The organism is Ruegeria sp. I3, from assembly GCF_056532525.1.
In genome coordinates this window covers 112928-168647 of sequence record NZ_JBQFNI010000005.1, presented here as the reverse complement: position 1 = coordinate 168647, position 55720 = coordinate 112928, and the positions used below count along the sequence as shown (strand labels likewise).

Genomic DNA, 55720 nt, shown 5'->3' with positions numbered 1-55720 from the left:
GCCCGGAGGGGCAAAACAATAAGCCAGACGTTGGCGCAACGTCAGGCCCGGTTGGGTGGCGTCCCGCCAGATTCCAACCCATTCATGAAACGCCACGCGCAGCGGATTGAACGTGCCGATATTGTGGACAAGCCCATAGTCGACCTTGTCATCTTCTTGCTCGGGGACAAATGTGCCGAACATCTTGTCCCAGATGATAAAGACACCCGCATAGTTGCAATCAAGATATCGCGCATTTCGCCCATGATGGGCGCGGTGGTGACTGGGCGTATTCATGACGGCTTCGAACCAGCGCGGCATTTTGCCGATCGCTTCGGTATGGATCCAGAATTGGTAGATCAGGTTCAGACCTCCGACGAATAGCACCATCGCCGGGTGAAAGCCTAGTAAGATTAGCGGCGCACGTACCACCATCATGAAGGTGAATGTATAGGTCCAGGTCTGCCGCAGCGCCGTTGTCAGGTTGTAATGCTGTGAGCTGTGGTGGTTCACATGACTGGCCCAGACCCAGCGAATGCGGTGCCCAAAGCGGTGCACCCAGTAATACCGCAGATCGTCCAGTACAAAGCACAAGATGATGACCGGGATCGAGGTCCCTAGGTTGAGCGGTGTGATCTGCCACAGCCACATGAAAAACGCATATGCGATGAAGCCCAGCAAAAAGCCCGAGGCGATATTGCCTGCCCCCATGATTAGCGAGGTCAAGGCATCGCGGGTTTCGTACCTACCGCCCCGGCCTTTGATCGCGATCCAAAGGAATTCGGCCAGAATGGCCGCGATGAAGAAGGGCACGGCCCATTGCACCGCGTCGGGAAAACTCACGTGATCGGTCATGCGGGATCCATCAGATTTTGCCAGTGCTGGCGTTCGGTCTCATCAAGGTGGACGATGACCCGAGGAGTGCTGAAATCGTGGAACAGGACTTCAAAGCCTTCGGGATGATCCAGCCAATCGAAATCCCGTAGATGGCGGGCCACGGTATCGGCACCAAAGGACCACAGCAGACCGGCTCCGGTTTCGGTTCGGATAAGGGCGGCGTGACCATCATGGGCAACGGTTACGTCAATGATGGAATCATCTGGAAAGTGACGCAGCCACTGTTCGTGCGCTGTCTCGGGCGTCAGCACTTGCAAGCGTGACTTGCCCGTCAGATGCAGCAGCAAGGCGACCCCGGCAATGCCGCCGACGACGAGGATCAATAGTATTTCCAGCGGCATTCCATCCTCCTGCAGATAACCTGCAAGCGGGCGATTTGTCTGTCAAAGGTGGCGTGGCGTCAGCCGCTTTCCAGGCTTTCCAGAAACTCATGCTGGACGATGCGTGCGACAAACGGCATTAACCCGTCAGGGCCAGAGGCCCGATCTTTGAGATGGATGCAGATATCGGGCCTGCGCGCGGCGATGATGCCAACCATTTCTCCGCGTATCTTGTCATCAAGACCCGCGCCCATGATCGCACAGGCGATGCGCGGTTCCGCGTCCAGCTGCCGCCGCACCTCATCCTGATCATGCGCGCCCAGCCACTGAATCGGCAGGTGATCCAGTTGTTGTGCCACGTTGCCGATTACATTCGGCAACCGCCCAATCAACAGAACTACCGGTTTCATCGGAGTCTCCCTTTCTTCCGGTCGCAAACGAAAACCGGCCCGTTGGGGCCGGTCTCATTCTAACACAGATTTTCTGCAAGAGCGCGCGGGACCTCAGCTATTGCCTTCGACAAGCGCTGAAATTATCGCCTTGGCACTGTCCGAGTTCCATTCTGCATCACCGATCAGGCGTGCGATCTCATTGCCATCGGGGTCGATGATCACAGTGATCGGAAGGCCAATCACTCCCATTTCGCGTGCAACCGCCTGTTTCGGATCCTGATGACGCGGCAAGTTGTCGATGCCGTTTTCGTCAAAGAACTTCTTGATCCCGGCAGGTGTGTTGCGACCGGTCGCCAGGGTCAGAACCTCGAATTTGTCACCGCCAAACTCCTGTTGCAGTTCAGCGATCTGAGGCATTTCTTTGCGGCACGGCGCACACCATGTGGCCCAGAAGTTCAGCAGCACATACTTGCCTTTGTAGTCGGCCAGCGATCCGGTGCCGCCATCATCTTCTAGTTCAAAATCGACCACTTTGACCGGCTTGGGCTCACTATGCAGGATCAGCCGCTTCAGGCTGCCCTCACGCAATGGGCCAAGCGTTGCCGCATCTGTTGCCAAAGCGGCGTTTGCACCCAGCGCTAGGGCCATATAAAGGGGGATCAGACGTAACAGGCGCATATCAACTCCGGGTTTTCTTTCATGACCGATCAATCTTCGAACCAGATGTGGGGCGGCCGCTTTGCCGCTGGTCCAGACGCGATCATGGAGGCGATAAATGCCTCGATCGGGTTCGATCAGCGGATGGCAGCCCAGGACATCGCAGGCTCGCGCGCCCATGCCGCCATGTTGGCTGCCACAGGCGTTATTACTGATAGTGATGCGCACGCCATTCGGGAAGGCCTGCTCACCGTTTTGTCAGAAATTCAGAACGGAGAATTTCAGTTCTCGACTGCGCTGGAAGACATTCACATGAATGTTGAGGCGCGACTGAAAGAGGTGATCGGAGAACCCGCAGGCCGTCTGCACACGGGCCGGTCGCGAAACGACCAGGTGGCGACCGATTTCAAACTCTGGGTTCGCGACCAGCTAGATGCCGCAGAATCCGGTCTTCTGGCTCTGATCCGCGCGCTTTTGGCGCAGGCCGAGGCCGGGGCAGACTGGGTCATGCCCGGTTTCACCCACCTGCAAACCGCGCAGCCAGTAACCTGGGGTCACCACATGATGGCCTATGTCGAGATGTTTGGCCGCGATCTGTCCCGCGTGCGCGACGCCCGTGCCCGGATGAACGAATCCCCCTTGGGCGCAGCCGCGTTGGCCGGGACCTCTTTCCCAATCGACCGCCAGATGACAGCTGAGGCGCTGGGCTTCGACCGCCCCGCAGCCAACTCATTGGACGCTGTCAGCGACCGCGACTTCGCGTTGGAGTTCCTGTCGACCGCATCGATTTGCGCCATGCACTTGTCGCGCTTTGCCGAGGAACTGGTAATCTGGTCCTCGGCCCAATTCCGGTTTGTATCACTGTCTGATCGCTTCTCGACTGGTTCATCAATCATGCCGCAAAAGAAGAACCCCGATGCAGCTGAGCTCATCCGCGCCAAGGTTGGCCGCATATTTGGTGCGAATACTGGCCTGATGATGGTGATGAAGGGGCTGCCGCTGACCTATTCCAAGGACATGCAGGAAGACAAAGAACAGGTATTTGATGCGGCAGATAACTGGATGCTGGCACTTGCCGCGATGGAAGGCATGATCAAGGACATGACCGCCAATCGCGAAAGCCTGGCTGCCGCTGCAGGGTCTGGCTTTTCAACTGCGACCGACCTGGCCGACTGGTTGGTCCGCGTGCTGGGCCTGCCCTTCCGCGACGCGCACCATGTCACTGGATCGCTGGTGGCCATGGCTGAAAGCAAGGGCTGCGACCTACCGGATCTGACGCTGGAGGACATGCAATCGGTCCACGCGGACATCACCGACGACGTCTATTCTGTTCTTACCGTCGAAAATTCGGTAAACTCTCGCCAATCCTATGGCGGCACCGCACCGGATCAGGTGCGGGCCCAGATCAAGCGATGGAAGGCGCTGGTGTAATGCAGATACGACGGGTGGTGCTATTGATTGCGGTCGCAGCGGCCTTGGCCGGGTGTGGTGCAGATGGCGAACCCATACAGCCCACCATGAGCGCAAGCGTCGGCGTAGGCAGCAGCGGCACCTATGGCGGTGTTGGCGTTGGTCTCAGACGCGGTGGGCTGGGCGTTTATCTGGGGCTCTGAACTCCAAAAATCGCAATTTACTGATCGCACACCCATCTGCATCTGACACGTCCTGAATGACAAAGAGAAAATGCATGAGACCTGCCGGCCTGATCCTCTGCCTCGCCGTACTTGCAGCTTGCGACCCGTCAGGCGCACCCCGAACGGAACCAACCGCCGCACCTAGCGGGTCCGGGGTCTCGGTTTCAGGATATGCGAGGGTTGGCGCGTCAAAGACATTCTGAACCGCGACGGTGACCACAACCCTACCGGAATCATTTGATCCACATACCTCTTTTGGTCTAAGCGCGCGGTATGGATCATTTTCTCTACCGCGACGGCGCGCTTTTCGCCGAGGATGTGCCAATCTCCGAAATCGCTGCCGCGGTCGGAACCCCGTTCTATGTCTATTCGACGGCGACGCTGCAGCGGCATTTCAAGCTGTTCGATGACGCGCTTGAGGGCACTGATCACCTAGTCTGCTATGCGATGAAAGCGGCCAGCAATCAAGCCATCCTGAAGACGCTGGCGCAGGCAGGTGCGGGAATGGATGTGGTTTCGGGCGGGGAATATCTGCGCGCCAAAGCCGCGGGCGTGCCCGGAGACAAGATTGTCTTTTCGGGCGTCGGCAAGACAGCGGATGAGATTCGTACCGCTCTGACCGGTGGCATTCGTCAGTTCAACGTCGAATCCGAGCCCGAAATGCAGGTGATCAATGCGGTTGCACTGGTATTGGGCAAGGTTGCGCCGATCACTGTTCGGGTGAATCCGGACGTGGATGCAAAAACCCACGCCAAGATCGCCACCGGCAAGTCCGAGAACAAGTTCGGTATCCCAATCTCGCGTGCGACCGAGGTTTATGCACTGGCCGCAAGCCTTCCGGGACTGGAGGTGATTGGGATCGATGTCCATATCGGCTCACAACTGACCGAGTTGGAGCCGTTTGAGCTGGCTTATAACAAGGTTGCTGAGCTGACAGTGCGCCTACGCGCAGAGGGGCATAACATCCGCCGCCTCGATCTGGGCGGTGGTTTGGGTATTCCCTATGCCCGTTCCAACGACGCGCCTCCGCTGCCGGTCGAATATGGTGCGATGGTTAAGAAAACACTGGGCCATCTGGGCTGCGAGATCGAGATTGAGCCCGGTCGGCTGATCGCTGGCAATGCGGGTCTGATGGTGTCCAAGGTCATCTATGTTAAATCCGGCGAAGACCGCGATTTCCTGATCCTCGATGGCGCGATGAACGACCTGATCCGCCCCGCGATGTATGAGGCGTATCATGATATAGTGGCGGTCGAAGAACCCGCCGCAGGGGTCGAACAACGCCCTTATGACATCGTTGGCCCGGTGTGCGAATCTGGTGATACATTTGCCAAACGGCGCAACATGCCCCCTCTGAAATCGGGCGATCTTATCGCATTCCGCAGTGCAGGTGCCTATGGTGCAGTCATGTCTAGCGAATACAATACGCGGCCCCTGATCCCTGAGGTTCTGGTGAACGGGGATCAATTTGCCGTAATTCGTGAACGCCCAAGCTTTGACGAAATCATAAACCGCGATACCATACCTGAGTGGCTTTGACGCGATAGGCGCGTCGGGCCGATCAGGAGGCCCGCCTTGCGCGACAACCAGACCTTGCCAATTCCAAGACTGTCCCTGTGGCTGACGCACGGGGGTATGCTGGCTGAGCAGGTGATGCGCGCCTTCTGGCCGTTCTTTTCTATTCTTATGGCGCTGCTGGCCGCCCTGATGCTGGGTCTGCACGATCTTGTGCGCATTGAAGCCGTTTGGATTTCTGCAGCGATCGGATTGATTGCTTTAATTGCGACAGCGGTTTTGGGAATCAGACGGTTCCACCTGCCAACCCGGGCCGAGGCGCTGGTTCGGCTGGATGAAACCCTGCCCGGACGCCCGATACAAGCACTGATGGACGATCAGGCAATCGGTGCGATGGATGCGGATTCGGTGGCACTGTGGCATGCGCACCAGACGCGCATGGCAGATCGTGCATCAAAGGCCGATCCGGTGAAACCCGACTTGCGGCTGGCGTCTCGCGATCCCTATGCGCTTCGCTATGCTGCCTTATTGGCACTCGTCGTTGCGGCTCTGTTCGGCTCGTTCTGGCGGATAGGCTCGGTCGCTGACATGACGCCGGGGACCGCTCAGGCGGGGCAGGGCCCGACTTGGGAGGGTTGGATTGAACCGCCGCGCTACACCGGGCTGCCAACGCTCTACCTTGCCGATCAGACCGATCCGACGTTGACAGTGCCTAAAGGCAGCCGCATCACACTTCGGTTCTACGGCGAGATCGGCGCGCACAGCCTGACAGAATCTTCGACACCTCTGGGCACCGAAGCCGCGACAGAACCGGAACAGGAATTTGTTGCCGAACGCTCGGGTCAGATGCGGATCGATGGCCCAGCCGGTCGCGATTGGGCGCTTGAGATCCTTCCGGACACTGCGCCCAGGATCGCGACGGCAGGAGTGGCGCAATCAGAGGCTGGCGGACAGATGAAGCTGCCCTTCGCTGCTGCGGATGACTATGGAATCGTCTCCGGCACCGCCCGGATCGAATTGGACCTGCCTGCGGTCAACCGTCAATTCGGTCTTGCGACCGAGCCAGAACCGCGCGAGATCATTACGGTCGAGTTGCCAATGCCGATTACAGGCGATCGGACCGATTTCACCGAAGACTTGATCGAGGATTTCTCGCAGCACCCTTGGGCACATTTGCCGGTGAAAATAACCCTCATGGCCATCGATGCGGCGGATCAAGAAACGGTGGCGGAACCTTATCTGACAGAACTGCCCGCCCGTAGGTTCTTTGACCCACTGGCTGCTGCGGTGATCGAACAGCGGCGCGATCTGCTCTGGTCGCGCGAAAACGCGCTGCGTGTATCGCAATTGCTGCGTGCGGTTTCGCACCTACCCGAGGACCTGTTCCGCTCAGATACAGCGTATCTGCGTCTGCGTGTGATCCTGCGGCGGCTGGAGACCTTCGACAAATACGGCGCACTGAACGTCAAACAGCAGGAAGAAATTGCGCAAGCGCTGTGGGATCTGGCGGTTCTGATCGAGGATGGCACGCTGGCCGACGCACTGGAACGGATGCGCCGTGCGCAGGAGCGTCTGACCGAAGCGATGCAGAACGGTGCCAGCGACGAAGAGATTGCCGAACTGATGCAGGAGCTGCGCGAAGCGACACAGGATTACATGCGGCAACTCCAGCGTCTGGCGCAGGAAAACGGTGAGACGCAGCAAGGACAGCAGGGCCAGAACGGCGAAACCTTGCAGATGACGCAGGATGACCTGCAGCGAATGATGGACCGCATTCAGGAGCTCATGGAACAAGGCCGCATGGCCGAGGCGCAGCAGGCATTAGAAGAGTTCCAGCAAATGATGGAAAACATGCGCGTCACACAAGGGCAGGGCCAAGGTGGCCAGTCCGAAGGACAGCAGGCCATGGAAGGGCTGGCAGAAACCCTGCGCGAACAACAGGGCCTCAGCGATCAGGCATTCCGCGACCTGCAGGAACAGTTCAACCCCGGTGCGCAAGCGGGCGAAAGTCAGGGCAATGAGGGTCGCAACGGTGGTCTGGGACGCGGCCAGAGCCATGAAGGCCAAGGCGGTCGGGGCCAGGGTCAGGATGAGGCTGGTGAAGGCCAGCAAAGTCAGGGGTCACTGGCGGATCGGCAGCAGGCGCTGCGGGATGAGTTGAGTCGGCAACAACAAGGTCTGCCCGGCGGTGGTACACCCGAAGGCGACGCTGCGCGCGAAGCATTGGGCCGTGCGGGCCGGGCCATGGACGACGCCGAAGACGCCTTGCGCAGCGATGATCTGGCCGAGGCGATTGACCGTCAATCCGAGGCGATGGAAGCCTTGCGCGAAGGCATGCGTTCACTGGGCGAAGCCCTGGCGCAGAACCAGCAGAACCAGCCGGGTCAAGGGACCGAGGCCGGCGACATGCAGGCCAATAACCGCGATCCATTGGGTCGTACGCCAGGTTCCGCGGGATCAATCTCGACCGACGACAACCTGCTGCAAGGCGAAGATGTATATCGCCGTGCGCGCGAGTTGCTGGATGAAATCCGCCGTAGGACCGGTGAACAGGATCGGCCTCAGATCGAGTTGGAATACCTCAAGCGATTGCTCGAAAGGTTCTAGTTCTGCCCTGCGCCCCCGGTCTGTGTCTCAAGCCAAAGGCGCGCTTGATCGACCAGTGAGACATATGATTTCAGCATCGGATCAGCCTGAGGAACCGCCTCGCTGATCTGATTGGCGTTTCCATATATCAGAAACAGAATGACACCGATGATAATGATCAAGGCAAAGCCACGCAGAAACCCACCGGATTTGCGGGCCGGAGCATCGGTTTCAGCTTCGTCCGATGTCAAGTCGCTGCGCAGACCCGAGTTGATCGCCTCAACATCCGGCAGCTCATCTTTCTGACCTGCGTCAGCGGCGGTTTCAGTGGCCGAGGGCCGTTTCGGTTTGACCTTGGGCTCTTCAGGCGGATCCAATGCCAGATCAGGTTGGCTTTCCAGATTGCTGCCTTCACGCTCGCGCAGCTCTGCCTCGCGTGCAGCCTCTTCCTTGAGGATGCTAGATACCGCCGGGTCTACGTTTCCAACACTCAATTCCTCGGGCGCATCGGGTTCTGGTGTGTCTTCTGCCTTAATCTTTTCTGGCTCGGCCTTGGCCGCATCGGGTTCTGGCGCATCCTCTGACTTAACATCTTCCGGTTCGGCAAAGGCTGCCTGGATTGCAGTTGCAGATTTCGCTTCCGGCTCTGCTTTGCTGGCGACTGGATACTTTTCCTGAAACCAGGTCTCTTCGCAAGCCGAGCATTGAACTTCGCGCCCGTCCTCGGGGATCACTTCGTCCGGGACTTCGTACTGGGCGCTGCAATTCGGACACGTTAAACGCATTCTGCCTCCTGGCCTTCAAGGCTGGCCTGATAATAGTTTTTTCAGGGATGATATTCCGTTAAGACCCAACAGCAAAGCGTGTTTTCGGTTTCGCGGGCCAAGTGTCGCCAATTGGCCCCGCCCAAGGCATTGAATCCACCGCTGCGCTCGGGCAAGAGGTGAGCAGAATAAAGGGGGCAGGCGTGATCGAGCTGGAGAATATCAGCTATACCTACGGCGGTGGTGAGTTGCTAAGCGATGTTTCGCTGCAATTACAGCCCGGATCGTTCCACTTTCTGACCGGGCCTTCGGGTGCGGGCAAGACCACATTGCTGAAACTCTGTTATGGCGCGTTGTTGCCAACCTCGGGCAGGTTGATGGCCTTTGGTGTGGATATCGCCCGCATGGACCGCGATCAGATGGCGCTGCTGCGCCGCCGAATTGGCGTGGTGCATCAGGATTGCCGATTTTTGGATCACATGACGCTGGCCGAGAATGTCGCGTTGCCGCTGATGGTCTCGGGGCGCTCTGAAAATGGGCAGCAGGACGATCTGACCGAACTGCTTGGCTGGGTCGGGCTTGGCAGCAGGCTTGAGGCGCACCCGCCTGAACTATCGGGGGGCGAACGCCAGCGTGCCGCATTGGCCCGCGCAGTCATCCTATCGCCCGATGTGGTGCTTGCGGATGAACCCACCGGCAATGTGGACTGGGAGATGTCGCAACGACTTCTGCGCCTGTTGGTCGAATTGAACAGGATGGGAAAAACCGTGCTGATCGCCACCCATGACCTAAGCCTGATCCGCGCCGCCAAAAGCCAGGTTCAGGCTCGCGTTCTGCGCATCGCGCAGCGCCGGGTGCAGCTTGCGGGGGCGGATCTATGAGCAAGGGCACGATCCGCAATTTGCTGCGCCGTGACAGCCGCGCCGACCGGGTGGTGCCACCCACGGGCTTTACCGCGCAATTGACCCTGTTCGTGTCTGGTGCAATGGCCTTTCTGGCGGTTTTTGCGCTGGCTCTTTCGTTAGCCTCGGGCCGTGTGGCGGATCGTTGGGCTTCAGAGTTGGCGGGGGCAGCGACCTTGCGGATCAATGCCCCTGCAGATCAACGTGCGGCGCAAACCGAGGCTGCTTTGAATGTCCTCCAGCAAACGCCGGGTGTGGCTTCGGCTCGCGCGTTGACGAGCGAAGAGCAGGCCACACTGCTGTCACCCTGGTTCGGACCGGACTTGCCTCTGGACACTTTACCAATTCCGCAGCTTATAGAGATTATCGAAGGTGAGCCGGGTCTTGATGCGGCTGGCCTGCGGCTGCGGCTAGGGGCTGAGGTGCCGGGCGCAGTGCTGGATGATCACACTCGCTGGCGCGAACCATTGGTTGATGCGGCCAATTCACTGCGGCGTCTGGGCTGGATTTCGATCCTGCTGATCGGTGGCGCCACTGCCGCCATGATCACGCTTGCCGCCAACGCCTCGCTTGCCGCCAACGCGCAGATAATCGAGGTTCTGCGTCAGGTCGGCGCGCGGGACCGGTTCATCGCCGGAGCGTTCGTGCGCCGCTTTACGTTCCGGGCGCTGTTTGGAGCAGCAGTTGGCACTTTGCTGGGTATGACGGGTGTATTGTTGCTCCCCGAAGCCTCGGATGCGGGTGGTTTTCTCACTGGCCTTGGGTTTCAGGGTATCGGTTGGATCCTGCCCGTGCTGATCCCGGTATTGGGCGCGGCCGTTGCGTTTCTGGCCACATGGTCCGCCGCGCAGCGCAAGTTGAAGGAGCTTTCGTGATGTTCATGGCTATTCAATGGGTCCGGTCGCTGATCTTTATGATCACCATCTATGCCTGGATGCTGGTACTGGGGCTTGTCTTTGCCCCCTATGCGCTGTTCGCCAAGCGTGGCGCATTGCGAGCATGCAAAACCTATGCGCGCACAACCAAGTGGTTGGCCCGCTGGATGGTTGGTATTCGCTGCGAAGTGCGCGGAGAAGTCCCACATGGCGAGGTTGTGATCGGCGCCAAGCACCAGTCGTTTCTGGACATCATCATAATCTTCGACGCCATCCCACACGGCAAATTCATCATGAAGCGAGAGCTTCTGTGGACGCCGGTCATCGGAATGTATGCGCGCCGTCTGGGATGTATCCCGGTCAATCGCGGCAAACGCGGGGCGGCGGTTGCGAAGATGGTCAAGGATGTCGCCCGCGAGTTCAGCGAACCCGGTCAGTTGGTGATCTACCCGCAAGGTACGCGCGTCGCGCCTGGGGTGCACAAGCCCTACAAGGTTGGAACGGCGGTTCTGTATGAAGGGCTCGGGTTCCCGTGCGTACCCGTTGCCACAAATGCGGGCGTCTTCTGGCCCAGAACCGGTGTCATGCGCAAGCCCGGCACGGCGATTGTCGATTTCCTAAATCCAATCGAACCCGGCGTTGCGCGGAATGACTTTCTGGAACGGCTGGAAAACGTTATTGAGACACGGTCCAACGAACTGATGCGAGAAGTGGGGTTTGACCTGGATGGAATTCGTTAAGGATATCACTGCCCTTGAGGCTCTGTATGGCACGCCCGGCGCAGCCTCCATACGCAAAGTGGCGCGGCGGCTAACTCCGCTCTACCGCAAATGGATTATGGCCTCACGCCTGTGTATCCTCAGCACCGTCGGCTCCGAAGGTGTCGATGGCAGCCCGCGTGGAGATGAAGGGCCAGTTGTGTTGGAACTGGACCAAGGCACCCTGGCACTGCCGGATTGGCGGGGAAACAACCGCTTGGATTCCCTGCGAAATATCGTACTCGATCCACGCGTCTCATTGTTGTTCATGGTGCCCGGTTCGAACAATGTGGTTCGGGTAAATGGGAACGCTCAACTGACTGCTGATGAAGCCCTGCGCGCCCGGTTCGAAAAACACGGAAAACGCCCCGCAACCGTCATCGTAATCGAGATATCCGAGATTTACACACAATGCGCGCGCGCCCTGATCCGGGCCAGAACCTGGAGTGGCCACGATGAAAGCGAGGGCCTGCCGACGGCTGGCGAGATATTGTCGGAAATGACGTCAGGAGAGGAAGGCGGCGCGCAATATGACCAGGAATGGGGTGCCCGCGCCGCTAAAACCATGTGGTAGGCAAGGATGGCTCTGATTCAGCCGATCACCTCACCGATCAGCATCTGCGGTTTGACATTGGTGAAGTTTGGCAGATCGGCCAGGACAGGGCCTGCCTTTGACATAGCGTCGTTCATGGCGTCCTGATCTTCAAACATGATCGTTGCGATCGCGTAATGACCTGCTGGCGCTTCAGAGCCTCCCGCAATGCCTTTGGTTACGACCGTACGTTCGATATGTGACCCCATGTGCTCGCCGACAAGCGGAAGATGTGTGTCGACATAATAGTCGAAATCGAAATGTGTTTCTGTACCTATGGGATAGATCACCTGTAAACTGACGCTCATCTGACTTCCTTTCCAAAAGCAATGGAGTCAGTAAACCGCGTCTGATCACCTGCCGCAAATGGTTTTGAGCGACACGGGGTGCCGCTCAAGGAGACTGGGTAGAGGACCTGCTCAGGATGGGTCAGCTATGAATTGGCCCGTCACCACAGGCGAGCGCCGCCTCGCGCACTGCTTCGGAATAGGTCGGGTGAGCGTGACAGGTCAGGGCCAGATCTTCGGCTGATGCGCCGAATTCCATGGCGACGCAAACCTCGTGGATCAGGTCTCCGGCCGCGGGGCCGATGATATGCGCGCCCAGAATGCGATCGGTTTCTTTGTCTGCCAGAATCTTGACGAACCCGTCGGCTGCGAAATTCGCCTTAGCCCGGCCATTGCCCATGAACATGAACTTGCCGACCTTGTAGGCGCGGCCCTGTTCTTTGAGTGTCGCTTCGGTCTCACCCACATTGGCCACCTCGGGCCAAGTGTAGATGACCCCAGGAATAACACCATAATTCACATGACCATGCTTGCCTGCAACCTGCTCGGCTGCGGCCATGCCCTCGTCTTCAGCCTTGTGGGCCAGCATCGGGCCTTCGGTCACGTCGCCGATGGCGTAGATGCCCGGCACGTTGGTCTGCCAATCACTGCCGACCTTGATCTGGCCGCGCGGGGTTATCTCGACGCCCAAAGCGTCCAGCCCCAGACCCTCCGAATAGGGCTTGCGCCCGGTGGCCACCAGCACGGTATCAGCATCGATGACATGCTCGCTGTCATCCTTGAGCAGCTTGTACGTTACCTTGGCTTTGGTCTTGGTGGCTTCGGTCTTTTGCACCGCAGCGCCCATGACGAATTTCAAACCCTGTTTCTTCAGGATGCGCTGGAAAGTCTTCTGAACCTCGGGGTCCATACCCGGCGTGATTTCCTTGAGGAATTCGATCACCGTCACCTCTGCGCCCAAACGGCTGTAGACCGAGCCCAATTCAAGCCCGATCACACCGGCACCGATCACAATCATTTTCTTGGGAACTTTGCCCAGAGACAACGCGCCGGTCGAAGTCACTACGACCTTTTCGTCAACCTCGACGCCAGGCAGTGCCGATGGCTCAGAGCCCGACGCGATAATGATGTTCTTGGTCTCATGGACCTCATCACCAACCTTGACCTTGCCCGCAGCAGGGATTGAGCCCCAGCCTTTCAGCCAATCGATCTTGTTCTTCTTGAACAGAAACTCGATGCCCTTGGTGTTGCCATCGATCACCTCGTCCTTGTAGGCCTGCATCTGCTTCCAATCGACCGAAGGTGACTTCCCCTTCAGACCCATCTTTGCAAAGTTGTGTTCGGCCTCGTGCAACTGATGGCTGGCATGTAACAATGCTTTCGAGGGGATGCAGCCCACGTTCAGGCAAGTCCCACCCAGCGTCTCGCGCCCCTCGACAACTGCGGTTTTAAGGCCCAGTTGGGCGCAACGGATGGCGCAGACATAGCCGCCGGGTCCGGCGCCGATTACGATGACGTCATAATTTGCCATTACATTCTCCTAAATCGACCGGGTGATCCGGCAGCGTCCCGATCCGGTGTGGCGGGTCGGGTACCTATATTTCAAACGGGTTCCAGCAGCTTGATTGATATATGCGCAATGCCGCCGCGTTCATGGTGCATCGCCAGTTCTTCGGACCCAAAAAAGGCTTTGGCCTTATCCAGATTCATAACCTCGAACATCGCTATCGCATGATCCCGCTGATCTGGATCGCGCCAGACATGCAGGTCGCGGATACCCGCGGCCTTGCGCATCGGTTGATCCTCGCGGAACACCTTCAGCCAGGCATCGAAATCGGCCACATCGGCTTGCCACAGTACATGAGTCGCCATCTTACAGATCCATCAGCAGGCGACGCGGGTCTTCCAGCGCCTCTTTTACGCGGACAAGGAATGTCACAGCACCCTTGCCGTCCACAATACGGTGATCATAGGACAGCGCCAGATACATCATCGGGCGGATTTTGATCTCACCATTGATGACCATGGGACGATCCTGGATCTTGTGCATGCCCAGAATGCCCGATTGCGGCGGGTTCAGGATCGGTGAAGACATCAGCGAGCCGTAGACGCCTCCGTTCGAGATCGTGAAAGTGCCGCCCTGCATTTCCGCCATTGAGAGTTTACCGTCACGGGCGCGCTTGCCCTTTTCGGCGATGGCTTTCTCGATCGCTGCGAAAGACATGGAGTCCGCATCCCGGATGACTGGAACCACCAGCCCTTGCGGCGTACCTGCGGCCACACCCATATGCACGAAGTTCTTGTAGACGATGTCATTGCCGTCGATCTCGGCATTCACTTCGGGCACTTCTTTCAGCGCATGACAGCAGGCCTTGGTGAAAAAGGACATAAAGCCCAGACGTACGCCATGCTTCTTCTCGAACTGGTCCTTGTACTGGTTGCGCAAGGCCATCACCTCAGTCATGTCCACCTCGTTATAGGTGGTCAGGATCGCGGCGGTGTTCTGCGCGTCCTTCAGGCGCTTGGCGATGGTCTGGCGCAGACGGGTCATGCGCACGCGCTCTTCGCGGCTCGCATCCTCGGCAGCCACAGGCGCGCGCGGGGCTTGGGCAGCGGGGGCGGGCACAGCCGCCGCAGGCGCTGGGGCCGTAGCTGCTGCAACTGCCTTTGCCACGTCTTCTTTCATGATACGACCATCGCGTCCGGTGCCAGTGACTTGATCCGCAGACAGACCAGCTTCGGCCATCGCTTTCTCAGCCGATGGAGCGTTGGACACGTCTTTACCTGTGCTGGCTGCAGTCGGAGCGGCGACGGCTGCCACCGGAGCCGCTGCCGCACCTGCGGCTGCGCCCGAGATCACCGCCAATTTGGCAGAAGCATCGACCGTGCTGCCTTCAGGCGCAACGATTTCAGCCAGAACGCCTGCCGCCGGGGCAGGGACCTCGACCGAGACCTTGTCGGTTTCCAGTTCGCACAGCATTTCATCCTGTGCAACGCTGTCGCCGACCTGTTTGAACCATGTCGAGACTGTAGCCTCGGTGACGGATTCACCCAATGTCGGCACCATCACATCTACACTGCCGCCTGATGCTGCGGGTGCCGCTGCCGCCGGGGCCGGGGCCGGGGCCGCCGCTGCCGGAGCAGGCGCAGCTCCTTCGCCCGCCGCAATCGTGGCAAGCAGGGCATCGACGCCCACGGTCTCACCTTCGGCTGCAACGATCTCGCCCATCACGCCAGCAGCGGGTGAGGGCACTTCGACCGTGACCTTGTCGGTCTCAAGTTCACATAGCATCTCATCTACGGCGACTGCATCGCCGGGTTTTTTGAACCAAGTCGCAACGGTGGCTTCGGTGACAGACTCGCCCAGCGTGGGAACACGAACTTCAATCGTCATCGTTTACTTTCCTTCAATGCTCAGCGCTTCGTTCACCAGCGCTTCTTGTTGGGCTTTGTGTTGGCTGGCCAGACCCGTCGCGGGCGAGGCCGAAGTTGCGCGACCGGCATAGACCGGACGAGTGTGTTTTGCGCCAATGCGGGTCAGAACCCATTCGATATTGGGCTCAATAAAGGTCCAGGCCCCCTGGTTCTTGGGTTCTTCCTGACACCAGACCATCTCAGCCCCCTTGAAGCGCTCAAGCTCGTTGATCAGCGAATGCGCAGGGAAAGGATAATACTGTTCGATCCGCATCAGGTAGATATCGTCGATGCCACGCGCGTCGCGTTCCTCAAGCAGATCAAAATAGACCTTGCCCGAGCACATGACGACCCGCTTGATCTTGTCATCTGCCACCAGTTTAGTGTCCGAGTTGCCCTGTTGAGCATCATCCCACAGCACCCTATGGAAGCTCGAGCCTGTGGTGAATTCCTCGGCCTTGCTGACTGCCAGCTTATGGCGCAGCAGCGACTTCGGCGTCACCAGGATAAGCGGCTTGCGGAAGGTCCGGTGCAATTGACGGCGCAGGATGTGGAAATAGTTCGCAGGCGTTGTGCAGTTCGCCACGATCCAGTTGTCCTGACCGCACATTTGCAGAAACCGCTCAAGCCGTGCAGATGAGTGCTCTGGGCCTTGCCCTTCGAACCCATGCGGCAGCAGCGTGACCAGACCAGACATCCGCAGCCACTTCGATTCACCCGAACTGATGAACTGATCGAACATTATCTGTGCCCCATTGGCGAAATCGCCAAACTGTGCCTCCCAGAGAACAAGCGCGTTGGGCTCGGCCAGTGAATAGCCATATTCGAACCCAAGCACCGCGTATTCGGACAGCATCGAGTCAATCACGTCATAATGTGATTGGCCCTTGCGGATATTGTTCAGCGGGTAATACCGTTCCTCGGTTTCCTGATGGACAAATCCGGAATGGCGTTGGCTGAATGTGCCACGCGTCGCGTCCTGTCCGGCCAAACGTACAGGGTAGCCTTCAGTCAGCAGAGAGCCAAACGCCAGAGCCTCGCCCGTTGCCCAGTCAAAGCCGGTTCCGTTTTCGAACATCTGTTTCTTGTGGTCCAGCAACCGGCCCACGGTTTTGTGCATCGCAAAACCTTCGGGGGCGCTGGTCAGAGCAGTGCCGATCTCGGCCAGCGTCTCTGGTGTAATTGCGGTTTCACCGCGCATGTATTCGTCTTTGTGCTTGTCCAGATGCGACCAGCGCCCATCCAGCCAGTCGGCTTTGTTTGGCTTGTAGTCTTTCCCGGCATCGAACTCTTCATTCAGATGTGCCTGAAAGGCCGCCTTCATGTCTTCAATCTCGCCTTCGGGGATAAGCCCGTCCCTGACAAGGCGCTCGGTATACAACGACAACGTGGTCTTATGCGTCTTGATCTTCTTGTACATGATCGGGTTGGTGAACATGGGTTCGTCACCCTCGTTATGACCAAACCGGCGGTAGCAGAAGATATCCAGCACCACGTCCTTGTGGAACTTCTGGCGGAACTCGGTCGCCACCTTGGCGGCATGCACCACCGCCTCGGGGTCGTCGCCATTCACGTGGAAGATGGGAGCTTCAACCATCAGCGCGATATCCGTGGGATAAGGGCTGGAACGGCTGAAATGCGGCGCGGTGGTGAAACCGATCTGGTTGTTCACCACGATATGCATGGTGCCGCCGGTCTTGTGCCCTTTCAGACCCGACAGGCCGAAGCCTTCGGCCACAACACCCTGTCCGGCAAAGGCTGCGTCGCCGTGCAGCAGAATGCCCATCACTTTGGTGCGGTCTTCGTCGTTCAACTGGTCCTGCTTGGCACGTACCTTACCCAGAACCACTGGGTTCACCGCCTCAAGGTGGCTTGGGTTTGCGGTCAGCGAAAGGTGAACGCTATTGCCATCGAACTCTCGGTCGCTTGACGCGCCGAGGTGATATTTCACATCGCCTGATCCATCCACGTCTTCGGGCTTGAAGCTGCCGCCCTGAAACTCGTTGAAAATGGCGCGATAGGGCTTGCCCATCACATTGGCCAGTATGTTCAGACGACCCCGGTGTGGCATGCCGATGACGATATCGCTGAGGCCCAAGGCGCCGCCGCGCTTGATGATCTGCTCCATCGCGGGGATCAGTGCCTCGCCACCATCCAGACCAAACCGCTTGGTGCCCATGTATTTCACATGCAGGAATTTCTCGAAACCCTCGGCCTCGACCATCTTGTTCAGGATCGCCTTGCGGCCTTCCTTGGTGAAGGCGATTTCCTTACCGAACCCCTCGATGCGTTCCTTCAGCCACGCGGCCTCTTCCGGGTTCGAGATATGCATGTATTGCAGCGCGAAGGTGCCGCAATAGGTCCTCTTCACGATCTCGACGATTTGGCGCATGCTGGCCATCTGCAGGCCCAGCACGTTGTCAATAAAGATCGGTCGATCCATGTCAGCATCGGTGAACCCGTAAGTCTTCGGGTCCAGCTCGGGATGCGTACTGGCGGCGCGCATGCCCAGCGGGTCCAGATCAGCTGCCAGATGGCCCCGGATACGATAGGCCCTGATCAGCATCAGCGCCCGCAGGCTGTCCAGCACCGCGCGCTTGATCTGGTCATCACTGACCTCAACACCCTTGGCCGCCGCCTTATCCTTGATTTTGTTGCCCGCTGCTTTGGCGTCGATCTCGGCCCACTCGCCAGTCAACGCACCGGTCAGATCATCCGCAGGCATCGGAGGCCAGTCGGTACGCGCCCACGAAGGCCCCTCGGCCTCGCGCTGCACATCCGGCGCGTCATCGCCCATGGCCTTGAAGAACTCGACCCAGGCTGCGTCGACCGCACCGGGGTTCTTGGTGTACTGGGCATAAAGCTGCTCCAGATATTCGGCGTTATGCCCCTGCATGAAGCTTGAGGCATGAAAGGCGGTATTGGGCGAGTGTTCGGTCATTGGGCTACCTCATATGGGTTGGGACCGTATTGGTTGGTGCCTGGTTCGCTGGGGCGGGTCAGCCACCACAGAACCAGGAGGGGCGACACAAACAGGACAAGAAGTGTCGGAATGACAATAAGAAGAGTTGCGCGGGTGAACAGGATATCCAACGTGCCGCCATGGAACTGGCTGGCAAGGCCGATGCCAAAGATCAGGACGGCAAGCGCACCAAGTATCAGCAGGATCGGCAGCAGAGCATAAAGCCCGCTGCGCCCGGTATCATGCATCCGCCGCCATGCAACGGCCAGATGCGGGAAGAAGACAATCAGGCTGACGATGCTTTGGACCGGGCCTGTTGAGGTGGTCGTGACGGATTTGGATGTTTCGGTTTCAGTCACTGCGACCTGGGTGAAGAACTGCCAGTCGATGATCCCGGCAATGATGCTCCAGATCACGATGAACAGGAAAAAAAACCAGTATTCGGGCCGCGAGGCACGGCCCGAAAAGGTGAAAAACTTGGAGAAACAGGTTTTAATGGCTTCGCCGAAAGTCATGTTTACCGCTCCTCCCAAAGCAGTCAAATTCTGGTCAACCGATGGCTTCCAGCACAGCCTCACCCAGCTGCGCCGGGCTTTCGGCCACGACGATACCAGCCGAGCGCATGGCTTCGATCTTGTCCTCGGCGCCGCCTTTGCCGCCGGCGACGATGGCGCCCGCGTGGCCCATGCGGCGGCCAGGAGGGGCCGTGCGGCCCGCGATGAACCCTGCCGTGGGCTTCTTGCGGCCTTTCTTGGCCTCATCCGCCAGGAACTGTGCAGCTTCTTCCTCGGCCGAGCCACCGATTTCACCGATCATGATGATCGACTCGGTTTCGTCATCCGCCAGGAACCATTCCAGCACGTCGATATGCTCGGTCCCTTTGATCGGGTCGCCGCCGATGCCCACGCAGGTGGACTGGCCCAGACCTACATCGGTGGTCTGCTTGACGGCCTCGTAGGTCAGGGTACCCGAACGAGACACAACACCGACCGAGCCGCGCTTGTGGATGTGGCCGGGCATGATGCCGATCTTGCAGGCGTCGGGCGTGATGACACCGGGGCAGTTCGGGCCGATCAGGCGCGATTTTGAACCTTCCAGCGCGCGCTTCACCTTCATCATGTCCAGAACCGGAATGCCTTCGGTGATACAGACGATCACCTCCATCTCGGCATCAATCGCTTCGAGGATCGAGTCAGCCGCAAAGGGTGGCGGAACATAGATCACCGAGGCGTTGGCTTCGGTCACATGCTTGGCCTCGTGGACTGAGTTGAACACTGGTAGACCCAAGTGCTCCATCCCACCTTTGCCCGGGGTCACGCCGCCGACCATCTTGGTGCCATAGGCGATGGCCTGTTCAGAGTGGAATGTGCCCTGCGAGCCGGTAAAGCCCTGACAGATCACTTTGGTATTTTCGTCGATGAGGACTGCCATCTGGCGTTCTCCTTTATACGGCAGGCTTCTGCCCGCCAAAATCTTGGGAAAGGCGGGCTGAAGCCCACCCTACGGGATGACACTCAGCCTTTAACCGCCTTCACGATCTTCTCGGCACCGTCTTTCAGGTTGTCCGCCGCGATCACGTCTAGGCCCGAGGTGTTGATGATCTCTTTGCCCTTCTCGACATTCGTGCCTTCCAGACGCACGACCAGCGGGACCTGCAGGCCCACCTCTTTCACCGCGGCAACGACGCCCTCGGCAATCACATCACAGCGCATGATGCCGCCGAAGATGTTGACCAGAATGCCTTTGACGTTCGGATCCGAGGTGATGATCTTGAACGCCTCGGTCACTTTCTCTTTGGTCGCGCCACCGCCCACATCCAGGAAGTTGGCAGGCTCGGCACCGTAAAGCTTGATGATGTCCATCGTGGCCATCGCAAGACCGGCACCGTTGACCATGCAGCCGATCTCACCGTCCAGCGCGATGTAATTCAGGTCGTATTTGGACGCTTCCAGTTCCTTGGGGTCTTCCTCGGTCGTGTCGCGCAACTCGGCAATATCCGGGTGGCGGTATACCGCGTTACCATCAAAGCCGACTTTTGCGTCCAGTACTTTCAGGTCGCCCTTGTCCGAGACGATCAGCGGGTTGATCTCCAGCATCTCCATGTCCTTCTCGACGAAGGCATTGTAGAGCTGGTTCATCAGCTTGACGCATTGTTTGACCTGCGCGCCTTCCAGTCCCAACGAGAACGCGATGCGGCGGCCGTGATAGGGCTGATAACCAGTGGCGGGATCAACCGAGAAGGACAGGATTTTCTCAGGCGTCGCAGCGGCCACCTCTTCGATGTCCATGCCGCCTTCGGTCGAGCATACGAATGAGATACGGCTGGTCTGGCGGTCCACCAGCAGGGCCAGGTAAAGTTCACGTTCGATGCCCGAACCGGCTTCGATGTAGATGCGGTTCACCTGCTTGCCTGCGGGGCCGGTCTGATGGGTGACCAGCGTGCGGCCCAGCATCTTTTTGGCTTCTTCGGCGGCTTCTTCCACCGATTTGGTCAGACGGACACCGCCTTTTTCACCGGCGTCGGCCTCTTTAAAGGAACCCTTGCCGCGACCACCTGCGTGGATTTGCGCCTTGACGACCCAAAGCGGCCCGTCCAATTCACCGGCTGCGGTTTTGGCTTCCTCGGCGCGCAGAACTGCGCGACCATCGGAGACCGGAGCGCCATAGCTGCGAAGAAGCGCTTTGGCTTGATATTCGTGAATGTTCATCGAAATTGTCCCGTCTGACTACGATTACACCGTTATAGGGGTGTCTAAGCGCCAAAATTAAAGAGTTTTTTGACGGGTCACGGGAAATTGTCGAAGATTTTCAGTATTTGTGATCACAGGTTTTTGGGGTGTGATCACAAAAATTGCGGGGCGTGGAAATTGATTCGATGATCCGGGATCATGCCCACAAAACACATTCATAGATGAGTTTTGCGACGTTTGCGCGAACATCTTTTAGCCAGCTTGGCACCGTGTAAAAGAAAACCGGCCCATGAAGAGGGCCGGTTCGTTGGTTCTAGGGTTCGTGACTTAGGCCAGCGAGCTGTCGATGCCCTTGCATGCCTCGATCAGACCCTTAACGGCATTGACCGAATTGTCGAAACCGGCCTGTTCTTCTTCGTTCAGCTTGATGTCGACGACGCGCTCGATACCACCTGCACCGATTACGGTAGGCACGCCGACATACATGCCGTCGACACCCAGTTCGCCATTGCAATAGGCAGCACAGGGCAGAACGCGTTTCTGGTCTTTCAGGTAGGCTTCGGCCATTTCGATCGCCGAAGTCGCCGGTGCATAGAAAGCCGAGCCGGTCTTCAGCAGGCCAACGATTTCTGCACCGCCGTCACGGGTGCGCTGAACGATGGCGTCCAGTTTTTCCTGCGTGGTCCAGCCCATCTCAACCAGATCGGGCAACGGGATACCGGCAACGGTCGAGTAGCGCACCGAAGGCACCATTGTGTCGCCATGGCCTCCCAGAACAAAGGCGGTGACGTCGCGCATGGACACATTGAACTCTTCCGACAAGAAGTGTGCGAAACGGCCCGAGTCCAGAACGCCCGCCATGCCGCAGACTTTGTTGTGCGGCAGGCCCGAGAATTCACGCAGCGCCCAAACCATCGCGTCCAGCGGGTTGGTGATGCAGATGACGAACGCATCCGGAGCGTTTGCGGCGATGCCTTCACCGACCGATTTCATGACCTTCAGGTTGATGCCCAGCAAGTCGTCGCGGCTCATGCCCGGCTTGCGCGGCACGCCAGCGGTGACGATGCAGACGTCGGCACCGGCGATATCCTCATAGGACTGGGTGCCCTTCAGTTTGGCGTCGAAGCCTTCCGAGGGGCCGGATTCGGCGATGTCCAGCGCCTTTCCTTCCGGGGTGCCTTCGGCGATGTCGAACAGCACGACGTCACCAAGTTCTTTCATTGCAGCGAGGTGGGCGAGCGTGCCGCCGATCTGACCTGCGCCGATCAGCGCGATCTTGGGTCTGGCCATTTGGAATATCTCCGGTCGGTTTTGAAATCGCGGTTGTGCTAGTCGCAAAAGCGGCGTCACGCAAGCCTTCTGCGGCGCGGCATGCCACCGCATACCGTTTGCACACACCCCGCCGATTGCGCTAAACCGCCTGTGAATCATGCATATTTCCGGGGTGCCTGATGTTCGAGATGAACCTGATGTTTTTTGCAGTGGCGATCCCGGCGGTGATCTTCGCGGGCATCTCGAAAGGTGGGTTCGGCTCGGGAGTGGCGTTTGCATCTTCGTCGATTCTGGCTCTGATACTGACGCCAGGACAGGCGCTAGCGCTAATGCTGCCGATACTGATGGTGATCGATCTGGCGACGTTAAAGCCGTATTGGAAACGCTGGAGCTGGCCAGATTCGCGCCTTCTGATGTTGGGCGCAGTACCAGGTATCGCGCTGGGCGCGTGGCTTTATCGTGCGACGGATGACGATCTGCTACGTCTGTTGATTGGCGGAATATCGGTCGGTTTCGTGATCTGGCACGTTGCCCAGACCAGAGGCTGGGTGCGGGGTTTTGCCAACCGGTTGCCTCCATCGGCGGGCCTGTTTGCCGGGCTTATCGCCGGATTCACCAGCTTTGTCAGCCATGCGGGCGGCCCACCCGCCGCCGTGTACCTGCTGTCACAACGCCTGACGAAAACCGAATTTCAAGCCTCGACCGTGCTGGTCTTCTGGGTAATCAACGCCGTCAAATTCGTGCCCTTCGCCTATCTGGGCCTCTTCACTTGGCACACAGCCTTGGCAGACCTGTTGCTGACCCCGTTTGCGATCCTCGGGGCCTGGCTGGGCGTCCGGGCGCATTTCATGCTCTCCGAACGCTTGTTTTTCAACATTGCCTACGTCTTGCTGACCCTGACGGGAAGCAAACTTATTTGGGATGCGCTGGTTTAGGCGTTGGGCGGCAGCGTTTCGGCCAGTGTTTCATAAGACTGGCCCGAAGCGATCAGGCAGCTCACACCTTCCGGCAAGGTCACAACAATGGTCCAGCTGCCGGTTTGGTCCGAGGCAAAAACCTCCATCACCGCTCCCTGACGCGCAATACCGATGCCTCGTCGGGTTTCGCCATAGGACTTTGCCAATCGCTTGATCACGTCCTCGCGTGGCGCACAATTCTGTGCGCTGACTTGTTGCGCTGCCAGTACCATGATGCCCAAGCCAATCGTCATTTTCAGCATAATCGTTTTCATTGGTCACCCCTTTCAAGCTCTTGCTCAAAGCAGCGTGCCGTAGGCAAAAGGACATCGCGTTAAGGCAACGCACGTTGCGCAGCGCAGGAAATGCTGCGCTGCGGCGATTTTGTTCTTGAACTTTCCGTCAAAAAATGCCCCATTCCGCGCAACATTATTTCAATGGGAGAGTCCCGTGGACCCGCGCCAACGCCCCTATCGCTCGGTACTATACATCCCCGGCTCGCGTGAACGCGCGCTTGATAAGGCCCGCACCTTGCCGGTGGACGCCATCATCTTTGACCTTGAAGACGCGGTTGCGGCTGATGAGAAAGAGAACGCGCGCGAGACCCTCAAGGCGGCTTTGGCCGCCGGAGGCTATGGTGCTCGGGTCAAGATTGTGCGGATCAACGGGCTTGATACCGAATGGGGGCGCGCGGATGCCGAAGCCGTGCGCGAGATGGATGCAGATGCCGTTCTGTTGCCAAAGGTGAGTTCTGCGGCGGATGTGGATGCGCTGACCTCAATCACCGGAGACCTGCCGATCTGGGCGATGATGGAGACGCCGCGCGGGATGCTGAACGCAGCTGAAATTGCCGCACATCCGCTGATGGCAGGCTTTGTCATGGGGACCAACGATCTTGCGAAAGAGCTGCAGACGCGCTTCCGCCCCGACCGTTTGCCGATGATGACCTCGCTTGGCCTGTGCCTGTTGGCGGCCAAGGCAGAGGGGCTGATCATCGTCGATGGCGTCTACAATGCCTTCAAGGACACCGACGGTCTGGCCGCCGAGTGTGCCCAGGGCCGCGACATGGGCTTTGATGGCAAAACCCTGATCCACCCGGCCCAGGTCGACATCGCAAACTCCGCCTTTGCCCCTTCCGAGGATGAGATTGATCTGGCTCGCCGTCAGATTGCCGCTTTCGAGGAAACCGAGTCGCAGGGGCAGGGGGTCGCCGTTGTCGATGGCAAGATTGTTGAAAACCTACACGTTGTAACTGCCCGCGAAACTCTGGCAAAAGCAGAGGCGATAGTAGCTTTGCAAGCGGGGTAAGCCAGTATGGGCTTTGTTCTTCTGATCCTTGGTGTGGCACTTTGGTGGGCCGCACATCTTTTTAAGCGCGCGATGCCGGAACGACGTGCCGCCATGGGCGACGCGGGCAAGGGCGTCGTGGCGCTCGCCTTGGTGGCCTCGGTATTGTTGATGATCTTCGGTTATCGCATGACCGATTTCATATATGTCTGGGCGCCGCCAACCTTTCTGATTCACGTCAACAACCTGCTGGTGTTGATCGCGTTCTATCTGGCCAGCCCTGCGGGAACCAAAGGTCGCCTGTTGAACAAGGTCCGTCACCCCATGCTGGGTGGCTTTAAACTCTGGGCCTTTGCGCACCTGTTGGTGAACGGTGATCTGGCCTCGATCATCCTGTTTGGTGGCTTGCTGGCCTGGGCAATTGTCGAAGTGATCGTGATCAACAAATCCGAACCAGACTGGGCGCCGGGCGAACCCGGCACATACGGCAAAGATGCCATGTTCTTTGTGGGCTCCATCGTTCTGCTGGGCGTTGTGGGCTATATTCACGGGCTGGTTGGTCCGTCTCCGTTTGGTGGATAAGGGGCCTAATCAATGGCGAAACTTTATCGTTTGTTGACCGAGGAAGACACATCAGCCTTCTGCCACAAGGTCTCGGACGCGTTGGCAAAGGGATGGGAGCTTTATGGCGACCCGTCCTATGCCTTTGACGCCGCAAATAACGTGATGCGTTGCGCGCAGGCTGTGACCAAAGAGGTCGCCGCTGATTACACCCCCGACATGAAACTGGGACAGCAATAATGGCAAAAACCAATCCGGGTAACTTTTTCGAGGATTATTCAGTCGGGCAGATCCTGCATCACGCCGTGCCGCGCACGGTGACGGATGGCGAGCGCGCGCTTTATCACGCGCTCTATCCCGCGCGACACGCACTCTATTCCTCGGATGAGTTCGCCCGGAATTGTGGCCTGCCGCAAAGTCCGATTGATGATCTGGCGGCGTTCCATGTGGTATTCGGCAAAACGGTTCCCGATATCTCGCTGAATGCAGTCGCCAATCTGGGCTATGCCGAGGGTCGCTGGCTGAAACCGGTCTATCCCGGCGATACCTTGCGCGCTGAATCTGAGGTGATCGGCCTCAAGCAGAACTCGAATGGCAAAACCGGTGTCGTCTGGGTCCGTACCCGCGGGCTGAACCAGCGCGACGAAGTGGTGATCGAGTATGTTCGCTGGGTCATGGTGCGCAAATCAAACCTCGACGCGCCTGCACCAGAGACGGTGGTGCCCAATCTGAAAAAGGCGCTTGATGTCAGCGATCTGGTGGTACCACCGGGGCTTGATTTCTCGAAATACAATTTTGTACAATCCGGCGAAAACCACCGCTGGGATGCGTACAACACGGAAGAAACGATTGATCACGTCGATGGCGTGACCGTCGAAGAGGCCGAGCATATGCTGGCCACCCGCCTGTGGCAGAACACCGCCAAAGTGCATTTCGACCTCACCTTCCGACCAGAGGGGCGGTTGATCTATGGCGGCCACGTTATCTCGATGGCGCGTGCCTTGTCGTTTAATGGCCTGGCGAATGCGCAGATGATCGTTGGCCTGAACGGCGGTGCCCACGCCAACCCTTGTTTCTCGGGCGATACGATCAAAGCCTGGTCCGAGGTTTTGGACAAGGCCGAGACTGGAACTCCCGGAATCGGTGCCATCCGCTTGCGCTTGGTTGCGACCAAAGGCGGCGAGCCCTTCGTTCTGCGCAATGACGAGGGGAGATATCTTCCTAACGTTCTGCTAGATTTGGATTATTGGGCTCTTATGCCGATGTAGCCAATGCCTTCTGGCGGCTGACATTCAAGTGATCACGGTCCGCGAAATCCATGCTACGCTTGGCGCATGATGATGTTTCGTGCGCTCGCCGCCAGCCTGTATCTGGCATCTCAGGCCTATGCTTGTGATTTGGCTCTGGCCTTGGCCGTAGACGTTTCAGGCTCGGTTGATTCCGAGGAATATCGTATCCAAATGGACGGTCTTGCCGCAGGTCTGCGGGACCCGATCGTATCCGAGGCCCTGGTGCGCGGACAGGCTCGGCTGATGCTTGTGCAATGGACTGGCAGTTCTCGCCAGAGGATCACGATCCCCTGGACCCGGATCGATAGTTTTAACACCTTGGACAGTTTTGCTGATCAGGTCGCAGCTGATCCTCGTGTCTGGCGTAACTTCTCAACTGCGATAGGTGAGGCGCTCGATATGACCGTTGCCAGCTTTGACGACGTGCCCGAATGCGAAAGGCATCTTATTGATCTTTCGGGCGACGGAATTTCGAATGAAGGAATCGAGCCGTCGACCATCCACGCCAAACTGCGGGATCGCGGCATCACCGTGAACGCGATCGCGATTGAAGAAAGTGAACCCGATCTGACAGCCTATTTCTTCGAGAACGTCATCGTTGGCGAGGGGGCCTTTGTCGTCTCTGCAGCAGGCTTCGCGGATTATCCCGAACGTATTCGCAAGAAGCTTTTACGCGAGGTGACACAGCAGACTGCAGGGCTGACGCCGCTCCAATAATAGATTCGTGATCACATTGCTTTTTCATTGAAAACGCTAACATTGGCGGTATCGAATGTGATTTGTGATCACGAGAATATTTTGTGTGATCACAAACGCGGCTTATCAGCGATTTTGCGTTAAATTTACTGGATTTTGCACCTGCAGCGCGTGACAGAGTCGTAAAAAACAGTAAAACGTTCGGTAGCCAACCGAAAAGGAGCCAACATGGCCGATGTAAATCGAGGCAACCGCCCGCTTTCTCCACATTTGACGATCTATCGTCCACAGATGACGTCCATATCTTCGATTATGGTGCGCATCACGGGTCTTGCGTCTTTTGGTTTGGCTTTGTTGGTCGTCTGGTGGTTACTTGCTGCGGCCACATCGGAAAGCGCCTTTGAGCTGATCAATGGATTGATGACCAGTTTCCTGGGTGATCTGATCATGTTCGGCGCCGCTTGGGCCATTTTCTATCACATGCTGGGCCGTTTGCGGCACGTCATCTGGGATCTGGGATATTGCGTGAATGTTGAAGTGTCCGAGAAGATGGGCATTGGCATGTTCGTGCTGGCAACTGTTCTGGCTCTGATCACAGCCGTAGCGCTTTAAGGGGAGGTTCGCGATGCAGTTTCTCACAGACCGTAAACGCGCGCAGGGCATGGGGGCCGGACGTGCAGGTACACATCACCACTGGCAAATGATGCTCAGCTCGGCGGCATTGGTCATCCTTGTTCCGCTGTTTGTATTTACCTTCGGGCACGCCCTAGGTGGAACCTACGAAGAGGCTCTGGCCTATTACAGCCGCCCGTTCCCGGCGATTATCATGGGTCTGACACTGGTTGTTGTCGTCCCGCATTTGTTGCGCGAAGCCCAGGAAGCGATTGAGGACTACGTGCATGGCGTCGCAGAAAAGCTGGCGCTGATGGCAGCGCAGGCTTTTGCATACACACTGATTGCTGCGGGTCTCTTTGCGCTCGCGCGTCTGGCTCTCGGATATGCGCAGTAAGGAACAAGAACAATGACAGCAGCATATGAATACGAAACCCACGAATATGACGTGGTGGTTGTCGGTGCCGGTGGCGCGGGTCTGCGTGCAACATTGGGCATGGCCGAGCAGGGTTTGCGCACCGCTTGCGTGACGAAGGTATTCCCGACCCGGTCACACACAGTGGCCGCCCAAGGCGGCATTGCGGCGTCCTTGTCGAATATGGGGCCAGACCATTGGCAGTGGCACATGTATGACACCGTAAAGGGCTCGGACTGGCTGGGTGACACCGATGCGATGGAATACCTCGCGCGTGAAGCACCCAAAGCTGTATATGAGCTGGAACATTACGGAGTGCCATTCAGCCGGACCGAAGAAGGCAAGATCTATCAGCGCCCATTTGGTGGCCACACCACCGAATTTGGCGAAGGCCCCGCTGTGCAGCGGACCTGTGCCGCCGCCGACCGGACCGGTCATGCGATCCTGCACACGCTGTATGGTCAGTCGCTGAAGAACAACGCTGAGTTCTACATCGAGTATTTCGCCATTGATCTGATAATGTCTGAGGACGGACAGTGTCAGGGTGTCGTGTGCTGGAAGCTGGACGACGGCACGATGCACGTCTTCAACGCCAAGATGGTTGTTCTGGCGACCGGCGGCTATGGCCGCGCCTATTTCAGTGCAACCTCGGCACATACCTGCACCGGCGACGGTGGCGGTATGGTGGCCCGCGCGGGTCTTGCACTGCAGGATATGGAATTTGTTCAGTTCCACCCAACCGGCATCTACGGATCGGGCTGCCTGATCACCGAAGGTGCACGTGGTGAAGGCGGATACCTGACCAACTCGGAAGGCGAGCGGTTCATGGAGCGCTATGCACCTCAGTACAAAGACCTCGCGCCGCGCGACTACGTTAGCCGTTCAATGACCATGGAAATTCGCGAAGGGCGCGGACATGGTGACAACGGCGACCACATCCACCTGAACCTCAGCCATTTGCCAGCCGAAGCTTTGGCGGAACGCCTACCGGGCATTTCAGAATCTGCGCGCGTTTTTGCAGGGGTTGATGTTACCAAAGAACCGATTCCGGTTCTGCCGACCGTGCACTATAACATGGGCGGTATCCCGACGAACTATTGGGGTGAAGTTCTGAACCCGACAGCCGACAACCCGACCGCCGTGGTCCCTGGCCTGATGGCTGTGGGCGAGGCCGGGTGTGCCTCGGTTCACGGGGCAAACCGTCTTGGTTCAAACTCGCTGATCGACCTCGTGGTGTTTGGCCGCGCTGCGGCGATCCGAGCGGGCAAAGTTGTGGATGCCGACGCGTCGAACCCGGTTCTGAACCAGGCCTCTGTCGATAAGGCGTTTGACAGGTTCGATGCGGCGCGCAACGCCAGCGGTGCAATTCCAACCGCAGATCTGCGGCTTGAGATGCAGCGCACCATGCAAGAGGACGCGGCGGTTTTCCGCACCTCGAAGACCATGGCTGAGGGCGTCGAGAAGATGACCGCGATCGCTGCCAAGATGGATGATCTGAAGGTTTCTGACAGATCGTTGGTCTGGAACAGCGATCTGATGGAGACGCTCGAGCTTACCAACCTGATGCCAAGCGCGCTCGCCACCATCGTTGGTGCCGAAGCGCGTAAGGAATCCCGCGGTGCACACGCCCATGAAGATTTCACCGAGCGTGACGATGAGAACTGGCGCGTCCACACGGTCAGCCGTGTCGATGGCAACAAAGTAGAGCTTAGCTACCGTCCGGTTATCGTTGATCCGCTGACGACCGAAGACGAGGGAGGCATCAGCATGAAAAGAATCGCGCCCAAGGCGCGGACGTTCTAAGGAGAGGAACCCATGGTACAACTGACCCTCCCCAAGAATTCCCGGATTACCACCGGTAAAACCTGGCCCAAGCCCGACGGCGCGACCAATGTGCGCAAATTCCAGATCTATCGCTGGAACCCGGATGATGGCCAGAACCCGCGCGTCGATACTTATTTCGTCGATATGGATACTTGCGGCCCGATGGTTCTGGACGCTCTGATCAAGATCAAGAATGAGATCGATCCGACTCTGACCTTCCGCCGTTCGTGCCGCGAAGGCATCTGCGGGTCCTGCGCGATGAACATCGACGGGATTAACACGCTGGCCTGTATCTATGGGATGGATGAGATCAAGGGCGACGTGAAGATCTACCCGCTGCCCCATATGCCGGTGGTCAAGGACCTGATCCCTGATCTGACTCATTTCTACGCCCAACACGCCTCGATCATGCCGTGGTTGGAGACTAAGACCAATCGTCCGGCAAAAGAGTGGAAGCAATCCATCGAAGACCGCAAGAAATTGGATGGTCTCTATGAATGTGTGATGTGTGCCAGTTGCTCGACCTCGTGCCCCAGCTACTGGTGGAACGGCGACCGCTATCTCGGCCCTGCCGCGCTGTTGCATGCTTACCGCTGGATCATCGACAGTCGGGATGAGGCCACCGGTGAGCGTTTGGACGAGCTGGAAGATCCTTTTAAGCTGTATCGCTGCCACACCATCATGAACTGCGCCAAGACCTGTCCCAAGGGTCTGAATCCGGCCAAAGCGATTGCAGAAATCAAGAAGATGATGGTGGACCGCGCGGTCTGATCACGCACCAAAACAAAGCACTTGCCGGGTTGCGGCAAGTGCATGCCGCCTCTGCAAAACTATGCGATGCGCTTGTACGAGCGCGGATCTAAAGTTGGCGCAGGGAGGAGTGATGAGTTCGAAAAGAGGTCACTCCGATGAACATGCAAAACCAAAAACACGACGCGGCCAAAGCGTTGGAATTTCTGGAGCAAGCCTGGGCCTATTATACGCCCGAGCCCAAAGTTCCGGCCAAAGACGAAACACCAGAATTGTTTGAATATGCGAACGCGGCTTAACCGTGTCGCGCGGGCTTGAAAATTACGACACAATAGGCAATGCAGAGCTATGCCCGTTCTATTGCTTCTGCTCGCCGCTGGCGTATTTGCCTATTTTTTCTGGCGGTCCCGCACGTCGTCTCTGACGCGCGACTGCAGGTGGCGGCAACATCGAAGCGAGGGCCAGTGGCGCTGTGCTTACTGTGGCGCGGTGTCAAAATCTGATGTTGAGCCCACGCAGTGTCTGAAAGGACAGTAGCTGCTGTTGGGGGTTTCCCACCGGGCCGAACTGCGCCACTCTCGGTCCATGTCAGAATCTCGGAATACTCCCCACCCACCCATGGATGCAGATGCGCGCCGCGCGATTGCGCCCGTTATTTGCTACCCGAATGAAGGGCTACCAAAACCCGATCTAGGGCTCTATCAAACTGGGCGTGATACAGCGCACAAAACGGGTGAGGTGTTGGTGCCACCGCGAGATGCGCGATGCTTTGAGGTGCCTGCAGGGCATTTCTTTCGGATCACTTCTGTTGAAGGATCGCAAGTTGGCGATCTAAACCTGTGGAACCTCAACGACCTTTCCGAGCGGTTCTATTCCGGCAAGACGCGCGCGTTGCATGGCACACATATCACCGTGGGTGAGCGCATGTGGTCGAGCTTTCCACATATGCGACCGATGGCGACAATCATTGCAGATACGCTGGGGTGGTACGGAATCGATGATTTCGGCGGGTCGGTGCACGATGTGATCGGGACCCGATGTGATCCCTATACCGGTAATCTGCTAGCTGGATCCCAGTACCATCACTGTTGCCATTCGAATCTGACACGCGCGCTGGCGGATCATTTGGGCGTCTCTTTGGCCGAAGCCGAGCCTGCGGTACATGATGTATTGAACGTGTTCATGTGCACCGGTTTCACGCGTGATACCGGGCAGTATTTCATGAAAGCCTCACCTGTCCGTCCGGGAGACTATCTTGAGTTTTTCGCCGAGATTGACCTGCTGGGAAATCTAAGCGCGTGCCCGGGCGGTGATTGCTCGTCCGAGCATTCATCGGATACCGCAGCCTGTTATCCCCTGCTGGTAGAAACCTTTGCCCCGGCTGAAGGTGCGCTTGAGGGATGGCGCAGCCCCGCGCGCAACGGATATGACCGCACGCACGGGCGCTAGATATCGCGCAATTCAGCTGTCCGGGAACGCCGCCTGCAGCGCGATTTCGACCATGTCGCCAAAACTGCTTTCTCGGTCCGAGGAGGGCAGGGCTTCGCCGGTCAGCAGGTGGTCCGAGACTGTCAGTACCGCCAATGCGCGGCATTTGTGACGCGCGGCAAGGATGTAAAGCTCTGCCGCTTCCATCTCGACACCCAAAATACCGTGCCGAACCATTTGTTCGTTCAGGTCCGGGCGTTCGTCATAAAAGACATCGGATGAATAGATGCCGCCAACATGGGTTGGCGTACCTTTGGCTTGTGCAGCCAATGCTGCAGACTGCAAAAGACCCCAATCCGCGCAAGGGGCGAAGTTCATTTCTCTCATGATCCCGCGCGAAGGGGTGCTGAGTGTGGTCGACGTCATCGCCAGAATAACATCACGCACATTCACACTGTCTTGCATCCCGCCACATGACCCGATCCGGATCAGAGTTTTGGCGCCGTAGTCACGGATCAATTCGTTCACGTAGATCGACAGAGACGGCATCCCCATGCCACTACCCTGAATGGTAACACGATTTCCTTTCCAGGTGCCGGTGAACCCCAGCATGCCACGCACTTCGTTTACCAGCTTTACGTCTTCAAGAAACGTTTCGGCCGCCCATTTTGCACGATACGGGTCGCCGGGCAAAAGAACGGTTTCGGCAATCTCGCCTTTTTGGGCTCCAATATGGATAGTCATTTTGCCACTTTCCCCCGATCAGATTTCCAGATCAGTAATATCGGTACCGGCTTTTATGGCGTCATGAACCCACTGCGGTTTGCGGCCCCGCCCGGTCCAGGTTTGCGACGGATTGTTCGGATTTTGATATTTCGCTTTAGATGATTTTACCGACTTAGTGCTGTCTCCAGACAATTCAGACAACGAAAACCCATATTCCGCCGCCGCCTTTTCGGCGGCTTTCAACGCTTCTTTTCGCTCACGCACTTCGGCGGTTTTTAGCGCCTTTTCGACCCGATTGCGCAATTCGAGCAGTTCTTTGCGCGACATTTTTTCAAGATCGATTGCCATAATCTTCTCCATTTCGGCTATTCCCCTACTTATTGTAGGGGAAATTGAATAAACCCGAACCTATCTATTCCCATTTTACCGGAAATAGAAATGGAGATTTCTGTAATATGCTTTTCTATTCAGCCGCAATTTCCGTTGGGTCAACCAATGTGACGATATCGCCCATGATTGCATTCAATTCGAAATTTTTAGGCGTATAGATTTTCGATACACCCATGGAACGCAATTGATCCGCGTCCTCATCGGGGATGATCCCACCTACAATGACGGGAATATCGCTTAGCCCTGCTGCTTTCAGCCGCGTCATCACGTCCTTCACCAAAGGCAGGTGGCTGCCAGAGAGGATCGATAGACCAATCACATGCGCTTTGTCTTCTTGTGCCGCAGTTACGATTTCTTCGGGCGTAAGACGAATACCTTCGTAACTGATATCCATGCCACAGTCGCGTGCGCGGAAGGCGATCTGTTCGGCTCCGTTCGAGTGTCCGTCCAGACCAGGTTTGCCAACAAGGAACTTCAGCCTTCGCCCCAGACGGTCGCTTACCGCATCTACGGCTGCGCGCAAGTCTTCCAGACCTTCGGTTTTGTTCGAAACAGATCCCGAGACGCCGGTTGGTCCACGATATGTACCGTAGGCCTTGCGCATTTCCTCGGCCCATTCGCCAGTTGTGACACCGGCCTTGGCCGCAGCGATTGAAGGTGCCATCACGTTGGCACCGGATTGCGCTGCTTCGCGCAATGCTTGCAGCGCCGCGGCCACTGCTGCGTCATCCCGATCCGCACGCCAGTCGTTCAAGCGCCCGATTTGTTCCTGTTCAACCGCCGGGTCGACGACCATGATGCCGCCATCCTCGGTCTGCAAAGGTGAGGCTTCGCCCTCGGTCCATTTGTTTACGCCAACGACGACAGTTTCATTGCGTTCAATACGGTTCAAGCGCTCGGCATTGGACTCGACCAGGCGCGATTTCATGTACTCAATCGAGGCTACCGCGCCGCCCATCGATTCGAGATTAGCCAATTCGGCCCGTGCGCCATTTTTAAGTTCTTCGACTTTGGCGTCGACAACCGGATTGCCGTCGAACAAATCGCCATATTCCAGCAGATCGGTTTCATAGGCGAGGATTTGTTGCATCCGCATCGACCATTGCTGATCCCAAGGACGAGGCAGGCCGAGCGCTTCGTTCCATGCAGGCAACTGCACCGCACGTGCGCGGGCACGTTTGGATAGCGTCACCGCAAGCATTTCAATCAGTATGCGATAAACGTTGTTTTCCGGCTGCTGTTCGGTCAGCCCCAGCGAGTTTACCTGAACGCCATAACGGAATCGGCGGAACTTGGGGTCTTCAATGCCATAGCGCTGCTGCAGAATTTCGTCCCAAAGATCCACAAAGGCGCGCATTTTGCACATTTCGGTGACAAACCGGATGCCCGCATTCACAAAAAACGAAATCCGCCCGCAGAGTGCCGGGAAGTCTTCAGCCGGAACGCGCGGGCGAAGTTCGTCCAGCACTGCAATGGCAGTCGCCAGAGCATAGGCCAGCTCTTGCTCGGGCGTCGCGCCTGCCTCTTGCAGGTGGTACGAACACACATTCATCGGGTTCCATTTGGGCACGTTATCGTAGCAATATTCGGCCACGTCCGCGATCATCTTCAGCGATGGCTTGGGTGGGCACACATAAGTGCCGCGGCTCAGGTATTCCTTGATCAGGTCGTTCTGGACGGTCCCCTGCAATTTCGAGACATCCGCGCCCTGTTCCTCGGCAACTGCGATATATAGCGCCAAAAGCCAAGGAGCAGTCGCATTGATCGTCATCGAGGTATTCATCTGTTCCAGCGGAATTTGATCGAACAGAACCCGCATGTCCCCCAGATGGCAGATGGGGACCCCAACTTTTCCAACTTCGCCGCGCGCCAAAGTGTGATCGCTGTCATACCCTGTTTGGGTTGGCAGATCGAAGGCCACGGACAGGCCGGTCTGACCTTTGGCTAAGTTCGCACGATAAAGCGCATTTGACGCTTTGGCCGTTGAGTGACCGGCATATGTACGGATGAGCCAGGGGCGATCTTTCTGCAACTGCGTCATGGGTCGGGCCTCGCGGATCGGTGGGTAACAAAATTACGTTCTATGGTGGTAAATAGTAATTTTCAGTACATGTCAATTCGCTGCGTTGCGGCATCGACGGTTTCTGCAGATTGTGGGTGGTCGCGTTTGATGGCACTGTGCCCGAATGATGCAGACTGTGGAAATCCCGCTTTGGCTGTTTGTGCTGATCGTGCTGTTTGCCGCGGTCACATTTGCCTCGCATTTTTTGTTTCCGTCGGTGCGCTGGTTTTTCCGCCGCCGCCTTGAGCGCGCCGTCGCACGGTTGAACAAGCGACTGCAGCGTCCGATCCAACCGTTCAAGTTGGCGGGGCGGCATGACATGATTCAACGGCTTATCTATGACCCGCAAGTAAGCCGGGCGGTGCAGCAGCATGCCAAAGAAGAAGGTGTGCCTGACGCTGTTGCCTCAGAATTGGCACGGCGTTATGCGCGCGAGATTGCGCCCTCATTCTCGACAGTGGCGTATTTCAGCATCGCGATCCGTTTTGCCCGCATGCTGAGCAACGCCTTTTACAAGGTGCAGTTGGGTTACGAGGACAAAGCCGCGCTGGACAGTATCGATCCCGATGCGACGGTCGTTTATGTCATGAACCACCGCAGCAATATGGATTACGTGCTGGTCACCTATCTGGCGGCAGACCATTCGACCTTATCCTATGCTGTGGGCGAGTGGGCCCGTGTCTGGCCTCTAAGTCGATTGATTCGCGCGATGGGGGCCTATTTCATTCGCCGCAAGTCGGGTAGCGACCTATATCGACAGGTCCTTGCAAGCTATGTAAGACACGCGACCGAAGCGGGCGTGACGCAGGCCATGTTCCCTGAGGGCGGGCTGAGTCTGACTGGCAAACTGGGGCGCCCCAAGCTGGGATTGTTGAAGTATATCCTTGACGGAGTCGAACCGCAGGGGCGGGATGTGGTGTTTGTTCCGGTTGCTTTGAACTATGATCGGGTGCTTGAAGATACCGTATTAACAGCGGCAGCGAAGGATAGTGAACGCCGCTTCCGCGCGCGGATCGGGGTTATCACCCGCTGGTCGCTCAAGCAGATTTGGCGCAGGCTAGTCGGGCGCTACAAGAGATTCGGGATTGCCTCAGTGCGGTATGCGACACCGATATCTCTGAAGGAATTTCGAGTCGCGCACGAACGGGACCTAACGACCGATCTGGCCCGCGAGTTGATGCGCAGGATCGGCGCCGCAATTCCCTTTGTTCCAGTGCCTGCAGCGTGTCGGCTGGTTCAGGAAGAAGGTGAGATGTCAGAGCAGGAGTTGAAGGCGCGTTTGCTGACGTTGGGCGGCGACGCGGTTGCCCAGGATGATGGAGAGGCTGTTGACGATGCCATCAATCAGTTGGTCGAGCGACGGATCCTGCGTCGTGAGGCTGGAGTGTTGCGCCCATCAGGCGAGCGATCAGAGCTGCTTGCTTATTACGCGGCAGCATCAGAACCCGTTGTTCGGGCTGAGAATGATGCAAGTGCAGAAAGTATTTCTGCAACTGCTGGGTCATAAAATTACAAAATAGATACCAAAAACGGTTGCAATATTACTCATGGGCTAATATTTCGTCTTTGGAAAGCCGCGATTCTGCGGCGCGGCAACAGTTGGAAAAAGGAGGCCAGCATGGCTTTGGATGTCGACAGCGGTATCGCGTCGTATGAGGCGCCGGAAAAGGACCTCTACGAGATGGGTGAAATCCCCCCGATGGGGTACGTTCCCAAGCAAATGTATGCCTGGGCCATCCGGAAAGAGCGCCACGGTGAGCCAGACACAGCGATGCAGTTAGAAGTCGTTGATGTCCCGAAGCTGGACAGCCACGAAGTGCTGGTTCTCGTTATGGCGGCGGGTGTGAACTACAACGGCGTCTGGGCATCGCTTGGCAAGCCGATCAGCCCGTTTGATGGCCACGGCCAACCCTTTCACATCGCAGGTTCAGATGCGTCGGGCATCGTCTGGGCGGTTGGTGACAAAGTGAAGCGCTGGAAAGTCGGCGATGAAGTCGTGATTCACTGCAACCAGGACGATGGCGATGACGAACACTGCAATGGTGGTGATCCGATGTATTCGCCCAGCCAGCGCATCTGGGGATATGAGACACCTGATGGCTCGTTCGCGCAGTTTACAAATGTTCAGGCACAGCAGCTGATGCCGCGTCCTAAGCACCTGACCTGGGAAGAAAGCGCCTGCTACACGCTGACCTTGGCAACAGCCTATCGGATGCTTTTTGGGCACGAACCGCACGATCTAAAGCCGGGCCAGAACGTTCTGGTTTGGGGCGCATCGGGCGGTCTGGGCTCTTACGCGATACAGTTGATCAACACTGCGGGTGCCAATGCGATCGGCGTGATATCGGATGAAAGCAAGCGTGAGTTTGTGATGGACCTTGGCGCCAAAGGCGTCATCAACCGCAAGGATTTCAACTGCTGGGGCCAGCTGCCCACGGTGAATACTCCGGAATATGCTGAATGGTTCAAAGAAGCCCGCAAGTTTGGCAAGGCCATCTGGGATATTACCGGCAAAGGTGTGAACGTCGACATGGTGTTCGAGCACCCCGGCGAAAGCACATTCCCGGTGTCTACTTTTGTCGTAAAAAAGGGAGGTATGGTTGTGATCTGCGCCGGGACCACTGGCTACAATCTAACCTTCGACGTGCGTTACATGTGGATGCACCAGAAACGCTTGCAGGGCTCGCATTTTGCGCACCTCAAACAGGCATCGGCTGCAAACCAGCTTATGGTCGAGCGTCGCTTGGATCCGTGCATGTCCGAAGTGTTCACATGGCAGGATCTGCCCGAGGCGCACATGAAGATGATGCGCAACGAACACAAGCCGGGCAACATGTCGGTGCTGGTTCAGGCTCCGCATACAGGCATGCGCACCCTTGAAGAAGTATTGGCTGCCCGCGACTAACGGTCTCAGGCGAACAGCAGCTGCAACACCCGCAGGGCGCACACACGCCTTGCGGGTGTTCATCGTTTCTATCGATGATTATGCATTTTCAATGCTTTAAGAAATCGCACCCCGCTATTTCTGGGGAGTAGAAAGCAGCGAGTAGGCCGAATTAGTCTGCACATGTTATGGTTGTGTTAACCCTTCGTTAACTATTTCGGGGACACCCTGATGGCGCAAAATGAGTGGATTTTGGACGTTCTGTCGGACCTCAACGCCTTTGCTGTGGCGAATGGGTTGAGCGCGCTGGCCGAGCAGCTTGACGACACAAGACTGATCGCCGCGGCCGAGATTGCGTCCTCAAAGGATGAGGCTTGCGCGCCCGCGAATGGGAAGAAAATTCGATTTGAGCCAGATCCTAGGGGATTTGGAAAGCACCAGCACGCTTGACGAGCTGACCAGCGTAGCAGTCCAGTTGCGGGACAAGCTGCAAATTGACCACATGACATATCATTGGGTTGATGGGGCCGGGGATCAATACGGGTTCACGACTTATTCGGATGCCTGGGATGTACGGTATCGAGACAGGAATTATCATCGTATTGATCCGGTTATTCTGGGTTGTTTTCAGCGATTTCACGCTGTGGACTGGAAACAGCTGAATTGGTCGGGCAAAGCAGTAAAGGCCTTCCTGCAGGACGCGCAGGAACATGGCGTCGGCAATCAGGGCTATTCGATCCCGCTGCGGGGGCCAGGCGGGCAATTCGCGCTGTTTACGGTCAACAACAGCTGCGATGACATCGCATGGCAGGCATTTGTCGAAACGTATGGCCGCGATCTCATATTGGTGGCGCATTTCCTCAATCGAAAAGCGCTGGAATTTGCAAAAGAACGGCAGCCGGACAACATGCGGGGGCTCTCGCCCCGCGAAATCGATGCAATGACATTGCTGGCGCTGGGGTATAGCCGAGCGCAGGTGGCGCACTCGCTTTCCATTTCTGAGCATACGCTCAGGGCCTATATCGAAAGCGCACGATCAAAACTCGGTGCGCAAAATACGACTCATGCAATCGCCACTGCACTCAGTAGAGGATTAATAGTCGTTTAACGACCGTACGGTGGTCTCACCTTAAATTAACCACGTGTTCGTACCCCCTTTGTTCCAACTATGGACGACAAGGGGAACACGTCATGTTGCGTTATTTGTATGCCGATGAGCTGCATAACTTTCCGGAATTGGCCAGGGGGATGTTCAGGGATCGCGCGGATCAGTTCAAAACCCGCCTTGGCTGGGATGTTAAGGTTAATGAAAAGGGGGAAGAGCGGGATCAGTACGATGACCTGAACCCGCTCTATGTGATTTGGGAAGAGGCAGATGGCAGCCATGGCGGGTCCATGCGGATCCTACCGACGACCGGTCCGGTCATGGTGAACGACATATTCGGACATCTCACCGGGGGCAGTCCGATCCGAAGCCCACTAATCTGGGAGGTCACTCGCTTTTGCCTCTCGCGCAACGCCAGCGCTCATACTGCTGGGGCCATCATGCTGAGCGGCGGTGAGGTGATGGAAGGGTTTGGCCTGACCCACATAGCGGGCGTTTTTGATGCCCGCATGATCCGGATCTACCGTATGATCGGATCGTCTCCGGTGGTTTTGGGCACCGAAGGGAAAGGGCGCGATCAGATCTCGGTCGGCCTGTGGCCTTATTCAGCGGATGATTGCAACCGTGTAGCAGCCCGCGCAGGCATCCCGCGAGAGTTGTCGCGCCTGTGGTTCAAGACAGCATTTGGCCATGGCGCACAGCACCGGTTCGCTTTGTCGGCATAAGCATACGGAAAAACCAATCGGCATCTGGCAGCGCGCGGCGCGTCCCTGTAGGGTCGCGCCATGTCCTTGCCCCAAGTCACATTTTCCGAAGATCAGGCTGCCGCTTTTGACAACATTGCCGAGATGTTGCGAGGTGCCGGAGTAGACCTTGAAGACGACGCTCTGCTGAAACTGCCCGGCAGCGGAAAGTCTGGTGTTATGGCCGTTATTGGCAAGGCTGGATCGGGCAAAACCCTGTTGCTGGCAGAGCTTTACAAAGCTTTGGCCGAGACGGGGGTCAACCTGATCTCGGGCGATTTCGAAAGCCGCAAATCCCGCGACAAGCGCAGCCTTGCGATCCTCGCGCCGACGAACAAGGCCGCCAGCGTATTGCGGCTGCGTGGGGTGCCCGCGACGACGATCCATCGCATCCTTTATACGCCTGTTTACGACCCTGAATACGAGCGGATCGCCGAATGGCTCGCGGGCAATGACGAACGGCCCGAGATCGAAGGGCTGACAGACGAAGCGCTGGACCGCGCAGCCGCGTTCTATGCCAACAACAAATCCATCCCTGGTGCGCTGGCCGCTGCTGGGTTGCGCGGTTCGGATTTCATCACCGGCTGGAAACGTCGGGAAGAGCCGCTGGATATCGGTTTTGTGGATGAAGCCTCGATGCTAGACGACCGGCAATTCGAGGATCTAAAGGAAATCTTTCCAACCTTGTTGCTATTTGGTGACCCGGCGCAGTTGGCGCCGGTCAACCAATCGGGCTCGATGGTGTTTGACGGGTTGCCAGAGCCGCGCAAGCAAATCCTGCATCGCGTACATCGGCAAACTGCGGATAACCCAATCCTGGACCTCGCCCATGCTCTGTCCGATCCGGCCATGGAGTTTGAGGATTTCGAACGTCTGATCGAGGACACTGCCCGAAAGGATGACCGCGTTGTCTGGGGACAGCGGGTAGAAGTTGATCTGATGGCGCGCAGCCCGGTTCTTGTCTGGCGCAATGCGACCCGAATCCGGCTGATTCAGGCGTTCCGCACCGTACATGGCGCGCCGGAAACTGAACTACTGGAAGGGGAACCGTTGATTTGTGACGGCATTGAGCTGCCGTTGAAGCACCGCAAAAAGCGGCTGGACCTTGAGGCGCGCGGGCTGATCAAAGGCGCACAGGTCATCTATCTTGGCCCTGGTCGCAAGCCGGGTTTTTCGCGGTTGCATGTGATGGGGGCCGAAGACCCTCAGGTCTCGGCGGCGTCGATCGTGCAGATTGAAAAGCCCGATGAGGAGGAGCCGTTCATTCCCTATGCTGCCCGTATGGGGGCAACGTTCCTGCATGGTGCCGCTGTGACGATCCATAAGGCGCAAGGGTCGCAATGGGACACGGTTCAGGTCTTTGCGCCAGACATCTACGCAGCCGCCCGCATGGGCCGTACTGAGGCCGGGCAACCTTTGTGGAAGCGCTTAGCTTATGTCGCCATAACCCGCGCACAGGAGAGGCTAATTTGGGTAGTGCGGAACCGCTTGTCGAAACCGACCCACCCGTTGCGTGTGGATGACCTGCGTGCGGTTGCGGCACCATCCCTGACATTGGAGGCGGAAGAGACATGAAGACGATCATAGTGACCGGTGCAAGCTCGGGCATAGGCCGCGCCACCGCCGAGCTGTTTCTGTCAGAAGGATGGACTGTCGGGCTTCTGGCCCGCAGCGCTGACAAACTTCATGCTATGGCACAGCATAACGGCTCGGCGATCCCGCTGGTTGCCGATGTGACTGACCCGGATGCCGTTGCAAACGCCTTTACTGCATTCACCCGACAGACCGGGCGACTGGACGTGCTGTTCAACAATGCCGGGATTTTTGCCCCTGGTGGCACCATCGACGAGATCGCGCTTGAGGATTGGTACAGCTCGGTCAATGTGAACCTGAACGGCATGTTCCTGTGTGCACGGGCTGCATTTGCTGCGATGCGGGCTCAGGCGCCGCAGGGGGGGCGTATCATAAACAACGGTTCAATCGCTGCTCATGTGCCGCGCCCGAACTCGGTGCATTATTCTGCGACGAAACACGCGATTACCGGTCTGACGCGCAGCCTGTCTCTGGACGGGCGGGGTTTTGGAATTGCCTGCGGCCAGATTGACATTGGAAATGCGCGCACCCCGATGGTGCAAGGGCTGGTCGATGAGGCACTTGCCGAAGGCCGCGACCCTGATCCCACCATGGATGTCGGGGATGCCGCCCGCTCGGTACTGCATATGGCCGAACTGCCGCCTGAGGCGAATGTGCAATTCATGACCGTTATGGCCACGACCATGCCCTATATCGGTCGCGGGTGACGATCAGTTCTCGCGCAGTAGGCGGAAGGCTGTCGAAGCGCCCCAACCGGCGGCAATCGCGATGGCCAGTGACATAAGCCCGTACCAAATGGGTTGTTCGCGCGACATCGCGTACAAGAACCGCTCAAGCCCGACTTTGCGTACTCCGATCGAGGTTTCAAAGGTCGAGACCACCTTTCCGTCTCGTGTCAGGAAGATACGGGCGCTGTAGTCGCCTTCGGTTAGGTCAGACGGCATGTCGATTGATGTGCGGAACAACGTCTGTTCGTCCACAGCCACTGTGTTTTCCCGGATCGAGTACAGCCCTTCATCTTCGCGGATGCGGATGACCGCCTCGGAAAAATCCTGTGCGCCCTGAATGCTCATGTCCGCACCGACCGACCGGATGGCACGCTCGATCGAAACCTTATAGCGTAGGTCTTCGGTCTGGGTCAGAACCTCGGAAAACGGGGCGCTGGTGGCAACGGCGTAGAAGCTTGGAGCCAGATCAACAACAAGGCTATCGGTGTTCACCCAGATACCGAACCGTTTCTCTTTGCGGCGTACGGTGACAGGTTCGGATGGGCCGACCACCGATACGATGACCTCAAGCGGTGGACCGTCCGGGATTGGGGCTTCGCGCTTTACCGCGCCGAAAACCAGTATTTCGGACCCGTCAAAATTGGCGGTAATCGAGACGCGATCCTGACTTAGGCCCAGAACAACCTGTTCTTCGGCTGCGTAGGCTGGCAGACAGATCAGACAAAGAAGAGCAATCAGACGCAGCATCTTAGTGCCCTCCCGCATCGCCAAGCGAATACAACTCGGCGGGTTGAAGCAGAAGATCAAGCGCCAGCTTGCCGCAGACGACAAGTACCAGAGCCGCCAACAAAACGCGCAGTTGTTCAGCCGGCATTCGGGCACCGATGACTGTTCCGATTTGGGCACCAACTACCCCACCGACGAGCAGAAGAACCGCCAACACGACATCAACGGTATAGTTGGTAGTGGCGTGCAGCATAGTGGTAAAGGCGGTTACAAAGATGATCTGAAACAGCGAAGTTCCGACAACAACCTTGGTCGGCATACCCAATAGATAGATCATCGCGGGCACCATGATAAACCCGCCGCCGACACCCATGATAGCAGACAGGACACCGACAAACAGGCCTACGACAAGCGGTGGAATGACCGAGATGTACAGGCCCGACGTCCGAAACCGCATCTTGAACGGCATGGCGTGCACCCAACCGCGCTGGCGTCGTTTCGGAGGCGGCGTGCCGCCTTTCCGCGTTTTTCTAATCGCGTTCAGGCTTTCGACAAACATCAGACTGCCGATGATGCCTAGAAATACGACATAGCAAAGTTTGACCAGCAGATCGACCTGTCCGAGGCTCTTGAGATAGTTGAAGACAACAACACCCAACGCAGCGCCTGTCAGCCCTCCGACCAAAAGGACTGTGCCCATTTTAAGGTCCACGGTTCGGCGCCTGAAATGCGCCAGCACCCCAGAAAATGATGAAGCAACAATCTGGTTTGCCTCGGTTGCGACCGCAACCGCAGGCGGAATGCCGATGAAGAACAGCAGTGGAGTCATCAAAAACCCACCGCCAACGCCAAACATTCCAGACAGAATGCCCACCATTCCACCCAGTCCAAACAGTAGAAACGCGTTTACGGATACTTCGGCAATCGGGAGGTAAATCTGCATGGCTTCTTCTAGACAGGAGAGGCCGTACCACGCGGTGTGGCAAAGCCATTGGTAACATAAATCTCAACAGACGAAGCGCGCGTGCCAGGTGGGGCCATCTAGTTGTTTCCGTGGCTCAACCTGAAAATAGTCGATAGCATGGCTGCGGAACTGATGCGGGACACGTCCATACCCCCTTAGAGCGGTTGCGGCATACAAAATCAACTCTGTATGCCGCTTTGCAGCAAACAGGACTGAGGGGCAGTCCTGAACTGGCTCTATCAGCGTTCCTTTACATATGGTTCGCCGCCTGCGCGTGGCGGTATGGCCTTGCCGACGAACCCGGCAAGAATCACCACGGTCAGGATATAGGGCAGGGCGTCCATGACCTGCACCGGGATCACGACCCCGCCCAAATCGATGTTCTGGAACCGCAAGGCAATGGCCTGCAACAGCCCGAACAACAGGCATGCCCACATCGCGTGCCACGGACGCCATTTTGCAAAGATCAGAGCAGCCAGTGCGATAAATCCGCGCCCAGCGGTCATCTCTTTCACAAAGCCTGCTTGCAGCGCGGTGGCCAGGTAGGCACCTGCGATGCCGCAAAGTACGCCGCAAATCGCAACCGCTGCGTAGCGGAGACCTACAACCGAAACTCCAGCAGTATCCACCGCCGCAGGATTCTCTCCGACCGCGCGCAGACGCAGCCCGAACCGGGTGCGGAACAGAATCCACCAAGTCAGTGGCACCATAAGGAAAGCCACGTACACCAGAATGGAATGGCCAGACAGAAGCTCGGAATAGGCCATATGCAGGGGATTGGTTTCAGACATCAGCTCGGAAACTGGACGGCCTGTCAGTTCGGCGTCAGTCGGACCGATCGCATAAGGGAATTCTGCAGATTCAAACCGCCCTTCACCGAACAATGATGGCGTACGACCACCCTGCTTGAACCAGCTTTGGGCGACAAGAACGGTCATACCTGAGGCGAGAAAGTTGATCGCAACCCCCGAGATCAGCTGATTGCCCCGGAACGTGATCGACGCAAACCCGTGTAGCGCCGAAAGGACCAGAGATGCCGCGATCCCGGCCAGCAATCCCAGCCACACCGAACCGGTTACGGCGGCGACGGCAGCCGAGAAGAATGCTGACATCAGCATCTTGCCTTCAAGGCCGATGTCGAAGATGCCCGCGCGCTCGGAGTATAGTCCGGCCAGACAGGCAAGCAGCAGAGGCGTAGCCAGTCGGATGGTCGAATCCAGAACCTGGATGAGTGTCAGGAAGAAATCCATCAGGCCGACCCCTTCCGAATCGCCATGAACAGCTTTTCAAGCGGCATGCGCACCATGTTGTCCAGTGCTCCGGTAAACAGAATGACCAGCGCTTGGATGACCACGATCAGTTCGCGCGGAATCGATGTCCAAAGCGCCAGTTCGGCCCCGCCCTGATACAGAAACCCAAACAGAATAGCGGCTAGAAATACCCCGAATGGATGCGACCGACCCATCAGTGCCACGGCAATTCCAATGAAACCCGCGCCTTCGGTTGCGTTCAGCACCAACCGCTCGGCTTCGCCCATCACGTTGTTGACTGCCATCAGGCCCGCCAGAGCGCCCGAGATCAGCATGGCAATAATCGTGATGCGTACAGGCGAGATACCGGCGTAGACGGCACCGGTTTCCGAATGGCCGTAGGCGCGGATTTCATAGCCCAACCGAGTTCGCCAGATCAGCGCCCAGACAACAAAACACGCAAGGATTGCGACGAAGAACGAGATGTTGGCAGGCGCACCTCGGAAAACGATGTTTTCGGCGCTCGAGAACATCGACTGGAAAGTCGGGAGATGCACTGCCTCGGGGAAACGAGCCGTTGCTGGATCTTGCGACCCTTGCGGGCGCATGACGTTGACCAGCATGTAATTCAGGAAAGCGGCAGCGATGAAATTGAACATGATCGTGGTGATCACGATATGGCTGCCCCGCTTCGCCTGCAGATAGGCCGGGATCGCGGCCCAGGCTGCACCGAAGATCATCGAAGCAGCACAGGCGGCCAGCAAAGCTATTGTCCAATGCGGCCAAGGAACCGATAGGCAGACGATGGCAACGCCCAGTCCGCCCAGCATGGCCTGACCCTCGCCGCCGATGTTGAACAAGCGCGCGTGAAAGGCAACTGCAACCGCGAGTCCGGTGAAGATGAAGTTCGTTGCATAATAAAGTGTATAGCCCCAGCCGTAGGTTGACCCTAGGGCCCCAGTGACCATCAGATTTACCGCCTCAAGCGGATCTTCTCCGATGGCCAGGATGACGATTGCCGAAAGGATTGTGGCTAGAAGCAGACTGATTAGCGGGATCAGTACCACATCGGCCCATTTGGGCATTTTTTCCATGGTTCAGGCGGCCTCTCCTGCAACACCGGCCATCAGCAGGCCTAGTTCTTTTTCATCCGTCTCGGCGGGCAGACGCTCGCCCATGATATGTCCGTCAAACATGACCGCGATCCGGTCCGAGAGTGAGAAGATCTCTTCCAGCTCGACCGAGACCAGCAAGATTGCTTTGCCCTGATCCCTCAAGGCGACGATCTGTTTATGAATGAACTCGATGGCACCGATATCCACGCCGCGTGTGGGCTGGCCCACCAGCAGCAGATCGGGATTGCGCTCGATTTCTCGTGCAACGACGATTTTCTGTTGATTGCCGCCCGAGAAGCTTTTTGCCGTCAGCCAGCCATTGGGCGGGCGCACATCGAACTTCTCGATCTTGGCTTCGGTGTCGGCACGCAGGGCAGCGTTGTCCATGAACAGCCCGCGTTTGTAAGCAGGGTCGCGGTGGTAGCCGAACGCCACGTTCTCCCACGCGTGAAAATCCATGATCAGACCTTCGCGCTGCCGATCCTCGGGGACATGAGCGATATGTCGGGCGCGCCGCGCTTGCCCGTCCGATCCGGGGCCGTGCAACGCCAGAGGTTCGCCGTTCAGTTTGATCGAGCCTACCCCGGGTCGCATACCGCCCAAAACTTCAAGCAGTTCGGACTGCCCGTTGCCAGCAACGCCCGCGATGCCAACGATCTCACCCGCGCGAACGGTTAGGTCGATGCCTTTGACACGCTCGACACCGGCCGAATCGGTGACACTGAGGTTTTCGATTTCCAGAACCGGTTTGCCCGGCTGTGCAGGCACCTTATCAACCTGTAGCAAGACCTTGCGGCCAACCATCAATTCGGCCAGTGCCTGCGGATTGGTATCAGCTGTTTTGACGGTGGCGGTCATCTCACCACGGCGCATAACCGAAACCGTATCGGTGTTCTCCATGATTTCGCGCAGCTTGTGCGTGATCACGATGATTGTTTTACCCTCGGACCGCAGCCGGTCGAGAATGCGAAACAGCTGGTCCGCCTCGGCAGGGGTAAGAACGCCCGTGGGTTCGTCCAGAATCAGAATTTCGGCCTTGCGGTAGAGCGCCTTGAGAATCTCAACCCGCTGCTGCATGCCCACACCGATCTCATCGATGCGTTTGTCAGGGTCGACGAACAGTTCGTATTCTTCCTCTAGATCTTTCAGCTCTTTCCGGGCTTTCGCCAGCGACGGAGCCAACAGCCCACCGTCTTCCGCACCCAGAACGATGTTTTCCAGAACGGTGAAATTCTCGACCAGTTTGAAATGCTGAAACACCATCCCGATGCCCGAGGCGATCGCCGCCTGGCTGTCAGGGATGTCGGTCTTGGTGCCGTTGATCCAGATTTCGCCTTTGTCGGCTTTGTAAAATCCGTAGAGGATGCTCATCAGCGTGGATTTGCCCGCTCCGTTTTCACCGATGATCCCGTGGATCGCTCCGCGGGCGACGCTGATGGAAATATCTTTATTAGCCTGAACCGGCCCAAAGGCTTTGGAAATCCCTTTGAGTTCAATGGCGGGGACGGTCATATCTTGTCCTTGGGTTGCCGAAAGGGCCGCATGCGGCAGAGTGGTGCAGGGCGGAGGCCATGGCCCCCGCCCCCAGTTACATCAGAACTGCAGTGCAGGGCAGCTGTCGTTCTCGTAGTAGCTGACAACGCTTACGTTGCCATCGATGATGTCGCGACGGGCACTTTCAATGGCCGAGCTCATTTCTTCGCTCACCAGTTCCGCGTTGTTTTCATCCATCGCAACGCCAACGCCATCTTGTGCAAGACCCATGGTGTAAACACCGGTCTGGACGTCTTCGCCAGCTTTCATGGCGTCATATACAGCAACGTCCACACGCTTGAGCATCGAGGTCAGGACCTTGCCCGGGTGCAGGTGGTTCTGGTTGCTATCGACACCGATTGACAGGATGCCTTCGTCGGCTGCGGTTTGCAGAACGCCAACACCGGTACCGCCCGCAGCGGCGTAAATCACGTCAGCACCCTGGCTGATCTGTGCTTTGGTCAACTCCGAGCCCTTCACCGGGTCGTTCCATGCTGCAGGGGTGGTGCCTGTCATATTGGCAACAACGTTGATGTCCGGGTTTACGGACTTCGCGCCTTGTGCATAACCACAACCAAAGTGACGGATCAGAGGGATATCCATACCACCGATAAAGCCCACTGTGCCGGATTGGGACGCCATCGCCGCCATCATGCCGACCAGGTATGATCCTTCATGTTCGGCAAATCCGATCTGGCGAATGTTCGGGGCTTCCAGCCAGGTCACGTCGACCGCAACGAATTTGGTATCCGGATAGTCACCTGCCACTGCAGCCAATGGATCGGCCATGGCGAAGCCCATTGTGATAATCGGGTTTGCGCCTGCTTCGGCAAAGCGGCGAAGCGCCTGTTCGCGTTGCGCTTCCGACTGAAGCTCGATCTCGCGATAGCTTTTGCCGGTCTGTTCCGCCCAACGCTGAGCGCCATTATGCGCGGCTTCGTTGAACGATTTGTCGAACTTGCCACCCAGATCAAAGATAAGGGCCGGTTCTGCCATAGCAGCACCTGCTGTTAGTGCAACCGCAGCGGCTGCGCCCATCAAGGATTTCATAAATGTCATTTGTTACTCCCGTTGGCTGTTATCGGTCCGGGGCTTAATCCCCCGGTACCCACTCAGAGCGAGCATACCTGTTGTGATGGCGGGAATTGAAGCTGTTTGCAACAGCTTCGGTCAACACATTTTTGACCATATGGTCTAAAAAAGCGAATATTTTTCGCTCAGGGGGCGTTCCATGACGATCGCATCGGCGTTCGGGCCACTTTTGCGATGATAATAGGCTGCGCGATTGCCGCATGGCGTGTATCCGCAGGTTTGGTACAGAGATATCGCCGAATGGTTATCTGAGGCAACGTCCAGAAATGCACGGATTGCACCGAGTTCTCGTGCCTTGGCGTGCCAGTCTGCCATGATGCGCCGCGCCAGCCCGCGTCTTTGGTAGTCTGGACGTGTCGCGATCGTGAGCAGCTCGGCCTCTTCGCCGATCACTTGAATGAGAGCGAAAGACCGTTTGTCACCAACTACATGGGTAAAGCGATTGGCGATCAGATTGCTGAATTCTTCAGCGCTCCACGGGCGTGACTGTGTGAAGGCTGCGGCGTGGGTTTCTGCCATGTCCTGTGGTGTCATTCGTCCAAAAGCACCGGTGGTACATCGCTGGAGGGAGCCGCATCTGCAGGGCGGACATAAAGCGGAGCAGGTGGCGCTTGAACTGTCGTCCAACGACCAGCAGCCACCTGGGCGATCGCACGGGCCTGCTGTTCTGGGTCCTCGCAGAAATACAAGGGACCAATATCGTCAGCGGCATGACGTGAGGTCAGGTAAGGCGCGCGCCCCTTAGGCTGCACATAAACCTGATCGCGCGGTGCAGCTATCGCCGGGAGATGCCCGTCGGGCGCAATTTCCGCAACTGCATCAAACCCCGACACCCCAACCGCCGGCACGCCGAGCCCAAGCGCCAATCCGCGCGCTGCGGATACCGAGATTCGGATGCCGGTGAAATTCCCGGGGCCGATTCCGACGGCGATCGCATCAAGGTGCCGCCATGTGCAATTGTTCCGGGTCAGGATTTCTTCAAGCAAGGGCATCAACCGTTCCGCCTGCCCACGAGCCATCGCTTCGGCGTGCGATGCGATAATCTTGCCCTCTCGCAGCAAAGCGGCCGCGCAATGCGCGGCCGATGTATCGAATGCCAAAATCGTCGGTTCAGACGGCAACAGGGCGAACCTCGGTCACTTCGGGGATGTAGTGACGCAACAGGTTCTCGATCCCCATTTTCAGCGTTAGGGTCGAGGACGGACAGCCCGCGCAGGCTCCCTGCATGTGCAGATAAACAACGCCGCGGTCGAAGCCGTGGAAGGTGATGTCACCGCCGTCCTGAGCCACAGCAGGACGCACGCGGCTATCCAGCAGATCTTTGATCTGGTTGACAATCTCTGCATCTTCGCCGGTGTGTTCAGCGTGGCCCGAGGCGGTCTCTGCGCCTGCGCCCATAACCGGTTGGCCGGACTGGTAATGCTCCATCACAGCGCCGAGAATTGCGGGCTTGATGTGATCCCACTGCACGTCATCAGATTTGGTTACCGTGACAAAATCGTTGCCGAAGAACACGCCTGTTACGCCGTTTACACCGAATATGCGTTTGGCGAGCGGAGATTTTTCTGCAGCGTCGGCGCTTGGAAAATCAGCGGTGCCTGCTTCCAGAACCGTCTGGCCGGGTAGGAATTTTAGTGTGGCCGGGTTGGGTGTGGATTCGGTTTGAATGAACATGGCGCGGCTCCGTCTAAGATGCACCTGATATGCGCGTCCGTGCGGGGGAAGTCAAGATTTGGAACCGTTCTAAATTGCGGCGGCGTAAGAAATCGCATCATCCAGACGATCATCACCCCAGAACAGCTCGTCCCCAATAACGAAACTCGGCGCACCAAAGATGTGTTTAGCCTTGGCCTGAGTAACTTGCTCGAACAAGGCAGCCTTGATCGCGGGGTCGCTTATCCGATCCATCAGATCAGTCGAAACGCCAGATTTGGTAAGGCACTCAACCAGAACCGCCGGATTCGATATATCACGACCGGAACCAAACTGCGCAGAATAGACAGTGCGTACAAAGGCTGCCCGTTGATCAGCTGGTTCGATCGCCAGCGCTAGCCTTGCTGCTTTCAAGCTGTTTTGCGGAAATGGCTCAGGCCGCCGAAAAGGTAAATCGCGCGCGGCGCAAAGCCGTTCCATGTCTCGCCACATGTACCGACCTTTTGCTGGGTAGAGGTTGAACGGCGAGTTGTTCCATCCCTGTTCAGCAAAGATCGGCCCCAGAAGGAATGGGTGCCATTCTACGGCAACTCCATATTCCGAAGCCGCCTGCTGAATACGCATCGCGCTGAGATAAGAATAGGTCGATGCGAAGTCGAACCAGAACTGCAGCTTCGCGGACATAAATTTACCTCAGGTGATGGCTTCCAGCTTCTCTTTGCTCAGATCACCGGGCACGATGGTAATCGGAATGGGCAAGCTTCCAGAGTTACGGGTCAGTTGTGTCACCAACGGTCCGGGTCCTTTTTTGTCAGTACCTGCACCCAGAACCAATACACCGATCTCGGGATCGGATTGGACATGTTCAATGATTTCGGCCACCGGATCGCCTTCGCGGATTGCCAATTCGGGCTCGACACCCTGTTTGTCGCGCATCCATTTGGCGAACACCTCGAAATGCGCGTGAATACGTTCACGCGCTTCTTCGCGCATCACCTCGGCAACACCGATCCAGTGGTTGAATTCGTCCGGTGGAATTACCGAAAGAACCGTAACCCCGCCGCCAGTATGTGCCGCACGCATTGCGGCAAAGCGCATGGCGTTCAGACATTCGCGGCTGTCGTCCAGAACGACTAGGAACTTGCGCATGTTTGTCCTCGTTTGTTTTCGGGATCATGCCCCACAGGGTAAGCAGTGGCAATTGAAACAGAAAAGGAGCAGATCAGCAATTGCTTGCAGCCCAATCCCAGTACATCTCGCGTGTGCGACGGGCGATTGGGCCCACCTGATACTGTGTGTCATCCAGCGCGGTGATTGGCGTCACTTTGCTCATGTTACCGCTCATGAACACTTCGTCCGCGTCGTGAAAGTCATCGAAACTCAGCACGGTTTCATGCACGGTTACCCCGTCGGCGCGCAGGTTTTTGATATGCCGCGCGCGTGTAATCCCGGCCAAGAATGTCCCATTGGGGATTGGAGTAAAAACCTCACCATCGCGCGCCATGAAGATATTTGCGGTCGCAGTCTCGGCCACATGCCCCATCGCGTCGGCCACAAGGGCGTTTGAAAAGCCCTTGCTGCGTGCCTCCTGCAACATCCGGGCATTGTTCGGATACAGGCACCCTGCCTTTGCGTTGACCACAGCGGATTCCAGAACAGGGCGGCGGAACCGAGTGGTTGTCAGCGTCGCCGAGGCGGTTTTGGGTGCCATTGGGATTTCTTCAAGACAGATGGCAAAGCCAGTGCTGTTTTCCTGAGGGACGATGGCGGTGTGATCCCCGTCGATGCCCCAATACATGGGGCGAATGTAAACGGCGGTGTCAGGTGCGTAACTTTGCAACCCTTCGTGAACCAGATCGACCATCTGTTCGGTTGTTACAGAAGGTGTCAGCATCAGCGCCTCGGCTGAACGGTTCACGCGGGCACAATGGGCATCCAGATCCGGGGTCATACCATCAAAGTACCGGGCTCCGTCAAACACCGATGAGCCCAGCCATGCGCCATGGTCAGCAGCGCGCATGATCGGTGCGTCCCCGTCTTGCCATTGGCCGTTGAAATAGGTGCGGATGTTTTTGCCGACTGCCATTGCGCCCTCCCTCAAGCTTCGGGGAAACCTAGGTTGGGGCTGACGCAAGGTCCAGCAGATTATCCATGGTGCTGAGGCAGCGCGTCGCGTTTGACCATGGTGCGCAAAGCGAAGTTTGATCGTAGGTTTCGAATGCCCGAAATTTTCATAAGCCGGTTTTCCAGAAATGCATCAAACGCATTGAGGTCTTTGGCAACCACGCGCAGCAGAATGTCGCGTGATCCGGTCATAAGGTAGCATTCCATCACCTCGTCGCAGCGACGAATCGCCTTTTCGAAGGAATCGATGGCGTTGCGATCCTGTTTCTCTAACTCGACTGACACAAAGATTGTAACGCCGAATCCAAGCCGCTCGGGGTCGACCTGTGCGGCGTAGCCGGTGATAATCCCGTCCCGTTGCAGCCGATCCAAACGCCGTGCGCAGGGTGTCGGGGACAGCCCGACATGCTCCGCCAAATCGATGACAGTCATACGGCCATCGTTTTGAAGGGCGCGGATTATCTTGGAATCGATATCATCCATGGCGAAAAACTCCACAAAAGTTTTCAATTTTAGATGTTAGCACCAAAAATTTCCCTGATATAGTGACAAAAGGGTGAAAATCACTCGATGATAGGTGGCAAACTCTCGGAAGCACTCCGGAGGAGAAGAATGGACATCACCATCGTAGACGCGCCAGAGCACGAGCGCGTGGTCGAATTCAAAGATAACTCACTTGGTCTATTGGGCTACATCGCGATCCACTCAACGCAACGTGGCCCCGCTGCGGGCGGTGCGCGTATGCGCCCTTTCGGCCACCCAGCCGAGGCCCTGGACGATGCTTTGCGACTGGCAAGGGGCATGACGTTCAAGAACGCCGCGGCTGATCTGCCGCTCGGGGGAGGCAAGGCTGTCATTATCGGGGATCCTCATGAGGATAAATCACCTGAACTTTTGCAGGCCTTTGGGCGCGTGATTCAAGGTTTGAACGGTTTGTACTGGACGGCAGAAGATATGGGTATGACGCCTGCAGATATGGCGCATATCGGGTCTGAAACCGAATTTGTGGCTGGACTGGCGGAAGGTGAGTTCGCCAGCGGTGATCCGTCTCCGATAACGGCGCGCGGGATATTCAATGCTATCCGGGTGACAGCGCAGCACCGGTTCAGGCTTTCTGGCCTGAAAGGCCTGACGGTATCGGTTCAGGGTCTTGGCCATGTAGGCGAGCATTTGTGCCAGTTGTTGCACGATTCTGGTGCGCAGTTAATCGTAACTGACATCGACACCCGGCAAGCGGCCCGCGTGGCCGAACGGTTTGCGGCACGGGTCGTTGCACCCGATGCGATCTACGGCGTTGAAGCGGATATCTTTGCGCCTTGTGCGATCGGCGGCATCCTGAACGAAACGAGTATTCCATTACTGAAAGTCGGCGCTGTGGCCGGAGGGGCAAATAATCAGTTGTCCAGCGATCGGGACGCGCAGTTGCTCCACGAGCGTGGCATTCTTTACGCCCCTGACTTCGTCGCCAATGGCGGTGGTATCGTGAATGTGGCGACGGAAATCCTGCGTGTCGCAGAGCGTGAAGCTTGGGTCGCCGGTAGGTTGCAGGCGCTGGAGCAGACGATGGATCGCATCCTGACACGGGCCAAAGCCGAAGCGGTCAGCCCGCACGAAGTTGCGGAATCCATCGTGCACGAGATGCTGAGCCTGCAGGCGGCATAAGAGCCGACGGAACGAAAAACGCCGCCCGAGAAAGGGCGGCGTTCTTTTTTGGATTGCGATCGCGTGGTCAGGACTTGCCCGCGCCGACCATCCCTACAATCTCGTAGGTCTGCTGCAGAATCGGGGCCGCGATTGCGCGTGCCCGTTCAGCACCTCGGGCGAGAATCTGATCAATCTCGGCCTCTTCGCCCATCAGGCGCGCCATTTCGGTTGAAATGGGTGAGAGTTTCGAGACCGCAAGTTCTGCCAACATTGGCTTGAACTCACCGAATTGCTTCCCGCCAACCTCAGCCAGCACTTGTGCGGCCGTCTGGTCGCTAAGCGCGGCATAGATATTCACCAGATTGCGCGCCTCAGGACGGTCTTCAAGGCCATCGACCTCCGATGGCAAAGCGTCCGGGTCGGTCTTGGCTTTACGGATCTTCTTGGCGATGGCGTCGGCATCATCGGTCATGTTGATCCGCGTCATATCAGACGGGTCTGACGACGACATCTTCCGGGACCCGTCACGCAGGTTCATCACACGGGGCGCAGGCCCACCGATGACCGGTTCGGTTACCGGAAAGAAATCGACGCCATAGTCATGGTTGAACTTGATTGCGATGTCGCGCGTCAGTTCCAGATGTTGCTTCTGGTCTTCACCAACAGGCACATGGGTCGCGTGATAGACCAGAATGTCTGCCGCCATCAGGGCAGGATAGGCGAACAGACCCAGCGAAGCATTCTGCGCATTCTTACCGGCCTTGTCCTTGAATTGCGTCATCCGCTGCATCCAGCCGATCCGGGCGATACAGTTGAAAATCCAGGCCAACTGAGTGTGTTCCGGCACTTGGCTCTGGTTGAACAAGATAGATTTCTCAGGGTCGAGGCCAGCGGCAATGAACCCCGCGCAAACTTCGCGAGTCTTTTCACGCAGACGATCCGGATCTTGCCAGACAGTAATCGCGTGGAGGTCGACCATGCAGTAGACGGTCTCGTATTCCGGCCCCTGCATATCCACGAAACGTTTAAGTGCACCCAGGTAATTACCCAAGTGCAGGTTTCCTGAAGGCTGGA

Annotated in this window: 59 protein-coding genes (2 of these 59 cut by a window edge); 27 read left to right on the top strand and 32 right to left on the bottom strand. The window is 57.4% G+C overall.

Annotation, left to right across the window (positions count from 1 at the left end):
- The 4 genes from ACR0L9_RS14890 to ACR0L9_RS14875 all read right to left on the bottom strand — a co-directional run.
- Nucleotides 1-834: the 5' portion of a sterol desaturase family protein gene (locus ACR0L9_RS14890; protein ID WP_170395752.1), read on the bottom strand. Its footprint begins 138 nt before the window's first position; the window shows 834 of its 972 coding nt (coding positions 1-834); it begins with the start codon at nucleotides 832-834; the stop codon falls past the left edge of the window.
- A complete protein-coding gene (locus ACR0L9_RS14885) occupies nucleotides 831-1217 on the bottom strand; it encodes a hypothetical protein (protein WP_170408353.1) in 387 nt (128 codons plus the stop codon). Before ACR0L9_RS14885 ends, ACR0L9_RS14890 begins: the two co-directional genes overlap by 4 nt.
- A gap of 59 nt (nucleotides 1218-1276) precedes the next feature.
- Nucleotides 1277-1606 carry a hypothetical protein gene (locus ACR0L9_RS14880; protein WP_480895974.1) on the bottom strand — a complete coding sequence of 110 codons (330 nt, stop codon included), beginning with the start codon at nucleotides 1604-1606 and terminating at the stop codon, nucleotides 1277-1279.
- A 93-nt stretch (nucleotides 1607-1699) separates the two neighbouring features.
- Nucleotides 1700-2266 (bottom strand): TlpA disulfide reductase family protein, encoded by a 567-nt coding sequence (locus tag ACR0L9_RS14875; RefSeq protein ID WP_170395758.1) that lies wholly within the window; start codon nucleotides 2264-2266, stop codon nucleotides 1700-1702.
- Between the two features lie 21 nt (nucleotides 2267-2287).
- Between ACR0L9_RS14875 and argH the strand changes: the two genes are divergently transcribed.
- The 4 genes from argH (at nucleotide 2288) to ACR0L9_RS14855 (ending at nucleotide 8001) form a co-directional block, all read left to right on the top strand.
- On the top strand, nucleotides 2288-3676 hold the full coding sequence (gene argH, locus ACR0L9_RS14870) for an argininosuccinate lyase (protein ID WP_170395760.1): 1389 nt from the start codon (nucleotides 2288-2290) through the stop codon (nucleotides 3674-3676).
- The gene (locus ACR0L9_RS14865; protein WP_170395762.1) at nucleotides 3676-3858 is read left to right on the top strand and encodes an argininosuccinate lyase; all 183 of its coding nucleotides are present in this window, start codon (nucleotides 3676-3678) and stop codon (nucleotides 3856-3858) included. The genes argH and ACR0L9_RS14865 overlap by 1 nt, the downstream gene beginning before the upstream one ends.
- Nucleotides 3859-4152: 294 nt before the next feature.
- Nucleotides 4153-5418, top strand: a complete 1266-nt coding sequence (lysA, locus tag ACR0L9_RS14860) for a diaminopimelate decarboxylase (protein ID WP_480895973.1) — start codon at nucleotides 4153-4155, stop codon at nucleotides 5416-5418.
- 96 nt (nucleotides 5419-5514) lie between these two features.
- A complete protein-coding gene (locus ACR0L9_RS14855) occupies nucleotides 5515-8001 on the top strand; it encodes a TIGR02302 family protein (protein ID WP_480896030.1) in 2487 nt (828 codons plus the stop codon).
- Here the strand turns inward: ACR0L9_RS14855 and ACR0L9_RS14850 are convergent.
- Nucleotides 7998-8765 (bottom strand): zinc-ribbon domain-containing protein, encoded by a 768-nt coding sequence (locus ACR0L9_RS14850; protein ID WP_480895972.1) that lies wholly within the window; start codon nucleotides 8763-8765, stop codon nucleotides 7998-8000. The two genes, ACR0L9_RS14855 and ACR0L9_RS14850, sit on opposite strands and share 4 nt — an antisense overlap.
- A gap of 182 nt (nucleotides 8766-8947) precedes the next feature.
- On the opposite strand from ACR0L9_RS14850, the gene ACR0L9_RS14845 reads away from it, so the two are divergent.
- The 4 genes from ACR0L9_RS14845 to ACR0L9_RS14830 are packed head-to-tail and all read left to right on the top strand — an operon-like array spanning nucleotide 8948 to nucleotide 11853.
- Nucleotides 8948-9625, top strand: a complete 678-nt coding sequence (locus ACR0L9_RS14845; RefSeq protein ID WP_480896029.1) for a cell division ATP-binding protein FtsE — start codon at nucleotides 8948-8950, stop codon at nucleotides 9623-9625.
- Nucleotides 9622-10521, top strand: a complete 900-nt coding sequence (locus ACR0L9_RS14840) for an FtsX-like permease family protein (RefSeq protein ID WP_170408348.1) — start codon at nucleotides 9622-9624, stop codon at nucleotides 10519-10521. Before ACR0L9_RS14845 ends, ACR0L9_RS14840 begins: the two co-directional genes overlap by 4 nt.
- Nucleotides 10521-11261, top strand: coding sequence for a lysophospholipid acyltransferase family protein (locus tag ACR0L9_RS14835; RefSeq protein WP_480592451.1), 741 nt, complete (start codon nucleotides 10521-10523; stop codon nucleotides 11259-11261). The genes ACR0L9_RS14840 and ACR0L9_RS14835 overlap by 1 nt, the downstream gene beginning before the upstream one ends.
- On the top strand, nucleotides 11248-11853 hold the full coding sequence (locus ACR0L9_RS14830; RefSeq protein WP_170612867.1) for a pyridoxamine 5'-phosphate oxidase family protein: 606 nt from the start codon (nucleotides 11248-11250) through the stop codon (nucleotides 11851-11853). The genes ACR0L9_RS14835 and ACR0L9_RS14830 overlap by 14 nt, the downstream gene beginning before the upstream one ends.
- 17 nt (nucleotides 11854-11870) lie before the next feature.
- Here the strand turns inward: ACR0L9_RS14830 and ACR0L9_RS14825 are convergent, their stop codons facing one another.
- The 9 genes from ACR0L9_RS14825 to mdh form a co-directional block, all read right to left on the bottom strand.
- Nucleotides 11871-12179 carry an EthD family reductase gene (locus ACR0L9_RS14825; RefSeq protein ID WP_480895971.1) on the bottom strand — a complete coding sequence of 103 codons (309 nt, stop codon included), beginning with the start codon at nucleotides 12177-12179 and terminating at the stop codon, nucleotides 11871-11873.
- 121 nt (nucleotides 12180-12300) lie between these two features.
- Nucleotides 12301-13689, bottom strand: a complete 1389-nt coding sequence (gene lpdA / locus ACR0L9_RS14820; protein ID WP_480895970.1) for a dihydrolipoyl dehydrogenase — start codon at nucleotides 13687-13689, stop codon at nucleotides 12301-12303.
- A 71-nt stretch (nucleotides 13690-13760) separates the two neighbouring features.
- Nucleotides 13761-14030, bottom strand: a complete 270-nt coding sequence (locus tag ACR0L9_RS14815) for a hypothetical protein (protein ID WP_170395780.1) — start codon at nucleotides 14028-14030, stop codon at nucleotides 13761-13763.
- Between the two features lies 1 nt (nucleotide 14031).
- On the bottom strand, nucleotides 14032-15552 hold the full coding sequence (gene odhB, locus ACR0L9_RS14810; protein ID WP_170626174.1) for a 2-oxoglutarate dehydrogenase complex dihydrolipoyllysine-residue succinyltransferase: 1521 nt from the start codon (nucleotides 15550-15552) through the stop codon (nucleotides 14032-14034).
- A gap of 3 nt (nucleotides 15553-15555) precedes the next feature.
- Nucleotides 15556-18513: a 2-oxoglutarate dehydrogenase E1 component gene (locus tag ACR0L9_RS14805; protein WP_170647118.1), complete on the bottom strand. Its 2958-nt coding sequence runs from the start codon at nucleotides 18511-18513 to the stop codon at nucleotides 15556-15558.
- Nucleotides 18510-19049 carry a DUF805 domain-containing protein gene (locus ACR0L9_RS14800; protein ID WP_480895969.1) on the bottom strand — a complete coding sequence of 180 codons (540 nt, stop codon included), beginning with the start codon at nucleotides 19047-19049 and terminating at the stop codon, nucleotides 18510-18512. The genes ACR0L9_RS14805 and ACR0L9_RS14800 overlap by 4 nt, the downstream gene beginning before the upstream one ends.
- A 34-nt stretch (nucleotides 19050-19083) precedes the next feature.
- Nucleotides 19084-19965: a succinate--CoA ligase subunit alpha gene (gene sucD, locus ACR0L9_RS14795; protein WP_152456828.1), complete on the bottom strand. Its 882-nt coding sequence runs from the start codon at nucleotides 19963-19965 to the stop codon at nucleotides 19084-19086.
- Nucleotides 19966-20048: 83 nt separating this feature from the next.
- Nucleotides 20049-21242, bottom strand: a complete 1194-nt coding sequence (sucC, locus tag ACR0L9_RS14790) for an ADP-forming succinate--CoA ligase subunit beta (protein ID WP_170395786.1) — start codon at nucleotides 21240-21242, stop codon at nucleotides 20049-20051.
- A gap of 309 nt (nucleotides 21243-21551) precedes the next feature.
- Nucleotides 21552-22514 (bottom strand): malate dehydrogenase, encoded by a 963-nt coding sequence (mdh, locus tag ACR0L9_RS14785; protein WP_170353522.1) that lies wholly within the window; start codon nucleotides 22512-22514, stop codon nucleotides 21552-21554.
- 161 nt (nucleotides 22515-22675) lie between these two features.
- On the opposite strand from mdh, the gene ACR0L9_RS14780 reads away from it, so the two are divergent.
- Nucleotides 22676-23431: a sulfite exporter TauE/SafE family protein gene (locus ACR0L9_RS14780; RefSeq protein WP_170395788.1), complete on the top strand. Its 756-nt coding sequence runs from the start codon at nucleotides 22676-22678 to the stop codon at nucleotides 23429-23431.
- Here ACR0L9_RS14780 and ACR0L9_RS14775 read toward each other — a convergent pair.
- Complete coding sequence (locus ACR0L9_RS14775) at nucleotides 23428-23727, bottom strand: hypothetical protein (protein WP_480895968.1); 300 nt, start codon at nucleotides 23725-23727, stop codon at nucleotides 23428-23430. The genes ACR0L9_RS14780 and ACR0L9_RS14775 overlap by 4 nt on opposite strands.
- Before the next feature lie 175 nt (nucleotides 23728-23902).
- Here ACR0L9_RS14775 and ACR0L9_RS14770 point away from each other — a divergent pair, with 175 nt between their 5' ends.
- From ACR0L9_RS14770 to ACR0L9_RS14720, 11 genes are all read left to right on the top strand, one after another.
- Nucleotides 23903-24760 carry an HpcH/HpaI aldolase/citrate lyase family protein gene (locus ACR0L9_RS14770; RefSeq protein WP_170395792.1) on the top strand — a complete coding sequence of 286 codons (858 nt, stop codon included), beginning with the start codon at nucleotides 23903-23905 and terminating at the stop codon, nucleotides 24758-24760.
- 6 nt (nucleotides 24761-24766) lie between these two features.
- On the top strand, nucleotides 24767-25321 hold the full coding sequence (locus tag ACR0L9_RS14765) for an NnrU family protein (protein ID WP_170395794.1): 555 nt from the start codon (nucleotides 24767-24769) through the stop codon (nucleotides 25319-25321).
- Between the two features lie 12 nt (nucleotides 25322-25333).
- A complete protein-coding gene (locus ACR0L9_RS14760; protein WP_170408336.1) occupies nucleotides 25334-25540 on the top strand; it encodes a DUF1737 domain-containing protein in 207 nt (68 codons plus the stop codon).
- Nucleotides 25540-26568 (top strand): MaoC family dehydratase, encoded by a 1029-nt coding sequence (locus tag ACR0L9_RS14755; protein ID WP_480895967.1) that lies wholly within the window; start codon nucleotides 25540-25542, stop codon nucleotides 26566-26568. The genes ACR0L9_RS14760 and ACR0L9_RS14755 overlap by 1 nt, the downstream gene beginning before the upstream one ends.
- A 66-nt stretch (nucleotides 26569-26634) precedes the next feature.
- The gene (locus ACR0L9_RS14750) at nucleotides 26635-27306 is read left to right on the top strand and encodes a DUF1194 domain-containing protein (protein ID WP_370644346.1); all 672 of its coding nucleotides are present in this window, start codon (nucleotides 26635-26637) and stop codon (nucleotides 27304-27306) included.
- 207 nt (nucleotides 27307-27513) lie between these two features.
- Nucleotides 27514-27897: a succinate dehydrogenase, cytochrome b556 subunit gene (gene sdhC, locus ACR0L9_RS14745; protein WP_170395798.1), complete on the top strand. Its 384-nt coding sequence runs from the start codon at nucleotides 27514-27516 to the stop codon at nucleotides 27895-27897.
- 13 nt (nucleotides 27898-27910) lie between these two features.
- Nucleotides 27911-28294, top strand: coding sequence for a succinate dehydrogenase, hydrophobic membrane anchor protein (locus ACR0L9_RS14740; RefSeq protein WP_170395800.1), 384 nt, complete (start codon nucleotides 27911-27913; stop codon nucleotides 28292-28294).
- A 12-nt stretch (nucleotides 28295-28306) separates the two neighbouring features.
- A complete protein-coding gene (gene sdhA / locus ACR0L9_RS14735; protein ID WP_170395802.1) occupies nucleotides 28307-30115 on the top strand; it encodes a succinate dehydrogenase flavoprotein subunit in 1809 nt (602 codons plus the stop codon).
- Between the two features lie 12 nt (nucleotides 30116-30127).
- Nucleotides 30128-30907, top strand: a complete 780-nt coding sequence (locus ACR0L9_RS14730; RefSeq protein WP_170408332.1) for a succinate dehydrogenase iron-sulfur subunit — start codon at nucleotides 30128-30130, stop codon at nucleotides 30905-30907.
- Between the two features lie 137 nt (nucleotides 30908-31044).
- Nucleotides 31045-31185 (top strand): hypothetical protein, encoded by a 141-nt coding sequence (locus ACR0L9_RS14725; protein WP_170395806.1) that lies wholly within the window; start codon nucleotides 31045-31047, stop codon nucleotides 31183-31185.
- A 286-nt stretch (nucleotides 31186-31471) separates the two neighbouring features.
- Nucleotides 31472-32335 carry a DUF1989 domain-containing protein gene (locus tag ACR0L9_RS14720; RefSeq protein ID WP_170626169.1) on the top strand — a complete coding sequence of 288 codons (864 nt, stop codon included), beginning with the start codon at nucleotides 31472-31474 and terminating at the stop codon, nucleotides 32333-32335.
- Between the two features lie 12 nt (nucleotides 32336-32347).
- Here the strand turns inward: ACR0L9_RS14720 and deoD are convergent, their stop codons facing one another.
- The 3 genes from deoD to ACR0L9_RS14705 all read right to left on the bottom strand — a co-directional run bounded on the left by deoD (nucleotide 32348) and on the right by ACR0L9_RS14705 (nucleotide 35471).
- Entirely contained in the window at nucleotides 32348-33058 is a 711-nt protein-coding gene (deoD, locus tag ACR0L9_RS14715) for a purine-nucleoside phosphorylase (RefSeq protein ID WP_170395810.1), read from the bottom strand.
- An 18-nt stretch (nucleotides 33059-33076) separates the two neighbouring features.
- The gene (locus ACR0L9_RS14710; protein WP_223117549.1) at nucleotides 33077-33388 is read right to left on the bottom strand and encodes an H-NS histone family protein; all 312 of its coding nucleotides are present in this window, start codon (nucleotides 33386-33388) and stop codon (nucleotides 33077-33079) included.
- A gap of 115 nt (nucleotides 33389-33503) precedes the next feature.
- A complete protein-coding gene (locus ACR0L9_RS14705) occupies nucleotides 33504-35471 on the bottom strand; it encodes a methylmalonyl-CoA mutase family protein (protein ID WP_480895965.1) in 1968 nt (655 codons plus the stop codon).
- A gap of 145 nt (nucleotides 35472-35616) precedes the next feature.
- Here ACR0L9_RS14705 and ACR0L9_RS14700 point away from each other — a divergent pair, with 145 nt between their 5' ends.
- The 6 genes from ACR0L9_RS14700 to ACR0L9_RS14675 all read left to right on the top strand — a co-directional run bounded on the left by ACR0L9_RS14700 (nucleotide 35617) and on the right by ACR0L9_RS14675 (nucleotide 42524).
- Entirely contained in the window at nucleotides 35617-36999 is a 1383-nt protein-coding gene (locus ACR0L9_RS14700; protein WP_170513941.1) for a 1-acyl-sn-glycerol-3-phosphate acyltransferase, read from the top strand.
- A gap of 111 nt (nucleotides 37000-37110) precedes the next feature.
- On the top strand, nucleotides 37111-38397 hold the full coding sequence (ccrA, locus tag ACR0L9_RS14695) for a crotonyl-CoA carboxylase/reductase (RefSeq protein WP_170395824.1): 1287 nt from the start codon (nucleotides 37111-37113) through the stop codon (nucleotides 38395-38397).
- Between the two features lie 367 nt (nucleotides 38398-38764).
- A complete protein-coding gene (locus ACR0L9_RS14690) occupies nucleotides 38765-39484 on the top strand; it encodes a helix-turn-helix transcriptional regulator (RefSeq protein ID WP_170566299.1) in 720 nt (239 codons plus the stop codon).
- 83 nt (nucleotides 39485-39567) lie between these two features.
- On the top strand, nucleotides 39568-40206 hold the full coding sequence (locus ACR0L9_RS14685; protein ID WP_170423735.1) for an acyl-homoserine-lactone synthase: 639 nt from the start codon (nucleotides 39568-39570) through the stop codon (nucleotides 40204-40206).
- 60 nt (nucleotides 40207-40266) lie between these two features.
- Nucleotides 40267-41799, top strand: a complete 1533-nt coding sequence (locus tag ACR0L9_RS14680) for an AAA family ATPase (protein ID WP_170626166.1) — start codon at nucleotides 40267-40269, stop codon at nucleotides 41797-41799.
- Entirely contained in the window at nucleotides 41796-42524 is a 729-nt protein-coding gene (locus ACR0L9_RS14675; RefSeq protein WP_480895964.1) for an SDR family oxidoreductase, read from the top strand. The genes ACR0L9_RS14680 and ACR0L9_RS14675 overlap by 4 nt, the downstream gene beginning before the upstream one ends.
- 3 nt (nucleotides 42525-42527) lie before the next feature.
- On the opposite strand, the gene ACR0L9_RS14670 is transcribed toward ACR0L9_RS14675, so the two are convergent.
- From ACR0L9_RS14670 to ACR0L9_RS14610, 13 genes are all read right to left on the bottom strand, one after another.
- Nucleotides 42528-43292: a TIGR02186 family protein gene (locus tag ACR0L9_RS14670; RefSeq protein WP_170395832.1), complete on the bottom strand. Its 765-nt coding sequence runs from the start codon at nucleotides 43290-43292 to the stop codon at nucleotides 42528-42530.
- Nucleotide 43293: 1 nt separating this feature from the next.
- On the bottom strand, nucleotides 43294-44214 hold the full coding sequence (locus tag ACR0L9_RS14665; RefSeq protein WP_170395834.1) for a sulfite exporter TauE/SafE family protein: 921 nt from the start codon (nucleotides 44212-44214) through the stop codon (nucleotides 43294-43296).
- A gap of 260 nt (nucleotides 44215-44474) precedes the next feature.
- Nucleotides 44475-45485, bottom strand: coding sequence for an ABC transporter permease (locus ACR0L9_RS14660; RefSeq protein WP_170395835.1), 1011 nt, complete (start codon nucleotides 45483-45485; stop codon nucleotides 44475-44477).
- Nucleotides 45485-46579, bottom strand: coding sequence for an ABC transporter permease (locus tag ACR0L9_RS14655; protein ID WP_480895963.1), 1095 nt, complete (start codon nucleotides 46577-46579; stop codon nucleotides 45485-45487). The genes ACR0L9_RS14660 and ACR0L9_RS14655 overlap by 1 nt, the downstream gene beginning before the upstream one ends.
- A 3-nt stretch (nucleotides 46580-46582) precedes the next feature.
- A complete protein-coding gene (locus ACR0L9_RS14650) occupies nucleotides 46583-48112 on the bottom strand; it encodes an ABC transporter ATP-binding protein (protein ID WP_170395839.1) in 1530 nt (509 codons plus the stop codon).
- Between the two features lie 81 nt (nucleotides 48113-48193).
- Nucleotides 48194-49192 (bottom strand): BMP family lipoprotein, encoded by a 999-nt coding sequence (locus ACR0L9_RS14645; protein WP_170395841.1) that lies wholly within the window; start codon nucleotides 49190-49192, stop codon nucleotides 48194-48196.
- A 135-nt stretch (nucleotides 49193-49327) separates the two neighbouring features.
- Entirely contained in the window at nucleotides 49328-49744 is a 417-nt protein-coding gene (locus ACR0L9_RS14640) for a GNAT family N-acetyltransferase (RefSeq protein WP_255612006.1), read from the bottom strand.
- Nucleotides 49745-49755: 11 nt separating this feature from the next.
- On the bottom strand, nucleotides 49756-50346 hold the full coding sequence (tsaB, locus tag ACR0L9_RS14635; RefSeq protein ID WP_170465917.1) for a tRNA (adenosine(37)-N6)-threonylcarbamoyltransferase complex dimerization subunit type 1 TsaB: 591 nt from the start codon (nucleotides 50344-50346) through the stop codon (nucleotides 49756-49758).
- Entirely contained in the window at nucleotides 50336-50899 is a 564-nt protein-coding gene (locus ACR0L9_RS14630; RefSeq protein WP_170395847.1) for a NifU family protein, read from the bottom strand. The genes tsaB and ACR0L9_RS14630 overlap by 11 nt, the downstream gene beginning before the upstream one ends.
- Before the next feature lie 69 nt (nucleotides 50900-50968).
- Nucleotides 50969-51562: a 2-hydroxychromene-2-carboxylate isomerase gene (locus ACR0L9_RS14625; protein ID WP_170423747.1), complete on the bottom strand. Its 594-nt coding sequence runs from the start codon at nucleotides 51560-51562 to the stop codon at nucleotides 50969-50971.
- Between the two features lie 9 nt (nucleotides 51563-51571).
- Entirely contained in the window at nucleotides 51572-52027 is a 456-nt protein-coding gene (locus ACR0L9_RS14620; protein WP_074736907.1) for a universal stress protein, read from the bottom strand.
- A 73-nt stretch (nucleotides 52028-52100) separates the two neighbouring features.
- On the bottom strand, nucleotides 52101-52964 hold the full coding sequence (locus tag ACR0L9_RS14615; protein ID WP_480895962.1) for a branched-chain amino acid aminotransferase: 864 nt from the start codon (nucleotides 52962-52964) through the stop codon (nucleotides 52101-52103).
- Between the two features lie 59 nt (nucleotides 52965-53023).
- Entirely contained in the window at nucleotides 53024-53485 is a 462-nt protein-coding gene (locus tag ACR0L9_RS14610) for an Lrp/AsnC family transcriptional regulator (protein ID WP_480895961.1), read from the bottom strand.
- Between the two features lie 129 nt (nucleotides 53486-53614).
- Between ACR0L9_RS14610 and ACR0L9_RS14605 the strand changes: the two genes are divergently transcribed.
- Nucleotides 53615-54664, top strand: a complete 1050-nt coding sequence (locus ACR0L9_RS14605; protein WP_480895960.1) for a Glu/Leu/Phe/Val family dehydrogenase — start codon at nucleotides 53615-53617, stop codon at nucleotides 54662-54664.
- A gap of 67 nt (nucleotides 54665-54731) precedes the next feature.
- On the opposite strand, the gene trpS is transcribed toward ACR0L9_RS14605, so the two are convergent.
- On the bottom strand, nucleotides 54732-55720 hold the 3' portion of the coding sequence (gene trpS / locus ACR0L9_RS14600; RefSeq protein WP_170423755.1) for a tryptophan--tRNA ligase. Its footprint extends 40 nt past the window's final position; 989 of the gene's 1029 nt are visible here — the last part of the coding sequence; its start codon lies off the right edge, out of view; its stop codon occupies nucleotides 54732-54734.

Bases quoted from the DNA above. Each gene is read 5' to 3' on its own strand.
- ACR0L9_RS14885 (WP_170408353.1), bottom strand. From the start codon at position 1,217: ATGCCGCTGGAAATACTATTGATCCTCGTCGTCGGCGGCATTGCCGGG.
- ACR0L9_RS14880 (WP_480895974.1), bottom strand. From the start codon at position 1,606: ATGAAACCGGTAGTTCTGTTGATTGGGCGGTTGCCGAATGTAATCGGC.
- ACR0L9_RS14875 (WP_170395758.1), bottom strand. From the start codon at position 2,266: ATGCGCCTGTTACGTCTGATCCCCCTTTATATGGCCCTAGCGCTGGGT.
- argH (WP_170395760.1), top strand. From the start codon at position 2,288: ATGACCGATCAATCTTCGAACCAGATGTGGGGCGGCCGCTTTGCCGCT.
- ACR0L9_RS14865 (WP_170395762.1), top strand. From the start codon at position 3,676: ATGCAGATACGACGGGTGGTGCTATTGATTGCGGTCGCAGCGGCCTTG.
- lysA (WP_480895973.1), top strand. From the start codon at position 4,153: ATGGATCATTTTCTCTACCGCGACGGCGCGCTTTTCGCCGAGGATGTG.
- ACR0L9_RS14855 (WP_480896030.1), top strand. From the start codon at position 5,515: ATGCTGGCTGAGCAGGTGATGCGCGCCTTCTGGCCGTTCTTTTCTATT.
- ACR0L9_RS14850 (WP_480895972.1), bottom strand. From the start codon at position 8,765: ATGCGTTTAACGTGTCCGAATTGCAGCGCCCAGTACGAAGTCCCGGAC.
- ACR0L9_RS14840 (WP_170408348.1), top strand. From the start codon at position 9,622: ATGAGCAAGGGCACGATCCGCAATTTGCTGCGCCGTGACAGCCGCGCC.
- ACR0L9_RS14835 (WP_480592451.1), top strand. From the start codon at position 10,521: ATGTTCATGGCTATTCAATGGGTCCGGTCGCTGATCTTTATGATCACC.
- ACR0L9_RS14830 (WP_170612867.1), top strand. From the start codon at position 11,248: ATGGAATTCGTTAAGGATATCACTGCCCTTGAGGCTCTGTATGGCACG.
- ACR0L9_RS14825 (WP_480895971.1), bottom strand. From the start codon at position 12,179: ATGAGCGTCAGTTTACAGGTGATCTATCCCATAGGTACAGAAACACAT.
- lpdA (WP_480895970.1), bottom strand. From the start codon at position 13,689: ATGGCAAATTATGACGTCATCGTAATCGGCGCCGGACCCGGCGGCTAT.
- ACR0L9_RS14815 (WP_170395780.1), bottom strand. From the start codon at position 14,030: ATGGCGACTCATGTACTGTGGCAAGCCGATGTGGCCGATTTCGATGCC.
- odhB (WP_170626174.1), bottom strand. From the start codon at position 15,552: ATGACGATTGAAGTTCGTGTTCCCACGCTGGGCGAGTCTGTCACCGAA.
- ACR0L9_RS14805 (WP_170647118.1), bottom strand. From the start codon at position 18,513: ATGACCGAACACTCGCCCAATACCGCCTTTCATGCCTCAAGCTTCATG.
- ACR0L9_RS14800 (WP_480895969.1), bottom strand. From the start codon at position 19,049: ATGACTTTCGGCGAAGCCATTAAAACCTGTTTCTCCAAGTTTTTCACC.
- sucD (WP_152456828.1), bottom strand. From the start codon at position 19,965: ATGGCAGTCCTCATCGACGAAAATACCAAAGTGATCTGTCAGGGCTTT.
- sucC (WP_170395786.1), bottom strand. From the start codon at position 21,242: ATGAACATTCACGAATATCAAGCCAAAGCGCTTCTTCGCAGCTATGGC.
- mdh (WP_170353522.1), bottom strand. From the start codon at position 22,514: ATGGCCAGACCCAAGATCGCGCTGATCGGCGCAGGTCAGATCGGCGGC.
- ACR0L9_RS14780 (WP_170395788.1), top strand. From the start codon at position 22,676: ATGTTCGAGATGAACCTGATGTTTTTTGCAGTGGCGATCCCGGCGGTG.
- ACR0L9_RS14775 (WP_480895968.1), bottom strand. From the start codon at position 23,727: ATGAAAACGATTATGCTGAAAATGACGATTGGCTTGGGCATCATGGTA.
- ACR0L9_RS14765 (WP_170395794.1), top strand. From the start codon at position 24,767: ATGGGCTTTGTTCTTCTGATCCTTGGTGTGGCACTTTGGTGGGCCGCA.
- ACR0L9_RS14760 (WP_170408336.1), top strand. From the start codon at position 25,334: ATGGCGAAACTTTATCGTTTGTTGACCGAGGAAGACACATCAGCCTTC.
- ACR0L9_RS14755 (WP_480895967.1), top strand. From the start codon at position 25,540: ATGGCAAAAACCAATCCGGGTAACTTTTTCGAGGATTATTCAGTCGGG.
- ACR0L9_RS14750 (WP_370644346.1), top strand. From the start codon at position 26,635: ATGATGATGTTTCGTGCGCTCGCCGCCAGCCTGTATCTGGCATCTCAG.
- sdhC (WP_170395798.1), top strand. From the start codon at position 27,514: ATGGCCGATGTAAATCGAGGCAACCGCCCGCTTTCTCCACATTTGACG.
- ACR0L9_RS14740 (WP_170395800.1), top strand. From the start codon at position 27,911: ATGCAGTTTCTCACAGACCGTAAACGCGCGCAGGGCATGGGGGCCGGA.
- sdhA (WP_170395802.1), top strand. From the start codon at position 28,307: ATGACAGCAGCATATGAATACGAAACCCACGAATATGACGTGGTGGTT.
- ACR0L9_RS14730 (WP_170408332.1), top strand. From the start codon at position 30,128: ATGGTACAACTGACCCTCCCCAAGAATTCCCGGATTACCACCGGTAAA.
- ACR0L9_RS14725 (WP_170395806.1), top strand. From the start codon at position 31,045: ATGAACATGCAAAACCAAAAACACGACGCGGCCAAAGCGTTGGAATTT.
- ACR0L9_RS14720 (WP_170626169.1), top strand. From the start codon at position 31,472: ATGTCAGAATCTCGGAATACTCCCCACCCACCCATGGATGCAGATGCG.
- deoD (WP_170395810.1), bottom strand. From the start codon at position 33,058: ATGACTATCCATATTGGAGCCCAAAAAGGCGAGATTGCCGAAACCGTT.
- ACR0L9_RS14710 (WP_223117549.1), bottom strand. From the start codon at position 33,388: ATGGCAATCGATCTTGAAAAAATGTCGCGCAAAGAACTGCTCGAATTG.
- ACR0L9_RS14705 (WP_480895965.1), bottom strand. From the start codon at position 35,471: ATGACGCAGTTGCAGAAAGATCGCCCCTGGCTCATCCGTACATATGCC.
- ACR0L9_RS14700 (WP_170513941.1), top strand. From the start codon at position 35,617: ATGATGCAGACTGTGGAAATCCCGCTTTGGCTGTTTGTGCTGATCGTG.
- ccrA (WP_170395824.1), top strand. From the start codon at position 37,111: ATGGCTTTGGATGTCGACAGCGGTATCGCGTCGTATGAGGCGCCGGAA.
- ACR0L9_RS14690 (WP_170566299.1), top strand. From the start codon at position 38,765: ATGGGAAGAAAATTCGATTTGAGCCAGATCCTAGGGGATTTGGAAAGC.
- ACR0L9_RS14685 (WP_170423735.1), top strand. From the start codon at position 39,568: ATGTTGCGTTATTTGTATGCCGATGAGCTGCATAACTTTCCGGAATTG.
- ACR0L9_RS14680 (WP_170626166.1), top strand. From the start codon at position 40,267: ATGTCCTTGCCCCAAGTCACATTTTCCGAAGATCAGGCTGCCGCTTTT.
- ACR0L9_RS14675 (WP_480895964.1), top strand. From the start codon at position 41,796: ATGAAGACGATCATAGTGACCGGTGCAAGCTCGGGCATAGGCCGCGCC.
- ACR0L9_RS14670 (WP_170395832.1), bottom strand. From the start codon at position 43,292: ATGCTGCGTCTGATTGCTCTTCTTTGTCTGATCTGTCTGCCAGCCTAC.
- ACR0L9_RS14665 (WP_170395834.1), bottom strand. From the start codon at position 44,214: ATGCAGATTTACCTCCCGATTGCCGAAGTATCCGTAAACGCGTTTCTA.
- ACR0L9_RS14660 (WP_170395835.1), bottom strand. From the start codon at position 45,485: ATGGATTTCTTCCTGACACTCATCCAGGTTCTGGATTCGACCATCCGA.
- ACR0L9_RS14655 (WP_480895963.1), bottom strand. From the start codon at position 46,579: ATGGAAAAAATGCCCAAATGGGCCGATGTGGTACTGATCCCGCTAATC.
- ACR0L9_RS14650 (WP_170395839.1), bottom strand. From the start codon at position 48,112: ATGACCGTCCCCGCCATTGAACTCAAAGGGATTTCCAAAGCCTTTGGG.
- ACR0L9_RS14645 (WP_170395841.1), bottom strand. From the start codon at position 49,192: ATGACATTTATGAAATCCTTGATGGGCGCAGCCGCTGCGGTTGCACTA.
- ACR0L9_RS14640 (WP_255612006.1), bottom strand. From the start codon at position 49,744: ATGGCAGAAACCCACGCCGCAGCCTTCACACAGTCACGCCCGTGGAGC.
- ACR0L9_RS14630 (WP_170395847.1), bottom strand. From the start codon at position 50,899: ATGTTCATTCAAACCGAATCCACACCCAACCCGGCCACACTAAAATTC.
- ACR0L9_RS14625 (WP_170423747.1), bottom strand. From the start codon at position 51,562: ATGTCCGCGAAGCTGCAGTTCTGGTTCGACTTCGCATCGACCTATTCT.
- ACR0L9_RS14620 (WP_074736907.1), bottom strand. From the start codon at position 52,027: ATGCGCAAGTTCCTAGTCGTTCTGGACGACAGCCGCGAATGTCTGAAC.
- ACR0L9_RS14615 (WP_480895962.1), bottom strand. From the start codon at position 52,964: ATGGCAGTCGGCAAAAACATCCGCACCTATTTCAACGGCCAATGGCAA.
- ACR0L9_RS14610 (WP_480895961.1), bottom strand. From the start codon at position 53,485: ATGGATGATATCGATTCCAAGATAATCCGCGCCCTTCAAAACGATGGC.
- ACR0L9_RS14605 (WP_480895960.1), top strand. From the start codon at position 53,615: ATGGACATCACCATCGTAGACGCGCCAGAGCACGAGCGCGTGGTCGAA.